General features: G+C 42.9%; 53 protein-coding genes (2 of these 53 cut by a window edge). 39 read left to right on the plus strand and 14 right to left on the minus strand.

Going from position 1 to position 57671, the window contains the following annotated elements; all coding sequences use genetic code 11:
- The 5 genes from spoIIR to PGY05_RS02760 all read left to right on the plus strand — a co-directional run.
- Positions 1–299 carry the end of a stage II sporulation protein R gene (gene spoIIR / locus PGY05_RS02740; RefSeq protein WP_022221114.1) on the plus strand. It extends 319 nt beyond the left edge of the window, so the window shows 299 of its 618 coding nt (coding positions 320–618); its start codon lies off the left edge, out of view; the stop codon is at positions 297–299.
- Positions 300–366: 67 nt separating this feature from the next.
- The gene (locus PGY05_RS02745) at positions 367–1548 is read left to right on the plus strand and encodes a cation diffusion facilitator family transporter (protein ID WP_022221113.1); all 1182 of its coding nucleotides are present in this window, start codon (positions 367–369) and stop codon (positions 1546–1548) included.
- Between the two features lie 5 nt (positions 1549–1553).
- Positions 1554–2261: an acyl-[acyl-carrier-protein] thioesterase gene (locus PGY05_RS02750; protein ID WP_270475316.1), complete on the plus strand. Its 708-nt coding sequence runs from the start codon at positions 1554–1556 to the stop codon at positions 2259–2261.
- Positions 2262–2264: 3 nt separating this feature from the next.
- Positions 2265–3086: a CvfB family protein gene (locus tag PGY05_RS02755; RefSeq protein WP_270475317.1), complete on the plus strand. Its 822-nt coding sequence runs from the start codon at positions 2265–2267 to the stop codon at positions 3084–3086.
- Positions 3087–3236: 150 nt separating this feature from the next.
- A complete protein-coding gene (locus PGY05_RS02760) occupies positions 3237–3470 on the plus strand; it encodes a hypothetical protein (protein ID WP_008368971.1) in 234 nt (77 codons plus the stop codon).
- Between the two features lie 500 nt (positions 3471–3970).
- Here PGY05_RS02760 and PGY05_RS02765 read toward each other — a convergent pair whose 3' ends face one another.
- Positions 3971–4558 (minus strand): TetR/AcrR family transcriptional regulator, encoded by a 588-nt coding sequence (locus PGY05_RS02765; RefSeq protein WP_173686404.1) that lies wholly within the window; start codon positions 4556–4558, stop codon positions 3971–3973.
- Between the two features lie 239 nt (positions 4559–4797).
- Between PGY05_RS02765 and PGY05_RS02770 the strand changes: the two genes are divergently transcribed.
- The 9 genes from PGY05_RS02770 (at position 4798) to PGY05_RS02810 (ending at position 18606) form a co-directional block, all read left to right on the plus strand.
- The gene (locus PGY05_RS02770; protein ID WP_270475318.1) at positions 4798–8073 is read left to right on the plus strand and encodes a M14 family metallopeptidase; all 3276 of its coding nucleotides are present in this window, start codon (positions 4798–4800) and stop codon (positions 8071–8073) included.
- Positions 8074–8106: 33 nt separating this feature from the next.
- Positions 8107–8799 carry a 5-oxoproline transporter, DUF969 family subunit gene (locus tag PGY05_RS02775; RefSeq protein WP_055297428.1) on the plus strand — a complete coding sequence of 231 codons (693 nt, stop codon included), beginning with the start codon at positions 8107–8109 and terminating at the stop codon, positions 8797–8799.
- A 14-nt stretch (positions 8800–8813) separates the two neighbouring features.
- Complete coding sequence (locus PGY05_RS02780) at positions 8814–9767, plus strand: DUF979 domain-containing protein (RefSeq protein ID WP_055157932.1); 954 nt, start codon at positions 8814–8816, stop codon at positions 9765–9767.
- A gap of 88 nt (positions 9768–9855) precedes the next feature.
- On the plus strand, positions 9856–10866 hold the full coding sequence (locus PGY05_RS02785; protein ID WP_243861752.1) for a peptidase: 1011 nt from the start codon (positions 9856–9858) through the stop codon (positions 10864–10866).
- Positions 10867–10889: 23 nt separating this feature from the next.
- Positions 10890–11534: a pyroglutamyl-peptidase I gene (gene pcp, locus PGY05_RS02790; RefSeq protein ID WP_008368953.1), complete on the plus strand. Its 645-nt coding sequence runs from the start codon at positions 10890–10892 to the stop codon at positions 11532–11534.
- A 359-nt stretch (positions 11535–11893) separates the two neighbouring features.
- Complete coding sequence (locus tag PGY05_RS02795; RefSeq protein ID WP_270475319.1) at positions 11894–13297, plus strand: alanine/glycine:cation symporter family protein; 1404 nt, start codon at positions 11894–11896, stop codon at positions 13295–13297.
- A 268-nt stretch (positions 13298–13565) separates the two neighbouring features.
- A complete protein-coding gene (locus PGY05_RS02800; RefSeq protein WP_270475320.1) occupies positions 13566–17045 on the plus strand; it encodes a DNA polymerase III subunit alpha in 3480 nt (1159 codons plus the stop codon).
- 85 nt (positions 17046–17130) lie between these two features.
- On the plus strand, positions 17131–18108 hold the full coding sequence (pfkA, locus tag PGY05_RS02805) for a 6-phosphofructokinase (RefSeq protein WP_008368944.1): 978 nt from the start codon (positions 17131–17133) through the stop codon (positions 18106–18108).
- 24 nt (positions 18109–18132) lie between these two features.
- Positions 18133–18606, plus strand: coding sequence for a DUF1934 domain-containing protein (locus tag PGY05_RS02810; protein WP_055247913.1), 474 nt, complete (start codon positions 18133–18135; stop codon positions 18604–18606).
- A 51-nt stretch (positions 18607–18657) separates the two neighbouring features.
- On the opposite strand, the gene PGY05_RS02815 is transcribed toward PGY05_RS02810, so the two are convergent.
- On the minus strand, positions 18658–19098 hold the full coding sequence (locus PGY05_RS02815) for a hypothetical protein (RefSeq protein WP_022221110.1): 441 nt from the start codon (positions 19096–19098) through the stop codon (positions 18658–18660).
- Between the two features lie 237 nt (positions 19099–19335).
- Between PGY05_RS02815 and tig the strand changes: the two genes are divergently transcribed.
- Both tig and PGY05_RS02825 read left to right on the plus strand, forming a co-directional pair.
- On the plus strand, positions 19336–20460 hold the full coding sequence (tig, locus tag PGY05_RS02820) for a trigger factor (protein WP_195508935.1): 1125 nt from the start codon (positions 19336–19338) through the stop codon (positions 20458–20460).
- Positions 20461–20580: 120 nt separating this feature from the next.
- On the plus strand, positions 20581–21222 hold the full coding sequence (locus PGY05_RS02825) for an HAD family hydrolase (RefSeq protein WP_008368935.1): 642 nt from the start codon (positions 20581–20583) through the stop codon (positions 21220–21222).
- A 232-nt stretch (positions 21223–21454) separates the two neighbouring features.
- On the opposite strand, the gene PGY05_RS02830 is transcribed toward PGY05_RS02825, so the two are convergent.
- Entirely contained in the window at positions 21455–22165 is a 711-nt protein-coding gene (locus PGY05_RS02830; RefSeq protein ID WP_008368933.1) for a gamma-glutamyl-gamma-aminobutyrate hydrolase family protein, read from the minus strand.
- 116 nt (positions 22166–22281) lie between these two features.
- Between PGY05_RS02830 and PGY05_RS02835 the strand changes: the two genes are divergently transcribed.
- The 5 genes from PGY05_RS02835 to PGY05_RS02855 all read left to right on the plus strand — a co-directional run bounded on the left by PGY05_RS02835 (position 22282) and on the right by PGY05_RS02855 (position 26405).
- Positions 22282–22749 carry an HAD family hydrolase gene (locus tag PGY05_RS02835; RefSeq protein ID WP_022221108.1) on the plus strand — a complete coding sequence of 156 codons (468 nt, stop codon included), beginning with the start codon at positions 22282–22284 and terminating at the stop codon, positions 22747–22749.
- 42 nt (positions 22750–22791) lie between these two features.
- A complete protein-coding gene (locus tag PGY05_RS02840) occupies positions 22792–23994 on the plus strand; it encodes a class I SAM-dependent rRNA methyltransferase (RefSeq protein WP_156337644.1) in 1203 nt (400 codons plus the stop codon).
- A gap of 173 nt (positions 23995–24167) precedes the next feature.
- Entirely contained in the window at positions 24168–24374 is a 207-nt protein-coding gene (locus PGY05_RS02845; RefSeq protein ID WP_270475321.1) for a helix-turn-helix domain-containing protein, read from the plus strand.
- A 43-nt stretch (positions 24375–24417) separates the two neighbouring features.
- Positions 24418–25326 carry a hypothetical protein gene (locus PGY05_RS02850; RefSeq protein WP_270475322.1) on the plus strand — a complete coding sequence of 303 codons (909 nt, stop codon included), beginning with the start codon at positions 24418–24420 and terminating at the stop codon, positions 25324–25326.
- A gap of 20 nt (positions 25327–25346) precedes the next feature.
- Positions 25347–26405, plus strand: a complete 1059-nt coding sequence (locus PGY05_RS02855) for a DNA cytosine methyltransferase (RefSeq protein WP_270475323.1) — start codon at positions 25347–25349, stop codon at positions 26403–26405.
- 106 nt (positions 26406–26511) lie between these two features.
- On the opposite strand, the gene PGY05_RS02860 is transcribed toward PGY05_RS02855, so the two are convergent.
- The 5 genes from PGY05_RS02860 to PGY05_RS02880 all read right to left on the minus strand — a co-directional run bounded on the left by PGY05_RS02860 (position 26512) and on the right by PGY05_RS02880 (position 30731).
- A complete protein-coding gene (locus tag PGY05_RS02860; protein WP_270475324.1) occupies positions 26512–26997 on the minus strand; it encodes a gamma carbonic anhydrase family protein in 486 nt (161 codons plus the stop codon).
- A gap of 28 nt (positions 26998–27025) precedes the next feature.
- On the minus strand, positions 27026–28861 hold the full coding sequence (locus tag PGY05_RS02865; protein ID WP_055247923.1) for a Na/Pi cotransporter family protein: 1836 nt from the start codon (positions 28859–28861) through the stop codon (positions 27026–27028).
- Positions 28862–29043: 182 nt separating this feature from the next.
- Complete coding sequence (gene bilS, locus PGY05_RS02870; RefSeq protein ID WP_055247925.1) at positions 29044–29574, minus strand: flavodoxin family protein BilS; 531 nt, start codon at positions 29572–29574, stop codon at positions 29044–29046.
- A gap of 20 nt (positions 29575–29594) precedes the next feature.
- On the minus strand, positions 29595–30314 hold the full coding sequence (locus PGY05_RS02875; protein ID WP_055247928.1) for a DnaJ domain-containing protein: 720 nt from the start codon (positions 30312–30314) through the stop codon (positions 29595–29597).
- Between the two features lie 21 nt (positions 30315–30335).
- Entirely contained in the window at positions 30336–30731 is a 396-nt protein-coding gene (locus PGY05_RS02880; protein ID WP_055247930.1) for a hypothetical protein, read from the minus strand.
- Positions 30732–31110: 379 nt separating this feature from the next.
- Between PGY05_RS02880 and srtB the strand changes: the two genes are divergently transcribed.
- The 5 genes from srtB to rpsR all read left to right on the plus strand — a co-directional run bounded on the left by srtB (position 31111) and on the right by rpsR (position 33278).
- Positions 31111–31941, plus strand: a complete 831-nt coding sequence (gene srtB, locus PGY05_RS02885; RefSeq protein WP_118199543.1) for a class B sortase — start codon at positions 31111–31113, stop codon at positions 31939–31941.
- A 15-nt stretch (positions 31942–31956) separates the two neighbouring features.
- Positions 31957–32151 (plus strand): DUF951 domain-containing protein, encoded by a 195-nt coding sequence (locus tag PGY05_RS02890; protein ID WP_022221102.1) that lies wholly within the window; start codon positions 31957–31959, stop codon positions 32149–32151.
- A 100-nt stretch (positions 32152–32251) separates the two neighbouring features.
- Complete coding sequence (gene rpsF, locus PGY05_RS02895; protein ID WP_008368913.1) at positions 32252–32539, plus strand: 30S ribosomal protein S6; 288 nt, start codon at positions 32252–32254, stop codon at positions 32537–32539.
- Positions 32540–32552: 13 nt separating this feature from the next.
- On the plus strand, positions 32553–32993 hold the full coding sequence (locus tag PGY05_RS02900; RefSeq protein ID WP_055155542.1) for a single-stranded DNA-binding protein: 441 nt from the start codon (positions 32553–32555) through the stop codon (positions 32991–32993).
- Between the two features lie 21 nt (positions 32994–33014).
- Positions 33015–33278 carry a 30S ribosomal protein S18 gene (gene rpsR / locus PGY05_RS02905; protein ID WP_008368909.1) on the plus strand — a complete coding sequence of 88 codons (264 nt, stop codon included), beginning with the start codon at positions 33015–33017 and terminating at the stop codon, positions 33276–33278.
- Positions 33279–33414: 136 nt separating this feature from the next.
- Here rpsR and PGY05_RS02910 read toward each other — a convergent pair whose 3' ends face one another.
- Positions 33415–34938, minus strand: coding sequence for a transposase (locus PGY05_RS02910; protein ID WP_270475325.1), 1524 nt, complete (start codon positions 34936–34938; stop codon positions 33415–33417).
- 250 nt (positions 34939–35188) lie between these two features.
- Between PGY05_RS02910 and PGY05_RS02915 the strand changes: the two genes are divergently transcribed.
- The 5 genes from PGY05_RS02915 to dnaB all read left to right on the plus strand — a co-directional run bounded on the left by PGY05_RS02915 (position 35189) and on the right by dnaB (position 41250).
- Positions 35189–36112 carry a sugar phosphate nucleotidyltransferase gene (locus PGY05_RS02915; protein ID WP_055247934.1) on the plus strand — a complete coding sequence of 308 codons (924 nt, stop codon included), beginning with the start codon at positions 35189–35191 and terminating at the stop codon, positions 36110–36112.
- A gap of 142 nt (positions 36113–36254) precedes the next feature.
- Complete coding sequence (gene galE / locus PGY05_RS02920) at positions 36255–37271, plus strand: UDP-glucose 4-epimerase GalE (RefSeq protein ID WP_022221100.1); 1017 nt, start codon at positions 36255–36257, stop codon at positions 37269–37271.
- Positions 37272–37384: 113 nt separating this feature from the next.
- On the plus strand, positions 37385–39433 hold the full coding sequence (locus PGY05_RS02925; RefSeq protein WP_022221099.1) for a DHH family phosphoesterase: 2049 nt from the start codon (positions 37385–37387) through the stop codon (positions 39431–39433).
- A gap of 1 nt (position 39434) precedes the next feature.
- A complete protein-coding gene (rplI, locus tag PGY05_RS02930) occupies positions 39435–39881 on the plus strand; it encodes a 50S ribosomal protein L9 (protein ID WP_270475326.1) in 447 nt (148 codons plus the stop codon).
- A gap of 13 nt (positions 39882–39894) precedes the next feature.
- A complete protein-coding gene (gene dnaB, locus PGY05_RS02935; RefSeq protein WP_270475327.1) occupies positions 39895–41250 on the plus strand; it encodes a replicative DNA helicase in 1356 nt (451 codons plus the stop codon).
- Positions 41251–41310: 60 nt separating this feature from the next.
- Here the strand turns inward: dnaB and PGY05_RS02940 are convergent, their stop codons facing one another.
- Together PGY05_RS02940 and PGY05_RS02945 are read right to left on the minus strand one after the other, a co-directional pair.
- The gene (locus PGY05_RS02940; RefSeq protein WP_270475328.1) at positions 41311–41922 is read right to left on the minus strand and encodes a helix-turn-helix domain-containing protein; all 612 of its coding nucleotides are present in this window, start codon (positions 41920–41922) and stop codon (positions 41311–41313) included.
- 234 nt (positions 41923–42156) lie between these two features.
- Entirely contained in the window at positions 42157–42327 is a 171-nt protein-coding gene (locus PGY05_RS02945; protein ID WP_008368888.1) for a DUF362 domain-containing protein, read from the minus strand.
- A gap of 346 nt (positions 42328–42673) precedes the next feature.
- Between PGY05_RS02945 and PGY05_RS02950 the strand changes: the two genes are divergently transcribed.
- Positions 42674–43894, plus strand: a complete 1221-nt coding sequence (locus PGY05_RS02950; RefSeq protein ID WP_055247939.1) for a substrate-binding domain-containing protein — start codon at positions 42674–42676, stop codon at positions 43892–43894.
- Positions 43895–44000: 106 nt separating this feature from the next.
- Here PGY05_RS02950 and PGY05_RS02955 read toward each other — a convergent pair whose 3' ends face one another.
- Genes PGY05_RS02955 through PGY05_RS02965 form a run of 3 tightly spaced genes read right to left on the minus strand, consistent with a single transcriptional unit; the run spans position 44001 to position 48507 of the window.
- Positions 44001–45413, minus strand: a complete 1413-nt coding sequence (locus PGY05_RS02955) for a sensor histidine kinase (protein WP_270475329.1) — start codon at positions 45411–45413, stop codon at positions 44001–44003.
- On the minus strand, positions 45413–46114 hold the full coding sequence (locus tag PGY05_RS02960; RefSeq protein ID WP_008368880.1) for a response regulator transcription factor: 702 nt from the start codon (positions 46112–46114) through the stop codon (positions 45413–45415). Before PGY05_RS02960 ends, PGY05_RS02955 begins: the two co-directional genes overlap by 1 nt.
- Before the next feature lie 17 nt (positions 46115–46131).
- Positions 46132–48507: an endonuclease MutS2 gene (locus PGY05_RS02965; RefSeq protein WP_270475330.1), complete on the minus strand. Its 2376-nt coding sequence runs from the start codon at positions 48505–48507 to the stop codon at positions 46132–46134.
- A gap of 158 nt (positions 48508–48665) precedes the next feature.
- Between PGY05_RS02965 and PGY05_RS02970 the strand changes: the two genes are divergently transcribed.
- The 7 genes from PGY05_RS02970 to PGY05_RS03000 form a co-directional block, all read left to right on the plus strand.
- Entirely contained in the window at positions 48666–49949 is a 1284-nt protein-coding gene (locus PGY05_RS02970; RefSeq protein WP_118199539.1) for a S1C family serine protease, read from the plus strand.
- Between the two features lie 56 nt (positions 49950–50005).
- On the plus strand, positions 50006–50947 hold the full coding sequence (locus tag PGY05_RS02975; RefSeq protein ID WP_008368874.1) for a 3'-5' exoribonuclease YhaM family protein: 942 nt from the start codon (positions 50006–50008) through the stop codon (positions 50945–50947).
- Positions 50948–50978: 31 nt separating this feature from the next.
- Positions 50979–52382 (plus strand): 23S rRNA (uracil(1939)-C(5))-methyltransferase RlmD, encoded by a 1404-nt coding sequence (rlmD, locus tag PGY05_RS02980; protein WP_117835179.1) that lies wholly within the window; start codon positions 50979–50981, stop codon positions 52380–52382.
- Between the two features lie 117 nt (positions 52383–52499).
- The gene (locus PGY05_RS02985; RefSeq protein ID WP_008120506.1) at positions 52500–53189 is read left to right on the plus strand and encodes a response regulator transcription factor; all 690 of its coding nucleotides are present in this window, start codon (positions 52500–52502) and stop codon (positions 53187–53189) included.
- On the plus strand, positions 53165–54430 hold the full coding sequence (locus tag PGY05_RS02990; RefSeq protein WP_270475331.1) for a sensor histidine kinase: 1266 nt from the start codon (positions 53165–53167) through the stop codon (positions 54428–54430). Before PGY05_RS02985 ends, PGY05_RS02990 begins: the two co-directional genes overlap by 25 nt.
- Before the next feature lie 172 nt (positions 54431–54602).
- Positions 54603–55277, plus strand: coding sequence for an ABC transporter ATP-binding protein (locus PGY05_RS02995; protein WP_008368866.1), 675 nt, complete (start codon positions 54603–54605; stop codon positions 55275–55277).
- On the plus strand, positions 55274–57671 hold the 5' portion of the coding sequence (locus tag PGY05_RS03000; protein ID WP_270475332.1) for an ABC transporter permease. Its footprint extends 47 nt past the window's final position; the window shows 2398 of its 2445 coding nt (coding positions 1–2398); the start codon lies at positions 55274–55276; the stop codon falls past the right edge of the window. Before PGY05_RS02995 ends, PGY05_RS03000 begins: the two co-directional genes overlap by 4 nt.

Here is a 57671-nt window from a genome sequence, read left to right on the forward strand (position 1 = left end):
GTAACGATCAGATAACAGCTGAGGTCGTGCGGTGTGAATTTCCGGACAAAACTTACGGAGACATCACCTTCCCTGCAGGCTGGTACGATGCACTCCGGATCAAGATTGGAAAGGCACAGGGGCACAACTGGTGGTGTGTTCTTTATCCGAATCTCTGTTTTATGGATTCTGTCCATGCAATTGTTCCCAAAGAAGGGAAGGAAGAGCTGCGGAGTGTGCTGACGGATGAAGAGTATGCGATGATCGTAAAAGGCACACCGGTAAAAATCAAATGGTTTTTCTTGCAATTGACGGAGTAAATGTGTAGAATATACTTCAACGAAGATGGCAGGAAAATTTGTTTCGCCTAAGGCAAAGGAAAGTTTAATGACGGATATACTTGTAAAATTATTTGTAAAAGATTATAAAGATGTAGAAAAGGTGTCTGTCCGTACAGCATATGGAGTGCTGGCAAGCGGAGTAGGCATCTTTTGTAATGTTCTGCTGACGATTGCGAAGATGGTGATAGGAATCCTTCTTCACAGTGTGTCTGTTACTGCAGATGCATTTAACAACTTATCGGATGCAGGTTCTTCGATCATTGGAATGATCGGAGTGAAGATGGCAGAAAAACCGGCAGACAAGGAGCATCCTTTTGGGCATGGCAGGCTGGAATACATAGCGGCACTGATCGTATCCTTTCTGGTGATTGAAGTTGGATTTACCTTTTTCAAAAATGCGATCGTGAAGATCCGGGAGCCGGAAGAGTTAAAATTCAGTCTGGTGTCGATCCTGATCCTGGTGTTGTCCATAGGTGTGAAGCTGTGGCTTGCGATGTTTAACCGGAAACTTGGTGAAAAGATTTCTTCCCAGGTGATGATGGCGACGGCGGCAGATGCACTTGGAGATGTGATCACGACAGCAGCGACGATCCTGTCGGTTGTATTCTGGCGGATTACAGGGATCAATATCGATGGCTTTGTCGGACTTGGTGTTTCACTGGTCGTTATGTGGGCCGGATTTGGGATTGCGAAGGATACGCTTGAGCCGCTGATCGGAATTCCGGCGACATGGGAAGATTATGAGAAGATCAAGCATTTTGTGGAAAAATACGCTGGAATCGAGGGCAGTCATGATCTGGTGATCCATAATTACGGACCGGGAAGAAGTATGGCGATCATTCATGCAGAGGTTCCGAATGATGTCCCGATTGATGTATCCCATGAGATCATTGACCGGATTGAGAGAGAGGCAATGGAACAACTGGGGATCTCGCTGACAATTCATATGGATCCGGTGGAGACTCGTAATGAAGAAGTACTTCAGGCAAAACATGAGACAGAAAAAGCTGTGGAAGCATTGGATCCGAGATGCAGTATCCATGATTTCCGCATGGTGAATGGAGAAAAACAGATCAATCTCATTTTTGATTTTGTCATTCCGAGAGAGTATTCTGAGGAAAAAGGGAATGAACTGACACTGACTTTGATGGACCGATTGCAGCATCATAACCCAAAGTATCAGTGTGTTATCACATTAGACAGAAGTTATGTGGAAGAACAGAGGTAAAAGAGATGTATACATTTGAAAGCAGAGTACGATTCAGTGAAGCAGACCATACGGAGCTTCTGACATTACCGGGGCTTGTTAATTATTTTCAGGACTGTAGTACTTTTCAGTCTGAGGATATCGGATATGGCGTGGAATCACTGAAAAAAAGCGGGCAGGCATGGATTCTTTCCGCATGGCAGATTGTAGTAAACCGTTATCCGAAACTCGGGGAACATATCCGGGTGTCCACCTGGGCAACGGATTTTACCGGACTTTTCGGACTTCGTAATTTTAAGATGGAGGATGAAGCAGGCGAGATGACAGCCTGGGCCAATTCGGTCTGGGTATATATGAATATGAAAAAAGGAAGACCATGCAGACCGGCGAAAGAAGAGGTCGAGGCTTATCGGCCGGAAGCACCACTGGATGTAGAGTTTGCGCCGCGTAAGATCGTGCTTCCAAAAGAACTGGAAGATGGAGAAAGTTTTCCGGTAAGACGTCATCAGATCGACACAAACGAGCATGTCAATAACTGCCAGTATATCCAGATGGCAATTGATGTGGTGCCGGAATGTGAGCGTGCCGGACAGATCCGGGTAGAATATAAAAAATCCGCAGTTATGGGTGATATTATTTATCCAAAGATGGCGGTAGAGGAACAGAGAAAAATAGTGGAACTTTGTGATGCGGAGGAGAATCCGTATGCGGTAGTAGAATTCAAGGAGAAATAAGAGATGGAATTAGGAAAAAAACAGATGCTTACGGTAGTAAAGGTAGTTGATTTCGGAGTATATCTGGGAGATGACAGAGAAAAGGTTCTTCTTCCGAAGAAGCAGGTTCCGGCAGGAATCGAACCGGGCGATCCGATTGAGGTGTTTTTGTATAAGGATTCTTCTGACCGTCTGATCGCAACGGTCAATGAACCGAAGCTTACACTGGGGGAAAGTGCAATCCTGAAGGTAGCGCAGGTTGGCAAATTCGGTGCCTTCCTGGACTGGGGACTGGAAAAGGATCTGTTCCTGCCATTTAAGGAGCAGACTTATAAGGTGAAACCGGGGGATGAATGTCTGGTAGGACTTTATATTGATAAGAGCCAGAGACTCTGTGCGACCATGAAGGTATATGAGTATCTGACCAGTGATTCTCCTTATCAGAAGGATGATCAGGTAGAGGGAATCGTTTACGAAGTGAGTGATAATTTTGGGGCTTTCGTTGCAGTGGACGGAAAATATTCTGCGCTTGTGCCAAAGAGAGAAGCACCGAAAAGTCTAAGACCGGGAATGAAGATCCATGCGAGAGTGACAGAAGTAAAACCGGATGGAAAGCTGAATTTAAGTGTCCGTGAGAAAGCATTTATCCAGATGGATAAGGATGCGCTTCTGGTACTGGCGCGTCTGGAAGAAAAGGGCGGAATCCTTCCGTTTAACGATAAAGCAGATGCGGAGGTGATCCGTGCGGAGTTTGATCTGAGCAAGAATGCATTCAAGCGTGCAGTCGGACATCTGTATAAAGAGCGTAAGATCGAGATCCGTAAGGACAGTATTGTTTTGAAATAGATATTGTGATTATGCACAAAAAACAGACTGTTAAATTGTTCACAATGCCCAAAACGCTGATTTAAAAAAAAACCCTTGATTTTCAAAAAAAAATTGTATATATTGAGGGTGTAAAAGATAGGAAGAGATAAAAGAAAAGGAGTGTACATCATGAAGGTACAGAATATTACAAACATTGATAAGTTTTTTGAAGTAGTAGACAGCTGCAAAGGAAAAGTAGAACTTGTAACAGGAGAAGGCGACAGACTGAATCTGAAATCTAAACTTTCTCAGTATGTTTCTATGGCAAATATTTTCTCTAACGGAGAGATTCCGGAACTGGAAATCATTGCATACGAAAAAGAAGACATCGATAAACTGGTTAACTTCATGATCAATGGCTAATTTATATAAATACCAGGAATAGTGAGAAGCAGGAATCAAAGTGATTTGGTTCCTGCTTTTTTGTGTATACGATGAGCCAAGTGCAGATTTGTGCTTGCACAAGGATCTGCATTTGGCGAATGTACATCATCGAGCTGTTAAGCGAGATGGTGTACAAAGTATACAAATCGAGTAGGAGTCAGCCTACTCGATTGTGGAGAGAGACGGTCTGCGAGGGGGAGGTTGTGTGGCGGATTTAGAAAAAGAATAGGTGTGAAGTCCATTGTGCAGGGCATTCCGATGAGCCTCTGAGAACGAAAATTGTGTCAGCAAAAGCTTCCACAATTTTTGAGTCTCATCTCCATTGCACAATAAGTGCCTTCACACCTATTCTTTTTCTAAATCCCTCTCAAGACTTTGGGCGCAGACCTGGCGGCTGCTAAACATAAAAATTCAGGAAACTATAGAGAGATAGTTTCCTGGTATATGGGAGAGGGTATTTATATTGAGGGTGGGTTAGGTTAGTTTGCGCGTAATGATTCAATAAATGGTGTCAGGAGGGATTCGCCGTATTGAAGCAGGGAGAAGCTTCTCTGGGTGAGACACCAGGAGTAGGTGAGACCGATCTGGGCAGAGGTGATCATCTGGGAGAGCTCGACGTAGGAGTAGTCTGACTTTAGTTCTCCACATTTGATCCCGTCGAAAAGGATCTTGCGCAGGATCTTATAATAATTACGATCCGGGTTTAAAATATGTCTGGTTCCGGTAGTAGCTACCTGAAGACCGTAGAGGGGCGCAAAGAGATCCATATATGGTGAGTGCTCCAGGTTATTCAGCACAAAATGGTTGAAGGCGAGCAGCAGATCGGCGGCTGGAAGCGTCCGGTCGCAGGTCTGAAGCCAGCTATCATAGTCACTGTCGTAGGAATAGGCGAGGCTGAAGAGAAGTTCATCTTTTCCACGAAAATGGTGGTAAAAGGTGCTGCGGGAATTACCGGAGAGTTCGATGATCTGCGCGATCGTAGTTTCGTCATAGCCCTGTTCTGTGAACAGCTTCCATGCTGCATCCATGATGTCCTGTTTTGCATGTCGTTTGCCGTGAGTTGTCATAATTGATCGTTCCTGCCTTCTTAAAAGTATTGAAGCTATTGTAACACAGGGATGTGGAGAGTGCAATGTTTTGTTTTTGCATACATTTTATTGAAAATGTCCATATAAGGATAATATGGTTGACTTTATTTGAACACTTTAGTAGAATGAAGGGTATAAAAAGCAGAACGTAGTTCGGAATACAGTATCTTTTTAGACCGTAGTACGAAAACGAACTACAGTGCTTTTGGAGGTGTAAGATGGAAAAATTAAAACTTGCAGCCGGCATGACAGGAGAACAGAAGCGTTATGCGGTTGAAGCAGCACTACTTCTGGGATTTCAGACAGAGACAGCTACATTTCCGGTGATCACAGCGGACGGTGAGATTCCGGTGCCGGAGAATATGGAAGAGCTGAAAGCCCTGTGGAAAAAGAGTACAGGGGGAACACCGGAAGAGTACGAATCAGCATCAAAGCATACAGGTCCGATCTTTGATCTGGATTTCCGTAAGGAAAAAGGGCTGGAGACGATGCTTCAGAAAGGGGATTTCCTGAAAGACGAGAATCAGGATCTTCTTCCGGATGTGTTGGATGTGAAGATTGTACTTTCGGAGGATGCAGATGATGCGATGCTCGTTGCAGCATGTAACCTGGCATGGCGTTTTGGTATGGAGACGACCGGATATAAAGGAACTATTACGGCAGATGCAGCTTATACAGGCAACCGGCTCGTTCTGGAAAAAGCAGAGCAGACAGAGCTTGTACGGGAAAAAGAAGGAGAAAGTGTAAAAGTATCTCTTCGCGGTGACGGAGAGGAACTAATCGCATTTACCTCCCGCCTTTGTATGGAATTTCCACAGATCAATGGTCAGAGAAGCTGGAAAGACCTGCTGATGGATATGGTGGATGACTTTGTACTGCGCGGCGCAGATGGCCAGCTTGCAGCTTTGAAAGCGATGCAGAAAGAGCAGACAGGAGAATACGAAGTGTACGGATCTCCGCTCTGGAATGATACACAGAAAAAAGAAGCCGGGGATGCAAAGGTATATAATTACAAATCCGGACAGAAGATGTACGAGAAGGTGTATGAGCTTCCGTGGGAAGTGGAAGTTTTTGAAAAACTTCTGGAAGAAAAGGTTTATCCGCAGATCGGGAAAGGAAGCAAGGTAAAGATTACCGGTGCGGTAAGTGAAAATATAAAAGTACGCCAGAAGATAAAAGAAAAAATCGAAGACAGAATCCAGATGTTAGGTGCCAAGCCGGAGGATACCTCCGTTATCTGTGCATACAAACAGGGATATTCCTGGATCGTTGAAGAGATGCTTCCAGTGATGAAGGAAGCGCAGGCAGATCAGGTTGAGATTTATTTCAAACCGTTCCTGCCGGAAGGCCAGACAGACTGGCTGGATGAGAACGGTGCAACCCCGTCCTATCACAATCTGAATGCAGACACTCCGGACAAGTGGTATGATCTTCCGATCCGCTATCTGCAGGAACTGTATCCGGTAGAAGATATTCTGGTAAAAGAGCTTGGAATTGAAAGAGATAAAGTCATTTTCAAAGCTTATGAAGGCGAAGAAGATATCACTTATCTCTGCAAGGGGATCAAGGACGAAAAGGTCTGCTGTGAGGATACTTACAAAGCAGTCTGGTCGGAAAGACCATATATGGATGAATATCCGCAGATGGGAAAGGTTCATCCGGCAACCGGTTATGTAAAAGCAGAGATTGACGGACAGGAAGTATTTTATCAGACCGTCCGTACCGATATGGAAGAGATCTGGGATGTTTATCAGAAGGAAGTTCTTCCGGATTGCAGACGATATATTGAGGAAAAGACAGGCGGAAAGATTTCCGCAGACCTGCAGCCGTTCTTCCATGAACTGCGTCTGGACGTGACCGCAAGTGAACCGGACTATGCGACCGGATCAAGAGAGGATCTGATCTCTTCACTGGATGCTTTGCATGAAGATATGTATTTTGTCGGAAGCGACTATTTTAAAAATTACGGTGTGAAGAAAGCAGATGTCATGCTGGATGCGCCGGGACTGATCCTTCCGGTGATCCATGAAAAAGAAGGCAGACCGGTATTTAAGGTGACACTGACCGAGCCGTTAAAAGAAGAAGCATGCATTGTAAAAGATGGAAAAGCGGTTCTTTTACAGAGAAAACGCGAAGAAGCAGATGCATGGATCCGTGCCATTTCATGGGAAAATGATAATTTTACTTTCCATATCCGCACAAATGGTGTACAATCTAATGTATTACACACTTACTCAACATTGTGGTCAAAGGGTGTACTGGCAGAGTGTGAAAGTGTTGCTGCAGGTACGAAGCTTTTGTTTGAAAGTGAGCAGGGCGAGATACAGTATGCAGCACTTACACCGGAAAGAGAAGAAAAACCAAAGACGAAACGGATTGAAGAGATTGACCTGCATGAGCATGAACTGATCGGATATGATACTTACCGTGAGATCATCGAAGAACTGAAGCAGGTTCCTGGAATCGAAGTGTTCCGGACTGCGGTATCTTATACAGGACGTGAACTCTATGCAGTATGGATCAAACCGGAATACGAAGGATATCTGTCCATGACGAAGCGTATATCAAGAATTCCTGGCGAGATGATCAATGCAAGACATCATGCAAATGAAGTATCTTCGACAAATGCAGCATTTATCCTGATCAAGAAGCTGCTGACAGAAGATGTTTACAAAGATTTACCGGATAAACTGAATCTGGTGATCGTTCCGATGGAAAATGTGGATGGTGCGGCAATCCATTATGAATTGCAGAAAGAGCATCCAAACTGGAAATTCCATGTGGCAAGATTTAATTCGCTTGGAAAAGAGTTCTACTATGAACATTTCCAGCAGGATACGATCCACAGCGAGGCGATGGGATTAACCCGTATTTATGACCGGTATGTCCCGGATATGATCGTGGACAATCACGGAGTACCGAGCCATGAATGGGAGCAGCAGTTTTCGGGTTATACCTCCCCGTCTTACAAAGGCTTCTGGCTTCCGAGATCTCTGCTTTATGGTTATTTCTGGTATGTGACCAATCCAGAGTACAAGGACAATTACCCGGTCAATAAGGTAATGGAAGATGTGATAGCAGACAAGATTGCCGAGTATCCGGAGATGAGAGAATTGAACCGTGAATGGAGTGCTCAGTTTGAAAAATATGCACATGCATGGATGCCGAAATTGTTCCCGGCAAACTATTATAAAGAAATGATCAACTACTGGATCCCGTTCGCGGCAGATCCAAACCATCGTTATCCGTCGATCCGTTTTCCGTGGATCACAACGGTTGCTTATACCAGCGAGGTTGCAGATGAGACCGCACAGGGTGAATACCTGAATTTGTGTGCAAGGGCTCATGTGGCACATGACGAGGCGACTATCCGGATGTTGATGGAAGCAGTGCATGTGATGGAATGTCATCTGGAAGAGCAGGATGGACAGATTTTGACCAGTTACATAAGACAGCGTCCGATGATTGTCAAAGTGACTGGAAAAAATAAATAACTTTTTAATACTTTTCTAAAGGAGGAGTTAGGTATGGAACTCATCAAATTACTTGGCGTGTTAATCGTAATCGTTGGATTCGCGCTGAAACTGGATTCAATCCTCATTATTTTCCTGGCCCTTATCGCGACAGGGATTGTTGGAGGACTTGGAGTGGGCGGACTTCTGGAAACAATCGGTACAAACTTTGTAGCGAACAGAAGTATGGCAATCTTTATCATGATCCTGCTGGTTACAGGTACACTGGAAAGAAACGGTCTGCGTGAAGCAGCGGCAAACCTGATCCGTAAAGTAAAAAGTGCGACAGCAGGTAAGCTTGTTGCTGTATATGGTATGCTGAATGCTCTGTTTGGAGCATTCAATGTCAGCTTCGGTGGAGTTGCCGGATTTATCCGTCCGGTACTGCTTCCGATGATCGAAGGTGCGATCAGCAATAAAGAAGGAAAAGCAAATGAAGATCACGTAGAAGAAGCAAAAGGACTTGCTGTTGCTATGCAGAACTTCACATGGTTCTTCTTCCAGGTACTGTTCGTAGGTGGTGCCGGCGGAATCCTTGTACAGACAACACTTGCAGGTCTTGGATACGAAGTAGAACTGATCGACCTTGCAGCAGCTGAAATCCCGGTAGCATTAGTTGCACTTGTTGTTTCCTGCGCATTTGTTATTTTGAAAGATAACAAACTGATGAAGAAATACTATGGAAAATCAACAGATACTAAGAAATAGAGGGAGGAAGACAGATGAGTAATTTAAAATTTATACAGGTCGGCGATTCGTTTAATGCAATCGGACTGAATGTAGTATGGGTAATTATCGGATTGATCACGATTTACGCAGGAATCAAGAACCTGCTGGATAAAGAGAATCCGTCAAGAGTCGGAACCGCTGTTTTCTGGTGCTCTTTCGGTATCGTTTGTGGATTTGGTTCATGGCTCCCGGCAAAGGTTTCTGGTGTGCTTGTTCTGATCATGTGCCTGCCGCCGATCTTCAAGAAAGTAAAAATCGGAAAAACAGATAATCCGACAAAGGAACACACAGAACAGCAGTTTAAGAAGATCGGAATGAAGATATTTGTCCCGGCATTCTCCGTAGCGGTATGCTCCCTGTTCTTTGCATTATTCAGTAATATGAGTTCTATGGTCGCAATTACCGTTGGTGTGATTGTAGCTATGGTCTTACTGATGGCATTCGATACAAAACAGAATAAACCGGCAGTCTTTTTGAATGATTCTGAAAGATTCCTTGGAATCACAGGACCTCTCAGTATGCTGCCACAGCTGCTTGGATGTCTTGGAGGTGTATTTACCGCTGCAGGAGTTGGCGATGTAATCGCACAGCTTGTTGAAAAGATTGTTCCAAAGGGAAATGTAAATATCGGGATCATCGTTTATGCAATCGGTATGGTACTCTTTACCATGATCATGGGAAATGCATTCGCAGCTATCACCGTTATGACAGTTGGTATCGGTGCACCGTTCGTTCTTGCTTACGGTGCTAATCCGGTGGTGATCGGTATGCTCGCACTTACATGTGGATACTGTGGAACTCTGCTTACACCGATGGCAGCGAACTTCAACATCCTGCCGGTTGCGATCCTGAACATGAAGGACCGCTGGGGCGCTATCAAAAATCAGGTTCTGGTTGCAATTTTTATGCTTGTGTTCCAGATCTGTTATATGATAGTATTAAAGTAAATAAGACATAAGTAGCTAAGGTCATTATTTCACTGGAAAAGCAGAAAATAATGGCCTTAGAATTCGTAAGCTTATTCTAGTTTTGGGTATGGAGAAAGAAGAGGGACATATGACACCGAATATGGAACGGGGTGCCCGGATCATTATTCACGAATGGGTAAAAGTAAGGGCGTGGGACAAAGTACTGATCGTGACATCGAAGGAATATCTTGCAGAAGCAAAAGCAATGGAAAAAGAGGCTTCCGGAAAAGCACGGTCAGTGAATACACTGCTTGTCGAGAACAAGGGACGCCATGTGGGAATCTTTTTTGATGATAATGAAGCAGTTTTTGATCCTTATACGGCAATTATCGCGGCGACAGAGTATTCGCTGGTGACAACGAAAGCCGCAAAGCGTGCGATACAAAGACACAAGAAATTTTTGTCCTTGCCACTGGCAACCAATGACGGAAGATCTTTTCTGGAATACGATTTCCTGACGATGGATACGAAGAAGAGCCGACTGATGGCAAAGGCATTTATCAAATATCTCAAGTATTCAGAAAAAGTCCGTGTGACAACTCCGGCAGGAACGGATATGATGTTCTACAAAGTGGGCAGAGATCCGGGATTTTTTAACGGAGTTCTAAAGGATGGAAAGGGATATTCTTCTTCCAGTATTGAGGTCTATGTCCCGATCGAGGAGACAAAGACAGAAGGTGTGATGGTGCTTGACGGTTCTCTGGGATATATTGGTCGCGCAGAGGAACCGACAAGGATTTTATTTAAAGGCGGACGGATTACGGAGATTGAAGAGACTCCGACCGGTATTCGGTTGAAAAAATACATGGAAGATTATCAGGATCCCCGGATCTATATTGCGGGGGAACTCGGAATCGGGCTTAATTCATGCTCACAATGCCTTGGAAACTGCTATATTGAAGATGAATCTGCTTATGGGACATTCCATGTAGGACTTGGGCGTAATATTGCTCTTGGAGGTATTCAGAACGCCAAAGGGCATTTTGATCTGGTATGTATGGAACCGGATATCTACACGGACAACCGACAGATTATGCAGCAGGGGAAGGTTATTATCCCGGAGCCTGTGTTATACTAAGAGATATAAAGGAGGAAATTAACATGAAGGTTTTATTAACAGGATTTGATCCATTTGGAGGAGAAAGCGTAAACCCGGCATTTGAGGCAATCAAGCTTCTTCCGTCAACAATTGCGGGGGCAGAGATCGTATATGTAGAGATCCCTACAGAGTTCAAGAAAAGTGCACCGGCAGTTGAAGCGGCAATCAAAGAACATAACCCGGATATAGTGATCAATGTAGGTCAGGCAGGCGGACGTTCCTGCGTCACTGTAGAAAAAGTAGGAATCAACCTTGCAGATGCCCGGATTCCGGACAATGCAGGTGACCAGCCACTTGATGAGCCACTTCAGGCAGACGGTCCAACCGGATACTTTGCAACAATTCCGGTAAATGCAATGGTTCAGAATGTACGTGCTCACGGACTTCCATGCCATGTATCTTTCACGGCAGGAACCTACGTATGCAACTGTGTAATGTACAATGTACTGCATATGTGTGCAACCAAATACACTAACATCCGTGCCGGATTTATCCATGTACCATATGCTTGCGATCAGGTTGTAGATAAGGCGAACGGAATGGCAAGTATGCCGCTTGAGACAATCGCAAAGTCTCTGGAGTATTGTGTTGAAGCTGTAGTGAATAATACAGAAGATGTAAAAGAGGTTATGGGAACTACTCACTAGTTTTATGAAAGAAAAAAGTACCGCTGTGTCAGAATGAAGCTGATGCGGCGGTGTTTTTTTGTAAAATTTTATTGGAAATATAATTTCATGTCGCTTAATGAAAATGGACGTTCATTATATATTAAGAAATTCTATTATAAAGAAAAAGAATTGATTTGTCACGGGCAGAAATGTTATGTATAATATGCATAAAGAAAGTCGAAGCGGAAATAAGAAAAATGAACAATTTTATGAACGGAGAGAGCTTTTTCAAAAAACAAGTTGATTAAGAAGGTGAAGAAAAAAATCTAGTGGGGAAAAGATTATCGTAAAAATAGAATATGGATGGAAAACAATAACAGAGGCGAAGGAGAAGTGAAATGAGTAATTTAATGGGGATGCTGACGACTATCCAAAGTTATGTATGGGGACCTCCGACATTGTTGCTGTTGATCGGTACAGGGCTTTACTTTACGATTAAATTGAGAGGACTGCAGATCACAAAATTTCCACGTGCAGTAAGGGCCATTTTTGAAAAAGAAAGTGGGACCGGAAGCGGAGAAGGAGATGTATCGGCATTTGCGACTTTATGTACAACGATGGCAGCAGACATAGGAACGGGAAGTATTGTTGGAGTTGCAACGGCGCTTCGAATTGGTGGACCGGGATCGTTATTCTGGATGTGGATTTCAGCCATACTTGGTATGGTGACGAAATACTCAGAAAGTCTTTTAGCGGTAAAATACCGAGTGACGGACGAGAATAACCAGATGGCCGGCGGACCGATGTTTTATATCCAAAATGGTATGGGAGAGAGATTTATCTGGCTTGCAAAAGTCTTTTCTGTGTTTGGCATGTGTACAGCGTTATTTGGCTGCGGAACGTTCCCGCAGGTAAATGCGATCACAGAATCTGTCAATGTGACATTCCATATACCGATCATTGTAGCAGGAGTCATCATAACAGTGCTTACTGCAGTTGTAACGATCGGAGGAATTAAAAGTATTTCAAAGGTTGCTGAAATTGTAGTGCCGATCATGGCGCTTACTTTTCTCGGAGGCTCGGTAGTGGCGCTGGTGATTAACCGGGCTGCAGTACCGGGTGCTTTTAAGGCCATTTTTACCTGTGCATTTGCAAAAGAATCGGTAATAGGAGGGACTGCAGGAACGGGTGTCATCACGTTTATAACGGTTATGAGAACCGGAATTGCCAGAGGTGTCTATACAAATGAGGCAGGACTTGGAAGTTCACCGATCGTTGCAGCGGCAGCGAAAACGAATTCTGGTGTAAGACAGGGTCTTCTTTCCATGACAAGTGTATTTGTTACTACGATTCTGACCTGTTCCGTGACAGGACTAGTTATCATCAGCAGCGGGCTGATGGACAGTTCGGATATGAACGGAAGCACACTTGTTACAGCTGCTTATAACATGTGTCTGCCACACAATATAGGCATGTATCTGATCGCAGTAGGAATTATGTTCTTTGCATTTACCACCATTCTGGGATGGAATTATTACGGAGAACGCTGCCTGGTTTATCTGACCGGCACAACAAAATGGATCAAACCATATAAGATCATCTACATTGCAGCGATTGCACTGGCACCGTTTTTATCGCTGGAACCAATCTGGCTTCTTGCAGATATCACGAATGCGCTGATGATCATTCCAAACCTGATCGCAATCATTGCACTTAGAAAAGTGATCATTGGGGAAACAAAACTGTATTTTTCAAAACGAAATGAAGAAAAAATGTCTGCTGCGGTAAAAGCAGTGGAGTAAGAAAAGAAACCGTCGCATTGGAAATGAGATCTGATGCGGCGGTATTTTTGCGTTAGAGGATAAATAAGGTTGTGACACCAACGCCCCAAAAAGAAAGTTAACACGATTCCCGCTTTCAGGGGTTCATCGGAATGTTTTGCCGAGGGGAACCGGAGTATATATATTTGGAAATCCGCCGCCCACCAACCTATAAAATTTTCCCCACACCAGTTGGAAATCCCCCTCATTTCTGCTAAAATGGAACACAGAGAAAAGGAGCGAACACAATATGAATTTTGCGCATTTGCACGTCCACACGGAATACAGCCTTCTGGACGGTTCGAATAAAATTAAAGAATATGTTGCCAGAGTCAAAGAACTGGGGATGACAGCGGCTGCGATCACAGACCACGGTGTCATGTACGGCGTCATTGACTTCTACAGAGCCGCAAGAGCGGCAGGAATCAATCCTGTACTGGGATGTGAAGTCTATGTGGCACCGGGATCCAGATTCGACAAAACAGCCGTAGGACGCGATGAGGACCGATATTATCACCTGGTACTTCTTGCCGAGAATAATACAGGCTACGCCAATCTGATGAAGATCGTGTCACGTGCATTTACGGAAGGTTACTATTATAAGCCAAGAGTAGATTATGAGCTTCTGGAGACCTATCACGAAGGAATCATTGCCCTCAGTGCATGTCTTGCCGGAGAGGTACAGAGAAACCTGGCGAGAGGGATGTATGAAGAAGGGAAAAAAGCTGCGCTTCATTATGAACAGATTTTTGGGAAAGGCAACTTTTTCCTGGAACTGCAGGATCATGGGATCCCGGAACAGCGCACCGTTAACCAGCAGTTGATGCGTCTGTCGCAGGAGATCGGAATCGACCTTGTGGCGACAAATGACGTGCATTATACTTACGCAGAAGATGAAAAGCCACATGATATCCTGCTTTGCCTTCAGACAGGGAAAAAGCTCGCAGACGAGGATCGGATGCGCTATGAAGGCGGACAGTACTACGTGAAGTCCAAAGAAGAGATGGCAGCACTTTTCCCATATGCACCGGAGGCGCTGGAAAATACACAGAAGATTGCAGACAGATGCCATGTAGAGATTGAATTTGGTGTGACCAAGCTTCCGAAATTCGATGTGCCGGAAGGATTTACCTCATGGGAATATTTGAATAAGCTCTGTTTTGACGGACTAAAAAGACGATATGGAGAAGACCCGGATCCAGCTCTTGTGGAGCGCCTGAATTATGAATTGGGCGTTATCAAAAGCATGGGTTACGTGGATTACTTCCTTATTGTATGGGATTTCATTCATTTTGCAAAAAGCAACGGAATCATGGTTGGACCTGGGCGTGGATCTGCGGCGGGAAGCATTGTGGCGTATACACTTGCGATCACCAATATCGATCCGATCCGGTATCAGCTGCTGTTCGAGCGTTTTCTGAATCCGGAACGTGTGTCCATGCCAGATATCGATGTGGACTTCTGCTTTGAAAGAAGGCAGGAAGTCATTGATTATGTTGTGCGTAAATACGGAAAAGACCGGGTAGTGCAGATCGTAACCTTTGGTACACTGCAGGCGCGCGGGGTGCTGCGGGATGTGGGAAGAGTTATGGATCTTCCGTATGCTTTTGTGGATTCAATTGCAAAGATGATTCCGAAAGAACTGAATATTACACTGGATAAATCCCTGAAGATGAACCATGAGCTGAAGAAGCTCTATGATGAAGACCCACAGGTAAAAGAGCTGATCGATATGTCAAAGAGACTGGAAGGTCTGCCACGGCATACATCTATGCATGCCGCGGGAGTCGTGATCAGCCAGAAGGATGTGGATGAATATGTTCCGCTGGCACTTGGAGCGGACAACAATGTAGTCACACAGTTTACCATGACCACGCTGGAAGAACTGGGACTTCTGAAAATGGATTTCCTTGGGCTTCGTACCCTGACCGTCATCCAGGATGCGATCAGACTGGTTGAAAAAAGTACCGGTGTGAAGCTGGTAACAGAAAAATTAAATTATAATGATAAAGCAGTGCTTGACTATATCGGAACCGGAAAGACGGACGGTATTTTCCAGATAGAAAGTGCAGGGATGAAGAGCTTCATGAAGGAACTTCGTCCACAGAGTCTGGAAGATATTATCGCCGGAATTTCTCTTTACCGGCCAGGTCCGATGGATTTCATTCCACAGTATATCAAAGGAAAGAACCATCCGGAGCTGATTACTTACGAATGCCCGCAGTTAAAGCCGATCCTGGCACCGACCTATGGCTGCATTGTATATCAGGAACAGGTTATGCAGATCGTGCGTGACCTCGCCGGATATTCACTTGGGCGAAGCGACCTTGTACGCCGTGCCATGAGTAAGAAAAAGGGCGACGTGATGCAGAGAGAGCGTCAGAATTTTGTATATGGTAATGAAGAAGAAGGCATTCCGGGTTGTGTCAAAAATGGAATCGATGAAAAAGTTGCGAATAAGATCTATGATGAAATGATCGATTTTGCAAAGTATGCGTTCAACAAATCACATGCGGCAGCGTATGCGGTTGTCTCATACCAGACAGCGTATCTGAAATATTATTATCCGGTAGAATATATGGCAGCGCTTATGACTTCTGTCATCGACAATCCGGGAAAGGTTGCCGAATACATTTACACTTGCCGACAGATGGGAATTTCTATCCTGCCGCCGGATATCAATCGTGGGGTTGGTGATTTCTCTGTAGATAACGGTAATATCCGTTACGGACTTGCGGCGATCAAGGGGGTTGGAAGACCGGTGATCGAGCAGATCATCCGGGACAGAGAAGAGCATGGCACGTTTCGTGATCTGAAGGATTTTCTGGAACGGCTTTCCGGTAAGGAAGTCAATAAACGTGCGGTAGAAAACTTTATCAAATCCGGCGCATTTGACAGTCTGAAAGGGACTAGAAAGCAGTTTATGATCATTTATGTACAGATCATGGATCAGGTAGCACAGAACAAGAAAAATTCACTTGCCGGACAGATGTCGCTCTTTGATATTGTAGATGACGAACAGAAAAAAGAATTTGAGGTTACGCTTCCGGATGTGGGAGAATACCAGAAGGAAACGATGCTTGCATTTGAAAAAGAAGTACTCGGCGTGTATATCAGCGGACATCCATTGGAAGAATATGAAGAGAAATGGCGCAAGAGTATTTCCGCAACGACATTGGATTTTCAGCTTGATGAAGAGATCGGACGGACAAAAGTGCGTGACGGGTCAAGGGAGATCATCGGTGGTATGATCACATCGAAGACGATCAAATATACAAAGAAGAATCAAACGATGGCATTTATTACCGTAGAGGATCTTCTTGGAACGGTAGAGGTTGTCATTTTCCCGCAGAGCTATGAGAAAAGCCAGCAGTATCTGCAGGAGGACAGCAAAGTATTTGTGCGGGGACGTGTATCGGAAGAAGATGATAATGCAAGTAAGCTGATCTGTGAAGAGGTGATTCCGTTTGAGATGATGAAAAAAGAACTGTGGATCCAGTATACCGACAAACAGAGTTACCTTCAAGATGAGCAGAATCTGTTCCGGATGCTCGCGGAAAGTGAGGGTGAGGACCAGGTTGTAATCTTCTGCAAAGCGGAGAGAGCGGTAAAAAGACTTCCTAAAAACGCAAATATCCAGGTAGAACCTGGAATTTTGAGCAGATTGACGAATTATTTTGGAGAAGATTGTGTAAAAGTAATAGAAAAACCCATTGAAATGAAGGGGTGAATATTATACAATAACGTGTGGATTGAGATAAATTAAGCAAAAGGATAGTAAAGTTACAAAGTAGAAGAGACGGAGGAGACATATCATGGCAGAAAAAGTAATCAGAACTATCGGCGTATTGACCAGTGGTGGAGACGCACCGGGAATGAACGCTGCAATCCGTGCAGTTGTAAGAACCGCATTGGGAAAAGGACTGAAGGTAAGAGGAATCAGAAGAGGTTATTCAGGACTTCTTAACGAGGAAATTATTGATTTAAGTGCCAGAGATGTATCAGACACGATCCAGAGAGGTGGAACGATTCTTCTGACAGCCCGTTGCGAGGAAATGCGTACACCAGAAGGACAGCAGAAAGCAGCAGCAATCTGTAAGAAATATGGAATTGACGGTCTGGTAGTTATCGGAGGAGACGGTTCCTTCAAGGGAGCACAGAAATTATCTGATTTTGGAGTAAATACAATCGGACTTCCGGGAACGATCGATCTTGATATCGCATGTACAGAATACACAATCGGATTCGATACAGCGGTTAATACAGCGATGGAAGCAATTGACAAAGTACGTGATACATCTACATCACATGAAAGATGTAGTATTATCGAAGTTATGGGACGTGATGCGGGATACCTTGCACTGTGGTGCGGTATTGCCAATGGAGCAGAGAAGATTCTTCTTCCTGAGGAACATGACTACGATGAAGCAAAGATTATTGCAGACATCAAAGAAAGCAGAAAACGCGGTAAAAAGCATTACATTATCATCAATGCCGAAGGTATCGGTGATTCTATGAATATGGCAAAGAGAATCGAAAAAGAGACGGGTATGGAGACACGTGCTACTATTCTTGGTCATATGCAGCGTGGAGGAAGCCCGACAGCAAAAGACAGAGTTTATGCATCTATCATGGGATCTCTTGCTGTAGATCTTCTTCTTGAAGGAAAGACAAACCGTGTAGTAGGATACAAACATGGCGAGTATATTGACTTCGATATCAACGAAGCACTGGCAATGCAGAAAGGAATTCCGGAGTACCAGTACGATATCGCAAAACAGCTTGCCATCTAATAACAGACAGATTGGATGACGTGTATGACACAGGATGTATTATTGACGATTTCCGGACTGCATGATATGGCATTTGCAGATCCGGAAGAAAATGAAGAGAATGAGCCGATCGAAGTGATCACTCCGGCGAGCTATTACTGGAAGAACGGAAAGCATTATATTCTTTATGATGAAGTAATGGAAGGGATTCCGGGGGTGGTTAAGAATAAGATCAAGATCACTGGTGAAGATTCGATGGAGATCATGAAGAGCGGAATTACGAATGCACATATGGTATTTGAGAAGAATCAGATGAATGTCACATATTATGATACACCGTATGGGCAGCTTCATGTCGGAATTCATACACGGAAGCTGGATGTGAATGTGGATGATGAGCGAATTGATATTGCTGTTGAGTACGGGCTTGATGTGAATCATGAAGCGACGGCAGACTGCCGGATCGCAATGAGCATAAGACCGAAAGCACAGGCAGAGGAAGCAATTTCAGGAAAATAAAACAAAAAGGGTAAATGATTCAATCAGCTCAGAATCATTTACCCTTTTTTGTTACTTGTTCCGCAGTCTTGCCCAGAATCCTTTTTTCTTAGGTGGAGTCTCAAGAGAACCTCTGACTCCTTTTACTGCAGTGATGTAAATACCGCTTACGGTTGCTTTTACTTCTTTTTTGACTGGAATAAGATCATAGATGCTTGCATCACACATCAGAGTCATGATCTTTGGTCCGACTTTTGCCTTGACTACAGGTACCTTTGAACGACGAAGATACTTAGGTGTATTTTCAAGAACAACTGACGGGAAACCGGCATCTTTAAGCTTCATCTTACCTTTGTCGATAACCAGGATGTTGACCTGCTGTGCAGCAGCTGCAATCATCTCTTCCTGTTCTGCCTGCTTTTTCTGCGCTTTCTTACCGAGGAAATACAGAACAACCAGGGCGATAAGCAGTACGGCAAGAATTACCAGTAATACGATCGTTATCTTACTCACGGGTTTTCCTCCTCAAATCATATTTACACATAGCTTATTGTAGCATTGTTTGTAGACAAGTGCAAGTAATTTGAAGTTTTTGGAGGCTTTTTGAAAGTAATGGAAAATCTGAAATAAATGTGAATTTTGGGAAATCCCTTTTCAATGACGGATTATGTGTTATAATCATATATAGCGCTCTGATGTGGGTGATTTGGACAGTCAGAGAGAATGAAGATATAAGAGGTGTAAAAGAAAATGAAAAAGAAATTAGCAGTACTGGCAGCAGGTATCTGTGCATTGTCATTATTTCTTACCGGATGCTCCGGGGAGATTTCCAATGATTATGTTACGATTACAAAATATAAAGGTGTGGAGATTGATAAAGTAGATGCGGATACGGTATCGGATAATGATGTAGAAGCACAGATCAACAGTGTACTTCAGTCTAAATCAACTACAACAGAAGTTACAGACCGTGCAGCACAAACCGGAGATACGGTAACGATCGACTACGAAGGAAAGAAAGATGGTGTGGCATTTGATGGTGGAACAGCGACAGATGCACAGCTTACATTAGGAAGTGGTCAGTTTATTGACGGATTTGAGGATGGCGTTGTCGGACACAATATTGGCGATACTTTTGATCTGAATCTGACTTTCCCGGAGAACTATGGAAATGAAGATCTTGCAGGTCAGGCAGTTGTATTTACCGTTACACTGAAGGGAATCAGCCAGACCGATGTACCGGAACTTACCGATGAATTTGTACAGAGTGTTTCTGATACTTCCAAGACGGTGGAAGAGTACAAAAAGGAAATTAAAAAATCTCTGAAAAAAAACAGCAAAGAAAACCGGCAGAATACAATCAAGGAAAATGCATGGAAAGCAGTACTTGAGAACACAACTGTGAACAAGTATCCGAAGAAGGATCTGAAGAATATGATCAGTTCGATCAAGACACAGTATAAGAATATGGCATCTTATTATAACGTTGATTTTGCAGATTTCCTTAAACAGTATATGAATATGGATGAGGAAACTTTTAATTCAAAGGCAACCCAGGCTGCAAAGGATCAGGTAAAGGCCAACCTTGCGGCAGATCTGATCATTGAGAAAGCAAAGATCGATGTGTCAGATAAGACACTTGAGAAGAAGTATAAGGAGTATGCAAAGGCTTACGGATACGAAGATGTAGATGCACTCAAAAAAGCACTGGAAGATGCTGGAAACCTGGAGAATCTGGAGAAGACAGCAAGACTGGATATCGTAGAAGACTGGGTAGCAGACAACTGCAAGCAGGTGAAAAGTACTTCATCTGACAGCAGCAAAAGCGGTTCAAACAGTACAGGAAGTACCGGCAGCACAGAAAATACAAAATAGATATAAGCAAACATTCAAAAGGCGGAGAATAAAATCTCCGTCTTTTTTCTTCCTGAAGGGAATGGTATGATATAGAAAGTAATTGTTTTTACAAAATGAAATATACTACAGGAGGACAAGATGAAAGCAGTACTTTTTGATATGGATGGCATCCTGATCGATACAGAGAAATATCTGACAGTATACAAACAAAAGGCAATGCGGGAGGCGGGATACCGGTTGGATCTGGAAACGGCATACAAATTCCGCAGTTGTGCATCCGTATTTGCAAGAGAACAGATGAAGGGAATTTTTGGAGAGGATTTCCCATACGATGAGCTCAGACGGCGCAGACAGGAACTGATGAGTGATCACATTGCGCGTTTCGGAATTGAGAAGAAACCGTATGTGGAAGAGACGATCAAGGAGCTGAAAAGACGTGGTTATCAGACGGCAGTCGTGACGGCTACAGCGGAAGACAGGGCTGTGCGTTATCTGGAAATGGTCGGATTTAAAGAGCTGTTTGATGAGATCATCAGTGCATCTATGGTGAAATTGGGAAAACCGAGACCGGATGTGTATCTCTATGCCTGTGAGAAGATCGGGCGGAAGCCTGAAGAGTGCATGGCGGTCGAAGATTCACCAAACGGGGTAAATGCGGCTTACCAGGCGGGCTGCCATGTGACGATGGTTCCGGATCTGACACCTGCAGACGAAGAGGTCAAAAAGATGGCAGATCATGTCGTTCCAGACCTGCGAGGACTTCTGGAATATCTGAAATAACCCCTGGAAATGAGGAGAGCCGATATCCGGTTTCCCGAATATCGGCGTTTATGAAAAAGAAAAATTTTATTATGTGAAAAGGTTTATTTCCTTTTGACAATTATTAGTATACTCGTATCTTGTGAAAAAAGTGTGTTTATAATTTGAAAGAATTATGAACGTTTGTGAACATATTATACATATATTCTGAAGGGACCGCAGACAGCAGAGTCTGCAGCCCGACAAAAGGGATTTAGTCTGTTCCGGGAAGCATCGACCGGACGAAAAGCGAAAACAATTCCCGCATACATGGAGAAGTAAAAAACATGGATTCCGGATGCCACTGAACGCCAAGTGCAAAAGGCTGTCCTTCGATTTCAATTGCCTCAACTGTGCCATCAGAAGTGTGTGCACATGCATGGACATTTTTTCCGAGCAGATGAACGGACTGATGGTGGAAACTATTGGTATACAGAGTGTCTCCGGTCAGTTCATGAAGATGGCTGTCTTTGGCGATGAAAATCTGGTGCCACATATCGCTGCGGTTCTGTGAGGTCTGCATATGCAGAAAAGGATCTCCGGGCTGACAGGAAAGATCCTGGTAGATACTTCCGCCACAGGCGGCGTTGAGCACCTGCATACCCCGGCAGATGCCGATTACCGGAAGATGACGTTTTAAGATTTCCTCTGCAAAATGAATCTGGAAAAGATCTACAGAAAGATTGGTCTGTCCTACACCTGGAAGTGGATCTTCATTGAAGAGAAACGGTGTAAAATCACCTCCTCCGGGGAGCAGAAATCCATCGCATATGTCAAGATAAGAATTGATCGGGAAGTCCTGAGGAAGAATCGGTATCAGTAGGGGGATTCCTCCGGAAATGCGGACTGCCCGCACATAGGTATCGGTTACAAACTGGTTTTTGCCGTCGAAGCCACAGCATAAGATTCCAACAACTGGTTTCATATTTACAATCCTCCTCTTTATCAGATAAATCAGTTGTTACAAAATATGTGGAGTCTGTATGAAATATGTATTATAATAGAAAAAGCAACATGCCAGATGGCAGGAAAGGAGTTCCTATGAAACTGGTTATTCCGGAATATAAAACATTAGAACTTGATACGATATTTTTAGATATGAACGGGACGATCGCTGTGGACGGCGTGATCCCGCCGAGTGTGAAGGAACGTCTTATCGCACTTTCAGAGCAGTTCCGAATTTATGTACTGACTGCAGATACGCATGGAAATGCGAAAGCGCAGTGCGAAGGGCTTCCGGTGATCCTGGAGACATTTCCGACAGGTAATGCAAAGGAGTATAAAAGGGAATTGGTAAAAGCAACCGGTGCAAAACGCTGTGTGGCAATCGGTAATGGCAGAAACGATGAGTGGATGCTGAAAGAGGCGGCGCTTTCCATCGCTGTTATGGACCGGGAAGGGGTCTATGGGAAATTATTGAAAAATGCGGATCTCTGTGTCAGATCTATGCAGGATGGACTGGATCTTCTGCTCTATCCAGGTCGGATCATTGCAGGACTCCGTGGATAATATTTGCAGAAGAATACGTAAGAGTATGTGGAAGGAGAAAAGATGCGTCAGGCTATAGTGACATTGAAAAAGGGTGAGGGACGTCTGCTGAAATCAGGCGGCGCCTGGATATTCGATAATGAAATTGATTCGATTATGGGAGAATTTGAGAATGGTGATATTGTGATCGTCCATGATTTTGACGGGTACGGAATGGGAAGAGGATTTATCAATATGAATTCTAAGATCCGGATCCGTATGATGACAAGAAAGCAGGATCAGGAGATCGATCATGCATTTCTGGAAATGCGGGTGAGAGATGCGTGGGAATACCGGAAAAAGACAGTAGATACATCAAGCTGCCGTGTGATTTTCGGGGAAGCGGATTTTCTTCCCGGACTGGTGATTGATAAGTTCTCGGATGTGTTGGTTGTAGAGTCTCTTGCACTCGGAATTGACCGGATGAAAGAAGAAATCGTGGACATTTTGAAAGCGGTACTTTCAGAAGATGGAATTACGATCCGTGGCGTGTATGAACGAAGCGATGCAAAGGTTCGTCAGAATGAAGGCATGGAGAGAGTCAAAGGCTTTATCGGTGAAGAATTTGATACCAAAGTTGAGATTGTGGAAAATGGTGTCAGATATATGGTTGATGTCAAAGACGGACAGAAGACAGGATTTTTCCTGGATCAGAAATACAATCGTCTGGCCATCCAGAGACTTTGCAAGGATGCAGAGGTGCTGGACTGCTTCACGCACACAGGCTCTTTTGCGCTGAATGCAGGGATTGCAGGGGCAAAGCATGTGACAGGTGTAGATGCTTCAGAACTTGGCATAGAACAGGCAAGAGAGAACACAAGACTCAATGGATTAGAGGATAGAGTTGAATTTGTCTGTGCAGATGTATTTGACCTGCTTCCAAAGCTGGAAGAAGAAGGAAAGCAGTATGATGTGGTAATCCTGGATCCACCTGCATTTACCAAATCCCGTAAGACGATCAAGAATGCGACAAAGGGATATCGTGAGATTAATATGCGCGGAATGAAGCTGGTAAAACCAGGCGGATATCTGGCAACCTGTTCCTGCTCGCATTTTATGGATTATGAGCTTTTTACGAAGACGATCCACCAGGCAGCGCAGAATGTGCATAAGAGAGTCAGACAGGTAGAATACCGGACACAGGCACCGGATCATCCGATTCTGTGGTCGGCAGAAGAATCGTATTATCTTAAATTCTATGTGTTTCAGATCGTGGATGAAAAATAAGAAGCAGAGATTTAGATAATAGTAAAAATAAAGTGCAGAGATGTATATTTACAAATAAATATACGTCTCTGTATTTTTAGTTTTCTAACAGTTTCAGAAATGCAGAAGTGTTACTTATAATCCGTTGGCTAATAAGTAACATACTTTTATAATTGTAATAGAGGAGGAAGAGTATGATTACTGAAAAAGTTGGATCAAGAATAAAAGAATTAAGAAGAGCTCTTGAGTTGAGTCAGGAAAAATTGGCGTTAAAAGCAGAAGTTGACAGAACTTATTTGGCGGGAGTCGAACAGGGGAAAAGAAATCCTTCAATTAAGAGTCTGGAAAAAATTTTAAAAGCACTTGAAGTTAGTTTTGGCGAATTTTTTAAAGATATGTAATGTTGACTATAAGTAACAAATAGTGTATTATGGAGGGTGTAAAATGACAAGACGAGAATATGGATTGTTGGAAGATCATATTATAAATACATTTAGAAATGACAGAGTGTTTTTATACCATGGAAAGATGTGCGAGGCAATAGAGGCTGATAAACCAAGACCGCAAAGCATGGGTGGCGAATGTAAGACGGATGTTTTTGTCAGGGCAAAAATACAGGATACAGGAGAAGAGTTTGAGATAAAGATATCCGTAAAGAAAACAAATAAAGAGTTTATGGGAAATAAATTGAAACAAAAAGATGTTGAATCATATATAGGACCAGACTGGGAGAATATTCTTATTGAAGCAACTACGTCTATGAGGGATTCTTTTGAAAATAGAACGTTAATGTATGCATCAGGGCACTATCCAATAAAACCAAATTCAATTACGGTTGGCTGGAAATTAGAAATAGCAGACAGAGCAAGAGCTTTGTCGGTACCTATACCATTAAGTGAGAGAAGGATTAAAGATTATATTTATAAAGGGATAAATCAGACGTCAGACAAAAAAGACGCTGTCGTAAATGGGCGGGTTGTTCCAGACTCAGGAGTTGCAGACTATCTGCTTGTTACATGCAAGGAGAATATTAAAACAGCTAACGATGTGATTGAGCAGATGGAATTGATTGATAATGTCGATATAGGCGATACATATTTTATTTTTACTGCTAATAATTACAGGACAGATGTTAAAAAGGCAGATGGTCCGAGAGCTTTGGCAGTTAGAATTGAATGGGTGGTTGATAATGGAAAAATGACTCCAAAATTTCACTATGATCATCCATTGCAATATACGGGAGAACAGGATATGGCTCCAATCGTTCGACATGCATTAGATTATCTTGGAAAAGAAAATATTACTGATATGAATCCAGGAATAGATGTTGATAAGTATTTATTTGAAGAGTAAATTAAGGGAGACAAAAGTACATGAATATTATTAGTTTATTTTCAGGATGTGGAGGACTTGATCTTGGATTTGAACGGGCAGGATTTAATATTCCGGTAGCGAATGAGTTTGATAAAAAGATATGGGAAACGTTTAAAGTAAATCATCCTAAGACACATCTTATAGAAAGAGATGTGCGTTTAATTACAAAGGAAGATATTTCACCATATCTATCAGGAGAAGTGGATGGTATTATCGGTGGACCACCATGCCAATCATGGTCTGAAGCCGGAGCATTAAAAGGAATAGAGGATGCGAGAGGGCAGCTGTTTTTTGATTATATTCGTATTCTTAAAGAATTTCAGCCGAAATTTTTTTTGGCTGAAAATGTAAGTGGAATGTTGGCAAATAGACATTCGGAAGCGGTTCAGAATATATTGAGGCTATTTGAAGAGGCTGGATATGATGTTTCATTGACATTAGTTAATGCAAAAGATTATGGAGTTGCGGAAGAAAGAAAAAGAGTATTTTATATTGGATTTAGGAAAGATCTTGAAATAGATTTTGGATTTCCAGAGGGATCAACAAAGGATGATGAAAAGAAAATTACTTTAAGAGATATTATTTGGGATTTGCAGGATACTGCGGTTCCAGCTGCTGAAAAAAACCATCATAACCCAGAGGCAATAAATAATAATGAGTATTTTACAGGTGCATATTCTCCGATTTTTATGAGTCGAAACCGGGTAAAAGGATGGGATGAACAGGCATTTACAGTACAAGCTTCTGGAAGACAGTGCCAGTTACATCCACAGGCACCTAAAATGGTCAAGCATGGACCAAATGATTGCCGGTTTGTTGAAGGAAAAGAAAAACTTTATAGAAGAATGACGATTCGGGAAGTGGCAAGAGTTCAAGGATTTCCAGATGATTTTAAGTTCATTTATGAAGATACAAACAATGCGTATAAGATGATTGGAAATGCGGTTCCAGTTAATCTGGCTTATGAGATTGCAAACGCAATTAAGCTGTATCTAAGTGGAAAAGGCGATAAAGTTATCGCAATTGAGAAGTTAGATAAATCAAAACGAAAAAAGTAATTTATTGAGTATTTGGAAATAAGAAAATAAAAAAGGTATCGAAAATCAAACATAAATGATTTTCGATACCTTTTTTTAATAGTGTACATATTTCAGATTTGATATTCTATTCAAACTGCTCAGCCGATAATGCAACATAATCCGCAGCATTTTTATAAATTGACTGGATCTCTTCCTCGGTAAGAGGTCTTTTTACTTTTGCCGGGCTTCCGATAACCAGCATTCCATCCGGAATAACTGTGTTCTGAGTAACCAGACTTCCGGCACCGATCAGGCAATGCTTTCCAATCTTTGCACCGTTTAAAATCGTACTTCCCATCCCGATTAGAGACGCGTCACCAATTGTACAGCCGTGGATCACACAGTTGTGACCAACAGTGACATCATCACCGATAACGGTCGGAAAACCGTAATCTACATGGACGGTACTGTTATCCTGGATATTGCTGCGCCTGCCAATCGTGATCGACGCCTCGTCGCCACGGACGACTGCGTAATAGAATACGCTTGAGTCAGCACCGATGGTGACATCACCTAGGATGACGGACTGACTGGCAATGTGCGCCTGTGATGAAATATTTAAAGAAGACATTACAGCAGATTCCTTTCTCATTATAAGATTATTTTTTGGCTTCAACAACTTTGACCGGGTTTTTGGCGGCTGCTTTTGTATCCTGTTCCGCTTCCGGCTGATAACCGTTGATATTATATTTCTGCTCGTAATAATCAAAGGTGGATACATAATTGTTATCTTTCAATTTCCGTACACTCTTAGTGTATTCGTGCATATCGAAATTGGAAGAATCCAGTTCCAGGATTGCAACGGCAATGTTAGAACAGTGGGCTGCAATACGATCATAGTTGGTGAGCAGATCGTTAAATGCAAATCCGGTGTTCAGATCACACTGCCCGTTACGGAGCCTTTTAATATGACGCATTTTCAAATCGTTGCATAAAATACCGATCAGTTCGCGAAGCGGTTCTACTTTGGCAGCATTTACAAGGTCTTCATCTACAAATGAATTGATCGTGAGATCAAGGAGCTCTTTTAATGCGGATTCAAGAACATGAAGCTCGTATTTGGCTGCATCTGAAAAAATACGTGATTTTTCATGAAGTTCCTGTGCAACACGGGAAATATTGACTGCATGGTCACCCAGACGTTCAAAATCACTGATCGTATGAAGGAACTTGGCGGTCTGTTTGGACTGCTCCGGTGTCAGGTCATGCATATTGAGCTGCATCAGATAGGTTCCCAGTTTGTCTTCGTATTTGTCGATCAGATTTTCCTTTTCCTGAATTTTGTTGAACTTATTATCTGAAAAATCTTTCAGCAGTGCAAGGGCGCGACGGATATTTTTGTATGCTTTCTTTGCCATTCCGTTGACTGCAAGCTGGCTCTGTGTGATTGCCAGTGGCGGATAATTGAGGAAACGTTCCTCAAGAAGATCGAAATCTGCCTGCTCTTCGTTGTCTTCATCGGTATCTTTAATAAGGAAGAAGACAAGCTTTTCAATCTTGCCGATAAATGGAGCAAGAACAAGGATCGTCAGAAGCCGGAATACCGTATTCAAAAGTGCCACACGGAAAGGTGACATAATTTCACCCATAAATGGGAAATGCACGATGGCATTTACAGAATAGAATACGATAGACCAGAAAATCATACCAAATAGATCGTTCAGCAGATAGATCAGAGCAGTACGCTTTCCGTTCTTGTTTGTTCCGATTGAGGAAAGAAGAACCGGACATGCGGCGCCAACGCCGATACCCATTGTGATCGGAAGTGCAGCTGCAAAGGTGATCGATCCGGTAATGGACAGTGCCTGGAGGATACCTACAGAAGCAGAAGCACTCTGCAAAACTGCTGTAAATACGATCCCGACAAGGATTCCCATAAATGGATTCGTGAACATGGTCAGAAGTCTGACGAAATGCGGATTCTCTTTCAGAGGAGAGACAGCACCGCTCATGGTCTGCATTCCGATCATCAGGATCGCAAAGCCAAGCATGATGTCACCGATATCAGAATACGGTTTTTTCTTGATAAATGTACGGAAAATAATTCCGATGATTGCTACGATTGCAGAAATTGTAGCGGTTGATAAAAGCTGCGCGATTCCGCTGGAACCATCAATGTAGGAGAGACATAGGATCCATCCGGTGATACTGGTTCCGATGTTGGCACCCATGATGATACCAATTGCCTGTGCGACCTTCATCATACCAGAGTTTACAAATCCGACTACCATAACTGTCGTTGCAGAGGATGACTGAATGATAGCGGTTACGACAGTACCGAGCAGAAGTCCTTTCAGAGGAGTATTGGTCAGCCTGTATAAAATAAGTTCAAGCTTATTGCCGGCAACTTTCTTCAGACTGTCGCCCATCAGTGACATACCGTATAAAAACAGGGCTACCCCACTGAGCAATGACAAAACCATTGTAATTCCCATAATATTGTTTTCCTTTTCTTTAAGCATTAGTTTACATTTTATCGCAAAAAAAATATCGTACAGCTACTTTAAATATGAAAAGTCTGCATGCAGATCACACAAAGTGACGCTATACGACACCCTTATTATATAACAAGAAAGTTTCCATAGGTAGACTGAAACGATATTTTTTTACACTTTTTTTACACGGACTTAACTTTTTCTATACATTCGGTAGCAAAAAGAGCCGCATTTTCAAGGTCTGTGCGTGTCGGATGAATCATTGCTTCGTCAAAATTCTGTAATTGCCTTCGGATTTGCTGGCAATCGCAATCTTTTGGTGTGTTCAGCAAGGATTCATATTTTTGACGGACAGCAAGCGGCATTTTCCCCTGGCAGATAAAAGAACCGAGATAGTGATTGTCATCTTCAAGCCAGATCCGGACGCTGGATGCAATCTCTTTGTAGTATTCCGGGCTGTTTCCGGCACCGCAGGTTCCAAAGAGAGCAACGGATTTGCCCGACAGACCGGAAAGGAAGTTGCCAATCTCGAGGCGACAGGTTCCGCGGTGAACACAGAAACCAACAAAATAAATTTTGGCTTCTGGGAAATCGGTACGTTCATGAAGATTTATCAGATCTTTGGACATCCCCGGAAGGGATGCGAAAATTTCTGTTGCTATTTTTTTTGTATTTCCTGTCTCACTGTCATAGACAACAAGATAATCTAACATATAGTATTTCCTCCTGTCATTTAGTGGTATGTATAAGGAGAACCGCAGAAGAATCCACCGCCGCCACAGCAGAGATTGCACATGATGTTGGCAATGCAGAGCTTCACGCAGAAATCATTGTTGATCGTTGGTGTACCGCCATACATTGTCTGTTGTGTACGATACCAGCTTCCACCATTTTCAAGACGGCTGACAAGAGACTGATATTGATAGTTGGACGGCTCCAGACGAAGAGCTTCTTTGGCGTGCTCCAGGGCGAGGACATTATTGCCCATGCCGGAATTGGCGATAGAGCTGTAATAGTACCATCTGGCAGAACGGTCTTTGATTCCTGAAAGGACATTTAAAGCTTCTTTATAATGGCCACTGTTCAGATAATTGGCGGCGGCACGCAGATGAATATCTTCTTCTGTCTCGGTTGTCTGCTGATTCTGATTGGTATACTGACCGTAGAAACCGCCGAATGGACCAAAACCGCCAAAACCTCCGTATCCGCTTCCGGCATCGCCATAACCTCCGGAGGCTGTTCCGGTATATCCGGAAGCACCCATTTCTTTTTCTTTTATAATCTGCTGGTAAGCCTGTTGGATTTCTTTGAATTTGGCTTCTGCCTGATCTTTATTTGGATTGTTGATATTGGCATCCGGATGATAAATACGGCTTAATTTGCGGTAGGCTTTCTTGATATCCTCATCGGAAGCATCCCGTGAAACGCCGAGTATTGAGTAAGGATCCTGCATAATTGATTATTCTCCTGATCGTTAGCTTTTTTTGATAAAAGTAGTCTGGCATTTTGGACAGCGGATCTCAATTTTACCTTTTCCCTTTGGGACACGGATCTTCTGTTTGCAGTTTGGACACTTGTAAATGTGGTGTGTCTTGCGCTGCGTTGCCATATACTTCTGTTTTGCAAAAAATCCACGGATCTTTGAAGTGTGCTGGAGAAATTTCTGGTTTTCCAGTGCACGCTTGTAGGTCTGACGTGAAAACATGCGATAGTAAGAGTATATCACGAATGCCCACCCAATTACATAAAAAATACGAAAATGGAAGATGCTTGTGATCAGCATCAGAATTACGCCGCTCCATAAGAGAAATTTGCCGAAGGTATCTACTCCGTACCTTCCATACATAAAACGCATCAGTTTTTCTTTCATAATGTTCACCCAATCTTTTTTATTTATAGAATATGATGATACCAGGGGCAAGAGGTCAAAAACATGAGTAAGTAGCCATTTTTCAAAGAAAAATGAGCGGATTACGAATGTTTTTGAGGATTGCGAGAGTGCAAAGCACGTAGCAATCTGGTATCAAAGGGGTCAAAATACCTTTTGCCCACAACATCATATGATACTATACGATGGTTTACATTGTACGCCTGCACACACAAAAATCAATAAACTCTCTATTAAAAAACTCTAAAAAGTATGTTATACTGCTGATATCGTGAAAATATGGAAGAAAATAGGACTTCTGGGATTGCATGGCAATGGAGCAATCCGGGAACATCATATATAAAAAGCAGAGGAGGAAATTATGGGACGGAAAGAACATGGACGGGATGAAAAGCATTCCAGGCGTGACCGGCGCAAGAAAAAAGGTGGAATCATCAGTACGGTCATTTTGATCGTTGCAATCTGTGTGTTTGCATTTTCTGCCTTTCAGCTGTATAAAATCTTTAACGGATATCACAAAGGGGAAAGTGAGTATGATGATCTGGTAAAGCTTGCGGTTACGGAAGATAAGGGGGAACAGGAGAACGGGACGGACGATCAGGATGGAAGCAGATTTTCCGTGGATTTCGATGCGCTCAGACAGATCAATCCGGATGTGGTTGCATGGATTCGTTTTGATGAACCGGCGGTGATCAATTATCCGGTTGTGCAGGGAAGTGATAATTCAGAATATCTGAGTAAGACATTCAAAGGATATGACAATACCGTAGGAACGATTTTTGTAAATGCTTATAATCATGCGGATTTTAATGACAGAAACACGATCATTTACGGACATTATATGTATAATGGAACGATGTTTAATGAGCTGGAGCAGTATCACGAAAAAAGTTTCTGGGAAAAATACCCTTCCTTCTATATTTATACACCGGATGGCAATGTGGCTACTTATCAGATTTATTCTGTTGGAGTGGTAAAAGATACTTCCGAAGGTTATACATATCAGTTCGCAGATGATGCGGCGTTTGCATCCTTCCTTGAAGCAACGAAGGCGTCTTCTTTGTATGATACAGGTGTGGAAGTGGGAAATGATTCGCAGATCGTGACGTTGTCCACCTGTACACGGGAGGGAAACGATGACAGAACGATCGTACACGGTGTCAGGGTAAATGTACAGCCGGCAGGAGAATAAAAGAGGAGTAAAGCGATGGCAGCAGAAGCAAAATTTGAAGTCGGAGATGTGATCCGGATGAAAAAACCGCATCCGTGCGGAAGCTCAGAGTGGGAGATCCTGAGAGTAGGGGCGGATTTTCGTCTGAAATGTCAGGGATGCGGACACCAGGTAATGGTACCGCGCAGACTGGTTGAAAAAAATACAAAAGAAATAAGAAAAAAGGCTTGAAACAAAGCCTGAATTATGATATCATACCAACTTGTGATATATTATTTATCCTTGTTCCCGGCGGATCCGGGAGCCAAAAGACCATAAGGAGGTGCAGGACATGAGCAAATATGAATTAGCAGTTGTTGTCAGCGCAAAACTCGAAGACGACGCCAGAGCAGAAGTAATCGAAAAGGTGAAAGCACTTGTTACACGTTTCGGTGGTAACATTACTGACGTTGACGAATGGGGAAAGAAGAGATTAGCTTACGAAATCCAGAAGATGAAAGAAGCTTACTACTACTTCATTCACTTTGAATCTGAAACAACAACACCAGGCGAAATCGAAGAAAGAATTCGTATCATGGATGGTGTAATCAGATATTTATGCGTGAAACAGGAAGCTTAGAAAGAGGCAACGTATGAATAAAGTAGTTTTAATGGGACGTCTGACAAGAGATCCTGAAGTGAGATATTCACAAGGTGAGAACGCTCTCGCTATTGCAAGATATACATTAGCTGTAGACCGCAGATTCAAGCGTGACGGAGAACAGACCGCAGATTTTATTAACTGTGTTGTGTTCGGAAAGAGTGCTGAATTTACAGAACGTTATTTCCGTCAGGGAATGCGCGTAGTGGTTTGCGGAAGAATCCAGACCGGAAGCTATACCAACAGGGATGGTGTAAAGGTCTATACAACAGAAGTTGTTGTTGAGGAACAGGAATTCGCAGAAAGTAAGAATGCTAGCAGTGCTAATACACAGTCTTATCAGGCAGCCCCGGCACCGGCGCCAAGCGCTGATGCAGGTGACGGTTTCATGAACATTCCAGACGGAATTGATGAGGAGTTACCGTTTAATTAAGGTTGAAAGGAGATGTGTACAATGGCATTCGAAAAAGGAAACAGACCGGATTCTCCAATGAAGAGAAGAGGCGGACGCAGAAGAAAAAAAGTTTGTGTATTCTGTGGTAAAGAAAACAACGAAATCGATTACAAAGATACAGCAAAATTAAAGAAATATGTTTCTGAGAGAGGAAAAATCCTTCCGAGAAGAATCACAGGAAACTGTGCAAAACATCAGAGAGCTCTTACAGTAGCAATCAAGAGAGCAAGACATATCGCTTTAATGCCATACGTTCAGGATTAATCGAATATGATCAGAAGGGCGTGTGAAAAAACGAGAGTTTTTTCATGCGTCCTTTTGCTTATGGTTATAATAATAGTTATATTACATAAAAAAGGGTATAATTCCCCTTACCCCATAAGAATGCTATTATGAACTCCTATGTGGTAGCTACAACTTTTTTCTGTTTGTTGTGATATTTATAAAGATTGTGTCCGATAGAAACGAGAAATACTTCAAGCAATACAGATTTTATTCCTCTTCGGACAATTCTTTTGTACCACCGGTCGTTTTTCATGATACCAAAGGTACCTTCTGCCTGAATGGATCTGTTCATCCTTAGAAGCGCTCCCTGGATACTTTCGAGATTTTCTATCACTTCCTGATGCATCGCTGTAAGTTCGCGGTTGATCCGAACAGTACGGTTTTTGTCTGTCTTTTTACATTGTTCTGCGTATGGACAGCCGGAGCAGTCTTCACACTGATACACTTCTTCCTGACGCCCATACTTGTTCCCTTTTACGTTTTTTCGATACTGAAGATAAAAGTTTTTCCCGTTTGGGCAACGCATGATTCCGTCTTCCCCGATTGGAAAATTTACTGCACGAAATGGATCTTCATGGTATTTCTTGTCAGTAGTCTCTTTCTTGAACATGGGAAACTTCATATATTTTTCCATTTCTTGCTGCTCACAGAAGATGTAATTGTTGTAAGAACCATATCCGGCATCTGCTACTGGGTACTTCGGATAGAAGCCATATGTAGTATAAAACTTGTTCATTAATGGAATAAAACAATCCATATCTGAGCGATACTGATTTACATCAACAACAGCAATGTATTCATCTGCAACACCGACCTGTACATTATAAGCTGGAAGCAGCTGGTCATTTCCCATGTAGTCTGTCTTGATTCGCATAAAAGTGGCTGAATGATCTGTTTTCGAGTAGCTGTTGCGATCTTCTCCACAGATTTTGATTTTTTCCACGTATTCTTCCAACTTAGCAGCATACTCTTTGAGTTTCTCATAATGACGTTGTTGTGTAGTTTTGCGATGTCCCCTGCCATGAACAAACATTGCTTCATTAATCTGCCAGACTTCTGCATACTGTTCAGCAACTTCCTTCAGATACTCTGGTGCGTACTCACTATTGATACAAAGTTTCATACCTATACATGAAAGTTCCTCATTGATTTCCTCAAAGAGTGTAGTGATCTTACCAAAGAGACGGTATCTGGATTTTTCGGTTGCTTTTTTCCATACCCAGGAGTATTTATTCGCATTTGCTTCAAACTTGGATCCATCAATGTATAGATGTTGAAGATCCACATGTTCTGTCTCGAAGATTTTTTTGTTTATGTCTTGAAATATTTCTTCAATGGAATCAGCAAGTACTTCGTTGATGAAGTAGCCGAAAGTACGGTAAGAAGGTGCTTGATGATCCATAAGATACATGAAGCGGAGATTGATTTTACACTGATCCTCCAGTTCACGCAATGATATATAGCCATTCGCCATAAATCCAAACAAAACTGTTTTCAGCATGCTGACCGGGTCATACCTGAGTCTTCCTGTATAATGTTGAGGAATATTTTTCAGATATTTCTCCAGTTCGATTTCTCCCATAAATCTATCAAAAGTCAGCACTGGATCACAGACGTCCAAATAATCTTGAATTAGCATTGGCAAAACTGCCTGTTTTGGGTTAGAATAGATTATGTTATTAATTTTTTTCACAAGTTAATTATAACAGAAAGAAAGACCTTGAGTTCATTATAAACTCTTGGTCTTTCTTTTTGGGTGGACTATTCTTTTTTCACAGCCCCTTTTTTTACTGTTTTTCTGTCTGGCAGACGATTGAAAAAGGAGTCATTTGGGGTTAAAATAAGAAAGAGAAAGTTTTGAAATCTAAAAAAGAATTGGAGAATCAATTATGAAAAAACCAGTTTTAGTAATTATGGCAGCAGGAATGGGAAGCCGTTATGGCGGACTTAAACAGATCGATCCAGTTGATAAAGAGGGACACATCATTATGGATTTTTCCCTGTTTGATGCAAAAAGAGCCGGATTTGAGAAGGTTATTTTTATTATAAAGAAAGAAAATGAAGACAGTTTCAGAGAAGCAGTAGGAAACCGTATGGCAAAATATATGGAGGTTTCTTATGTATTTCAGGATATCAACAACATTCCGGAAGGTTTTGAAGTTCCGGAAGGCAGAGTGAAACCGTGGGGAACCGGACATGCAGTCCTCAGCTGCATTGATGAGATCGACGGGCCATTTGCTGTTATCAATGCAGATGATTATTATGGAAAACATGCGTTTGAAGCAATTTATAATTATCTGTCTGAGCATGAGGATGATGATAAGTATCGTTATGCGATGGTCGGATATCTTCTGAAGAATACAGTAACAGACAATGGTCATGTGGCAAGAGGAATCTGTACGACCAATGAAGAAGGGGAACTGGTAAATATTACCGAAAGAACCCGCATTGAGAAGCGTGACGGTAAGATTGCATTTACTGAAAATGATGGAGAAACCTGGGAAAATTTACCAGAGGATACACTGGTTTCCATGAATATGTGGGGATTTACGAGAAGCATACTGGACGAGCTGAAAGCAGAATTTCCACAGTTCCTGAAGAAAGGACTTACTGAAAATCCGATGAAGTGTGAATATTTCCTGCCGGCAGTCGTAAGCAATCTTCTGGAGGCAGACCGCGCAACAGCAGCGGTTCTTCCGTCGGCAGACAAATGGTACGGCGTAACTTATAAAGAAGACAAACCGGTTGTCGTAGAAGCGATCCGTAATCTGAAAAAAGAAGGTCTTTATCCGGAAAATCTCTGGGAAGAGTAGGAATGTGTTAAAATTTAGTAAATAGTTCATTTGATTTACTAAAAAATATAAATAATTTAGTAAAAACACTTCCATATAGGCAGGATGTGTGCTATAGTGTGTAAAGAAAAGTAAATGATTCTAATTTCAGGAGGAAAAAATCATGGCAATTTTAGTAACAGGCGGAGCCGGATTTATCGGCAGTCACACATGTGTAGAGATGCTGAATGCAGGATATGAAGTTATTGTAGTAGATAATCTTTGCAATGCTTCTGAAGAAGCAATCAGACGTGTAGAGAAGATCACCGGTAAGAACGTTACATTTTATAAAGCAGATATCAGAGATAAAGAAGCACTGGATCAGATTTTTGACAAAGAAAGTGTAGAATGTGTCATTCATTTCGCAGGACTTAAAGCAGTCGGAGAATCTGTTGCAAAGCCACTTGAATATTATCAGAACAATATTGCAGGTACACTTACACTTTGTGATGTTATGCGTAACCATAATGTGAAGAACATCATCTTCAGTTCTTCAGCAACGGTATATGGTGATCCGGCATTTATCCCGATTACAGAAGAATGCCCGAAGGGAACCTGCACGAATCCTTATGGATGGACAAAATGGATGCTTGAGCAGATCCTGACAGACCTGCATAAGGCAGATCCGGAGTGGAATGTTGTCCTTCTTCGTTACTTCAATCCGATCGGCGCACATGAGAGCGGACTGATGGGAGAAGATCCGAAGGGTATCCCGAACAACCTGCTTCCATATATTGCACAGGTTGCAATCGGTAAGCTGGAATGCCTGGGGGTATTTGGTGATGATTATGATACACCGGACGGAACAGGTGTGAGAGACTACATCCATGTGGTTGACCTTGCAATTGGACACGTAAAGGCGCTGAAGAAGATCCAGGAAAAATCAGGCGTAAGCATTTATAATCTTGGAACCGGAGTGGGATATTCAGTACTGGATGTATTGCATGCATTTGAAAAAGCATGTGGAAAAGAGATCCCTTACCAGATCAAGCCAAGAAGAGCCGGAGATATCGCAACATGCTACTGTAATGCAGAAAAAGCAAAGAACGAGCTCGGATGGGTTGCAGAACGCGGAATCGACAAGATGTGTGAGGATTCATGGAGATGGCAGACAATGAATCCGAATGGATACGAAGCTTAATAAAAGAAAGAAAAATGTGTCAGGGTGTACGTTCCCTGGCACATTTTTTAGTTCCCTAATATCCGGAAAGGTGATATAATACAAATATCTATAGGTTTTAAGAGGGCTGAAAGATGAAAAAGGATATAAAGTTAAAGGGACAACTGAAATTGTATATGCAATGGCCGGGAATTATGATTCTTTTCCTTATCCTGATGAATATCTGGATCTTCAGGATGGATCGAAAGGCCGGGCTGCTTATGAGTGCGTTTGTGCTGGTTTATGCAGTCGTCATTGGCATTATGTATTTTTACAACAAGTCTCTGATTCTGGCAGACATGGTAGAGTTTGCAGCGCAGTACGGGATTGTCCAGAATACACTTCTGAAGGAACTTTCGATTCCGTATGCGATTTTACTGGATGATGGAAAAATCATCTGGACGAACACACAGTTCCGGGAAGTCCTTGGGACGACTATCCGGAAGGATACCTATCTGAGTAAATATATTCCGGAGTTGAACCGGGGCGTATTTCCAAAGGAAGAGAATGAATCGGTAAGCCTGGAATTCAATTATCTTGACAGAGATTATCAGGCTGAGATCCAGTGCGTATCGGTCGAAGGTTTCAGTGAGACAGAGCAGCTTCTGGAGATACCGGAGGAAAAGGAATATTTTATTGCGATACATCTTCAGGATGTGACAGAGCTGAACCGGTATATCCGGGCGAATGAAGAGCAGCGGCTGGTGGCCGGACTGGTTTATATTGATAACTATGAAGAGGTCATGGAAAGTGTCGAGGAAGTAAGACAGTCTCTTCTGGTGGCATTGATCGACCGTAAGATCAACCAGTATATTGCGGATTTTTCCGGTATTGTGAAGAAGCTTGAGAAAGACAAATATTTTGTTGTAATTAAAAAAGAAAGCTTCAATCGAATGGAAAAAGACCGTTTTTCTTTACTTGATGAGGTAAAAGGAGTCAGTATCGGTAATCAGATTCCGGTTACACTAAGTATTGGGCTTGGACTCAGTACAGATACCTATGCTGCAGGATATAATTATGCCCGTATAGCGATCGATCTTGCACTTGCAAGAGGCGGAGATCAGGTAGTTGTGAAGAATAACAAGGGAATCAGCTATTATGGCGGAAAGCGTGAGCAGACTGCTAAGAATACCCGAGTAAAAGCAAGAGTAAAAGCAGAAGCACTCCGGGAGTTTATCACCGGAAAAGAGCGTGTGATCGTAATGGGACATAAGATGGCAGATGTGGATTCATTTGGTGCGGCAATCGGTATTTACCGGGCAGCAAGTGCGATGAAAAAGAAAGTCAATATTGTCCTGAACGATATTTCTGTGACACTTAGACCGCTTTATGAAGCATTTACTGATGATCCGAAGTATCCGGATGATCTGTTTGTGACTTCCCATGAGGCGGAGGAACTGGCAGATGACAATACAATGGTAGTTGTTGTTGACACCAATAAGCCAAAGATGACAGAATGTGAACGCCTGCTTCGTCTGACGAAGACGATTGCAGTTCTGGATCACCACAGACAGAGTGATGAAGTGATTGAGAATGCGGTTCTGTCGTATATTGAGCCATATGCTTCCTCGGCGTGTGAGATGGTAGCAGAGGTTCTTCAGTATATCGGCGATGATCTGCGTTTGAATTCCATGGAAGCGAACAGTATGTATGCAGGTATTCTGGTTGATACCAACAATTTCATGTCCAGAACAGGAGTCCGGACCTTTGAGGCAGCTGCGTACCTGAGAAGATGTGGCGCAGATGTTACTTATGTAAGAAAACTCCTCCGTGATGATATGGCATCTTACCGGGCAAAAGCTGCAGTAATCAGCAGTGCTGAGGTATATCGGGATGTATTTGCGATCGCGCGAGGCGAACATCTGGGAATTGAAAGTCCCACTATTATCGGAGCACAGGCGTCAAATGAGCTTCTCAATATTGAGGAGATCAAGGCTTCTTTTGTACTGACTGAATATAATGGTAAGATTTACATCAGTGCACGTTCCATTGATGAGATCAATGTACAGATCATTATGGAGCGGCTCGGCGGAGGCGGTCATATCAACACTGCCGGTGCCCAGTTTCCATATTCCGATATGGAAAGAGCGATTGAAACTCTGAAAAAGACAATCGATATTATGATAGAAGAAGGAGATATTTAAGATGAAAGTTATTTTATTGGAAGATGTAAAATCCCTTGGGAAAAAAGGCGAGGTTGTAAATGTAAGTGACGGATATGCAAGAAACTTCATTTTCAAAAAAAACCTTGGACTGGAAGCAAATGGAAAGAATTTAAATGACTTAAAGCTTCAGAAACAGAATGAAGAAAAGGTTGCACAGGAGCATCTGGAAGCAGCGCAGGAACTTGCAAAGAGATTAGAGGCAGCAAAAGTAGAACTCAAGATCAAGACCGGGGAAGGTGGAAGAACATTCGGTTCTGTGTCTTCAAAGGAAATTGCAATTGCAGTAAAAGAACAGCTTGGATATGATCTTGATAAGAAAAAGATCCAGATTAAAGAAGCGATCCGTACACCTGGAATGCATCTTGTACCGGTCAAACTTCACCAGAAAGTGACTGCTGAATTAAAAGTGCACGTTGGGGAAGCTTAGGAGGATCTGAGACATGGATGAAGCACTCATTAAGAGAGTACCGCCACACAGCATAGAGGCAGAGCAGTCTGTTGTTGGAGCGATACTGATGGACCGGGATGCGATTACAGTAGCTGCCGAGATCATTTGTGGAGACGACTTTTATCAAAAGGCATATGGTGTAATTTTCGATTCAGTGGTAGAACTTTTTAATGAGGGAAAACCCGTTGACCTGATTACACTGCAGAACCGTTTGCGTGAAAAAGCTGTTCCGGAAGAGATCAGTAGTCTTGAATTTGTCCGGGATCTGGTAACAGCAGTTCCAACCTCGGCAAATGTAAAGTATTATGCTGAGATTGTCTCTGAAAAAGCAACGTTGAGGCGTCTGATCAAGATGAATGAAGCGATTGCGGATGAATGTTATCAGGGACAGGAGCCGCTGGAGGCGATCCTTGAAAGGACAGAGAAGCAGGTTTTTGAGCTGGTGCAGAACCGCGGAGGAAACGGTGAATACGTGCCGATCAAGCAGGTAGTGTTAAATGCCCTTGAGAAAATTGAGAAAGCATCTAAGAGTAAGGGAACTGTTACAGGAATTCCGACTGGATTTATTGACCTGGATTACAAGACATCCGGTCTGCAGCCCTCCGATCTGATCCTGGTCGCAGCCCGTCCTTCTATGGGGAAGACGGCGTTTGTACTGAACATTGCACAGCATGTGGCGTTTAAACAGAACCGTACAGTTGCCATATTCAGTCTGGAAATGTCAAAGGAACAGCTGGTAAACCGTCTGTTCTCGCTGGAATCCTATGTAGATGCACAGCTTTTAAGAAACGGTAATCTGAAGGATTCTGACTGGGAAAAGCTGATCGAAGGTGCCGGAACAATTGGAAGATCGAACCTGATCATTGATGATACACCGGGTATTTCGATTTCGGAAATGCGTTCCAAATGCAGAAAATATAAAATGGAACATAATCTTGAGCTGATCATCATCGACTACCTGCAGTTGATGAGCGGAAGTGTTGGTGGACGTAATGAGTCCCGTCAACAGGAAATTTCCGATATTTCCCGTTCCTTAAAAGCGCTTGCCCGAGAATTAAGTGTGCCGGTCATTGCGCTGTCACAGCTGAGCCGTGCGGTTGAGCAGAGACCAGATCACAGACCGATGCTTTCTGATCTGCGTGAGTCCGGAGCAATCGAGCAGGATGCCGACGTGGTTATGTTCATTTATCGAGATGATTATTATAATAAGGATACGGAGCATGTCAATGAGGCAGAGATCATTATTGCCAAACAGAGAAACGGTCCGATTGGAACCGTAACGCTTACATGGCTTCCGCAGTACACGAAATTTGCCAATTCAGAACGAAAAGTTGTGGATGGGGAATGAGAAATTATGAAATGAAAAAGACAGGGAACAGAATCAAAACTGTTCGCTGTCTTTTGACTTTTATGTGGTTTCGCCAAATAATTTCCGCAGGTAATGTCCGGCGGCAGATTTTGAAGCTTCTTTCCGGAGCGCCTGCTGCTGACGAAGTAAATGATCAAGCTTCCGGTAACGGTCTTCTTCCAGGCGTTCTTTTGCCTGTAAAAGAAAATCCATTTCCTTTGTTACTTTTTCAGATACGGATTTGCCGAGAGACCCCTCCAGGATCTGGTTGTTTTCCAAAAGAATTTTTCGGAGAGACTCTTCGAGCAGAGGCTGATAAACAGAAAGAGAAAGGTTGTCTGCTGTATAAACAGAAAGAGCCGGATCCTGGGGGTCAGCAACTTCGTTTATCGAAGTGGCAGCCTTTGGTGCATCCGATTTTCTGGCCTTCAGAAGTGCTTTTGTGCGAAGCATGTCCGGAAGGAGCTGTTTGATCTCCTTCAGGAGTAGTCCCTGTTCTTTGAGTTCTTTGATACAGCTAAAAAGCTGTATATCTTCTTCCGTATAGTGCCGATGTCCCATCTCAGTGCGTCCGATCGGAAGATCAAGCTCTTCCTCCCAGTAGCGAAGAACATGTGATTCTACGCCAACGTGTTTGGCAGCTTCTGAGATCATGTAATGAACGTCGCCCATACGATAACCCCCTTATTAAAATAAGTATGTGATATAGATTGAGTACAAGTCTATTGTAGCATAAGAAGAAGAGATGGAAAGAAAAATCGTTCGACAAATGTTGCAGAGGGAAGAATGTCAGATAGGATGATGCTTACTGGATCTGTATTTGGTTCAGACGTATACATAAAAAGAGACGATCTTCAGATGAAAATCGTCTCTTTCTTACTGTCTTATTCAATCTACGTGTTCTGATTACTCAGCGCTGATTGCTCCTGTAGGACATGCTGATTCGCAAGCGCCACAGTCAACACATGCAGAAGCATCGATCTGCATATGATCTGCACCCATAGAGATTGCTCCTACTGGACATTCGCTTTCGCAAGCTCCGCAGCTTACACATTCGTCTGAAATTACGTGTGCCATGATATGTATCCTCCTTATTATTATGAAAAAGTTAAAATCGATATGCCTTTCGCATAACTTTATTCTAATACAGAACTTGAAAATATACAAGAGGAATTTATGCTTAAAAATAGATACAATCGAGTTAGAAATGTCAAACTAATAGCGCGAAATGGGCATTTCTTTGGTTAGAAATATAAAACCAAAAGGTTAGTAATATAAAACTTACAAATGAAACCAAAAAGAATTTATGAAATCTTAAGAAATTTTTCTACCTTTCCAGGGCGATTTGGTGTATAGTGGGTACTGTATCATTTTATAACCAATAATGAAACTGATTTTAAGATAGAGAAAGTGGAGTGGATTTATGAAAAAACGGTGGAGTATACTTTCGGCTGTACTTTGTGTGGCACTTTTGACTGGTGGATGTGGAACTGGAAGCAAGAATGATGCAGGTACAGGAAAAGAGCAGACATTCAGTCATGAGACAAGGGAAGAGAATGAGCATCAGAGTAACCTGGATGTTTTACAGCCATCTGCATATGGCAATGTGCAGGGACTGAATCTGGAGAAAGGAAGCTCGATTTCTATTATAGGAAGAGGAAGTTCTTCCGCATACTGGAAAGCTGTTCAGGAAGGTGCAAAGCAGGCGGTAGCGGATATTAATACAAACCTGGGATATAAAGGGAATGATAAAGTAAAGCTTGTTTATTCTGCGCCGGAGACAGAGAATGATGTAGATGATCAGGTAAATATTCTGGATGAGGAGCTTGCACGGTATCCGGTTGCGGTTGGGATCGCAGCAGTTGATTCAGGGGCATGTGAGGTTCAGTTTGATCTTGCTGCAGAGAATGGGATCCCGATCGTAGCATTTGATTCCGGGACCGATTATCAGAATATTGTATCCATGATTGATACAGATAATACAACTGCCGCTGCAACAGCAGCAAGTAAGCTGTGCAACAGTATCGGTGAGAGTGGTCAGATCCTTGTAATCGCACATGACTCCAAGTCTACTTCTTCTGAAGAAAGAGAGCAGGGATTTGTACAGGAAGTGGAAAAGAATGATCCGAATGTAACGGTTGCAGAGATCTGGCATCTGGATGATCTGGATGCGATCTCAAAAGAGATCAATGCAGATTCATCTGAAAAGAATTCCCAGGAGACTGCAGATAATGTGCAAAAAGCAGAGGAAGAGAACGCAGATAGCCGGGATACCCAGACGGCACAGCAGGATGCAATCAAGTATCTTCTTGAAAAGTATCCGGATGTAAAAGGAATTTTTGCAACCAATGAAACAGTAGCAGACCTTGTGGTGAATGTTCTGGACTCTATGGACAAAACAACAGGGGAAGACCGAATCAAGGTAGTGAGCTTTGACGGCGGGGAGGATCAGATGAAGCTTCTGGAAGATGGGAAGATTGATGGGTTGATCGTTCAGAACCCATACGGAATCGGCTATGCAACGGTTGTTGCCTGCGCAAGAGCAGTGCTTGGTCAGGGAAATGAAGCAACGGTAAGTACCGGATATACCTGGGTTACAAAAGATAATATGAATAAAGATTCGATTAAGAAGATGCTTTATTAGTAAGAAGAAATGTCTGAAATCTGTGGGAAATGGGTTTCAGACATTTTTATATAAAAACGGTTGTGAGTGACATATTATTTATGCCGGCTACAACCGTTTCTTTTTGCTATTTTTTCGTCAGTGGAAGGGAGAAGATAAATTCTGTTCCAACTCCCTCGGTACTGATCACATTGATATTTTCATTGTGTGCCTGAATAATTTCTTTTACGATCGAAAGCCCAAGTCCGGTTCCTTTTTTGTCTTTTCCGCGGGAGAGATCGCTTTTGTAAAAACGTTCCCATATTTTGTTGATACTTGATTTCGGAATGCCAATTCCATAATCTTTGATGGAAGTATATACTTTGTCACCGCGCGGTGTGGTTTCAATCGTGATCGTAGACTCCGGATTGCTGAATTTGATCGCGTTGTCCAGCAGATTGTATAGAACCTGTTGGATTTTGTGCCGGTCAGCATGTACATACAGGGTACGAGTTGCCAGAAGAAGTTCGATAGAAATTTTTTTGGCGGTGCAGGTACCTTCGAAAGAAGCTGCTGTGTTACGGATCACTTCGTGAATATCAAAATCTGTTTTATCAAGAAGAAGATCCTTCGTATCAAATTCATTCAATGTCAGCAGATCGCGTGTAAGGTCAGTAAGACGTTCTGTTTCAAATAAGATGATATTTAAGTATTTGCCCTGCATTTCAGGTGGGATCGTGCCATCCGCCATGGCTTCAACATAGCCTTTGATGGAAGTCAGAGGAGAACGGAAATCATGGGATACATTTGCCACAAATTTCTTCTGGTAATCCTCCATATCTTTCAGTTGGGAAGACATGTAGTTGAGAGATGCGGAAAGATATCCTATCTCATCCTGCGTATTAACCGGGATGACAACATCCAGATTGCCGGAAGCATACTGCTTTGCTGCATTCGTAATCTTGACGAGCGGGCGGTAGATCAGAAAATGTACACCCAGCAAAATAATGAATGAGAGCACATAAATGATCAGAATCACGATATACGTGTTACGCATCAGAACAGAATGTGCGTCTGTGATTTGCGAGTAAGGCTTATGTACAAGCAGATATCCGTGGGTTGAAAAATTCTCTGTGACCGGAGCAATCACGGTGATCATTTCTGAGTTGAAGTACCCGTGATAATCACCGGTCAGATAAGTGGAGCCGCCGGATTCGGCAGGATCAAAATTTTCAATCCGGGAAGGGGCATACGATACATCGCCGGATTTGGCAGATGCAAGTAAAGATCCCTCATTATCAACAAACCAGATATCTGAATTCAGATAATCGCTCATACCATTGAGCTGTGTATAAACATCTGCCAGAGTAATGGTTTCGGAAAAATAGTCTGGTAGATAATTGGATGCAAGCAGATTCGCCGACTGATACATATTGCCGGAAATGCTGCTTTCCAGATAGTGGGTTGTCAGTGTGGATGACAGGGATGCCACTGTAAAAATACTTAAAAATCCGAGAATAATATATAAGAGGATAAATTTAAGGTAAAGAGTACTTTTCATTACTTCACCTCAAATTTGTAACCGATTCCCCAGACGGTACTAAGTCCCCAGGAAGGATGATCCTTGATCTTCTCGCGCAGACGCTTAATATGAACATCAACAGTACGGGTGTCGCCGACATACTCATAGCCCCAGATCTGGTCAAGGAGCTGCTCGCGTGTGAATACCTGGTTTGGTGAAGAGGCGAGGAAATACAAAAGTTCCAGTTCTTTTGGCGGCATATCTACATTCTTACCATCAACGGTTACTGCGTAATTGGTAAGATTGATCTCGATTCCCGGATAGTCAACAACCTTTCCGCGGCTGGCGGCAGGAGTTTCTGGTTTGGCAGGCTGATAGCGTCTGAGTACCGCTTTTACTCTTGCGACAAGCTCCTTGGAATCGAATGGTTTTAAGACGTAATCATCGGCACCAAGCTCCAGACCGAGCACCTTGTCAAATACTTCTCCTTTTGCGGAAAGCATAATGATTGGGGTATTGTGCTTACTGCGGATCTCGCGACAGACCTGATAGCCATCGATGCCCGGAAGCATCAGGTCGAGCAGCATCAGGTTTGGCTGATAGGATTCAAATGCGGTAAGAGCTTCTTCCCCATCGTGTACGATCATCGTATCGAAGCATTCCTTTGTAAGGTAGAGAGAAATCAGTTCTGCAATATTCTCGTCGTCATCTACAATTAAGATTTTCTGTTTAGTCACCATGATAGTTCCCCCAATGATTATTTGAATTCTACGATAGTTACACCGGCATCGCCCTCCCCGAAAGCTCCCAGCCGGAAGGATTTGATATGTTTCTGGCGGCGCAGATACTGATGGATCCCGTTCCTGAGTGCGCCGGTTCCTTTCCCGTGTACAATTCGTACCGGACTTAAGTGTGCGATATAGGCATCATCCAGATATTTGTCAAGTTCGGCAACTGCTTCATCGACTGTCTTGCCAAGAAGATTGATCTCCGGACTGACATGCATGGATTTGCCCATCTTCATCTTGCCACTGCTGGTTCTGCGCATCTGCTTTGCAGTAACTGTAAGCGGTTCTTCGATCAGTTCGAGATCGGAAATATTGACCTGTGACCGGAGAATACCCATCTGGACAAACAGGTTGCCTTTGGCATCCGGTAGTGAATTTACCGTTCCGGTCAGATTCATGCTCAGTACTTTTACAGAATCGCCCAGATGGAAATCGCTAGCCTTGTATGCTTTGGAAGGTTTTTTCTTTTCCAGACGGTTTTTATTTTCAGTTTTGGAAAGCTGCTTGCGGATTCGTTCTCTTTCTTTTTCCATCTCAGAAGCGGAAATACTGGCTTTGCCGAATTTGCGGAAGTTCTTCATTGTCTCATCAGCAAAATCTTTGGCTTCCTGAACAATGTCGGTTGCTCTGGCATTTGCCTCACGAATGATCCGGTCGCGCTGTGTATCCAGCTTTTCCTGTTGGTTCTTGAGTTCGGACTTGAGACGCTCCATCTCGCGGCGGTAAGAAGCAACCTCTTCCCGCTCTTTTTCGATGGTCTTGCGGCTCTGTTCCAGATCAGTAAGGAGATCTTCAAAAGATTCATCCTCCTCGGTCAGATGCGTTTTGGCATCCTGGATGATATAATCCGGAAGGCCGAGTTTTTCGGAAATCGCGAAAGCATTACTTTTTCCAGGAATACCGATCAGAAGATGGTAAGTAGGGCTCAATGTCTCCACGTCAAATTCACAGCAGGCATTTTCTACTCCCGGAGTAGAAAGAGCAAATACCTTCAGTTCGCTGTAGTGTGTCGTTGCCATAGTGCGGATTCCACGGTTATGCAGATGTGACAGAATGGCGATAGCGAGTGCAGCACCCTCAGTCGGATCGGTTCCCGCACCAAGTTCATCGAAAAGGACTAATGAATTCTCATCCACATGATTTAGGAAAGAAACCACATTTGTCATGTGAGAAGAGAAGGTACTTAAAGACTGTTCAATACTCTGTTCGTCACCAATATCAGCATAAACCTGGTTAAATACAGCAAGTTCTGAACGGTCAAGTGCGGGAATGTGCAGACCTGCCTGGCCCATCAGGGTAAAAAGTCCCACAGTCTTGAGGGAAACGGTCTTACCACCTGTGTTCGGACCGGTTATGACGAGAAGATCAAAGGTATCTCCAAGTGTCAGACTGATCGGAACAACTTTTTTACGGTCCAGAAGAGGGTGTCTTCCCTCACGGATCCGGATCCGGCCTTCGGTGTTAAAGGCTGGGCGGCTGGCGTTCATATCCAGTGCCAGTGCACCTTTTGCAAAAATAAAATCCAGTTCTACAAGTGCTTTGTAGTTCAGACGGATTTCTTCAATATATTCAGCTGCATCCACACTGAGGCGGGCAAGGATCACCTGGATTTCTTCCTGCTCCTGGGCATATAATTCTTTCAGATCATTGTTCAGTTTGACAACGGCCATCGGCTCAATGAAAAGTGTGGAGCCGGTTGCTGACTGGTCATGGATCAGACCATTTACCTGGCTGCGGTACTCGGCTTTTACCGGGAGACAGTAACGGTCGCCACGCATGGTAATAATGGCATCCTGGAGATAGGTGCGCATGGAACCGTTCAAAAGTCCGGTCATGGTAGAATGGATTTTGTCATTCATGCCGTTAATATTGCGGCGGATCTGCTTTAATTTGCTGCTGGCATCATCGCTGATCTCGTCTTCACCAAGAATGCAGCGGTCAATTTCAGTAGAAAGTGGTGTAAGCGGCGCAAGCTGTTCAAAATATACATCCAGACAATCTGCCTGATCGTCTGCATTTTCATGACGACCGTAGGATTTGATCCGGGCGGTTGTCTGAAGAAGCTTGCCGATCCGGAGGAGTTCCGGTGCGCTTAAGGCACTTCCAATCTCCAGGCGCTTAAGAGAGTCGGAGACAGCATAGCAGCCGCTGAAAGAAGGAATTCCCTTCTTTACAATGCGGGTAAATGCTGCGGCAGTCTGTTCCTGTGCAGTGATGATTTTGTTAAGGTCGGTCATCGGCTTGATCCGTCGGCAGAATGAAGCTCCGCCAGGGGAAGAAGCGTGATCGGTCAGCATCTCTATAATTTTTGGAAATTCCAATTTTGTTAAAGATTTTTGATTCATAATACATTTATACCTCATATTTTGTCTGGTTCTATTCTAACTTATTTACCGTCTAAATGAAAGTGGAAAGGTGAAATTTCGTTGAACATTTGCGGGGAATCATGTATACTAAAACCAGGTGTGGCTGAAAGCACTCCGGAGGCCTAAGGAGAAGCACAATGTCTGATAATCGAGAGAATAAGCATAACGAAGAACCGCACGATAGTGAGGAAGAAAAATATTCGTTTTTGCAGGAAACAGTAAAAGATGAACAGCGAAGTAAAAAAGGAATCATGGGAAATCTGTGCAGGCTTGCAGGAAGAGGACTGATTTTTGGACTTGCAGCAGGTCTTGCGTTTTATGCCCTTCGCCCATGGGCGATGACACATCTGGGCGGAGAGAAGGTAACGATTCCGCTGGATCAGGAGGAAACTCCGGTTGAGAATGAGACGGATACCAAGGATCAGGAAGCACAGGAGGAAGAGATTCAGTATCCGGATCTGACTGTCGAAGATTATCAGGAGATGAACCATGCATTATACCAGGTGGCATTGTCAGCAGGAAAAAGTGTGGTTGAGATCTATGCCGTGCACCGGGATGAAGGCTGGGAGAATGCAGGGGAGCAGGCTGTATCGGGAGTTATTTTCTGGGATAATGGAGCAGATCTTTTGATTGCGGCACCGGCAAGAATTGTGAAAGATGCAGAAGCACTGAAAGCCACATTTTCAGACAATACTACATATAACGCAACTTTGAAAAAGCAGGACCGGAATCTTGGACTTGCGATCATTGCGATCAAGAGATCAGATCTGTCGGATAGTACGAGAAACCAGATCCAGACGGCGATGCTTGGTAATTCTAATGCAGTGAACCGTGGGGACGGCGTGATCGTTCTTGGTGAGCAGTTTGGATATGCAGGTGGTGTCGGATATGGGATCATCAGTTCCACCAGAAATTACCGGACAGTGGCGGACGGGCAGTACCGGCTGCTTGATACAGATATTGCAGGAAGTGAAAAAGGGAGCGGAATTCTGTTTAACACGGCGGGTGAAGTGATTGGAATCTGTGACCAGTCAGAACTGCAGAGAGACGGAAATCTTGTAAGTGCTTATGCGATTTCGGATATCAAGGAAGAGATCGAACTTCTGGCAAATGGACAGGGAGTTCCGTATATTGGCGTTCACGGAGTTGTAGTGACGGAGAAGCTTGCCGGCGAACAGGGAATCCCGAAAGGCATTTACGTCAGGGAAGTAGAGGCTGATTCGCCTGCGATGCAGGCGGGGATCCAGAATGGTGATGTGATCACAGAGATTAACAAGACAGATATCACCGGTATAGCAGGATTTCATAAACAGATTGCAGAAGCCGGAACCGGTACACAGATCAGGATCAAAGGGCAGAGGCGTGGCGCAGATGGTTATGTTGATGTAACATTTGATGTGACAGTTGGAAGTAAAGAATAGATTTGCAGATAAAAAGCAACCATAAATTTAAAATATAAAGCAGGAAGAGGAATGACATGAGATATATTGAGACATTACACGAAGGCGAGACAATCAGAAATACGTATCTTTGCAAAGGGAAAAGAAGTGCGGAGACAAGGAACGGGAAACCATATGACAACCTGATCCTTCAGGACAAGACAGGAACTTTAGATGGAAAGATCTGGGATCCGAATTCAAATGGAATTGCAGATTACAGCGAAAAAGATTTTATTGAAGTTTACGGGGAGATCATCAGCTATAACGGCAATCTTCAGATGAACATCAAGCAGCTCCGTGTAGCAGACGAGGGAGAATACGATCCGGCGGATTATATGCCGACCAGCGAGAAAAGTGTGGATGGAATGTATGAAGAACTGATGCGTTATGGAAAGCAGGTGAAGAACCCGTATCTGCAGCAGGTGATCCGGTATTATTTTGTAAATGATGAACAGTTTATCAAGAGCTTCAAGGCACATTCTGCAGCAAAGAGTGTACATCACGGATTTGCCGGAGGACTTCTGGAGCACACATTAAGCGTAGTGAAATTCTGTGAATATATGGCAGGGGCATATCCGATCCTGAATAAGGATCTTCTGTATACAGCGGCAATGTGTCATGATATCGGAAAGACACAGGAACTTTCCCTGTTCCCGGATAATGATTATACCGATGATGGGCAGCTGCTCGGTCATATTGTGATCGGTGTGGAAATGCTGGATGATGCAATTCGTGAGATCCCGGATTTTCCAAAGAAGCTTGCCAGCGAATTAAAGCACTGTATCGTAGCGCATCACGGAGAACTCGAATACGGTTCGCCGAAGAAACCGGCGCTTGCTGAGGCAATGGCACTTAATTGTGCGGATAATGCTGATGCAAAGATGCAGACACTGACAGAGATTTTTAAGGCAAAAGATACAAAGGACTGGTTAGGTTATAACCGTCTGTTTGAATCTAACTTAAGAAAGACCAGTATCTAAGAGAAGTTCTGAAAGAAAGATGAATATAAAAATGAAGAAAAATGACGTAGTGACGGTAGAAGTTACAGATATCGGAATCGGTGGTGAAGGAATCGGAAAGGTTGATGGATATACTTTGTTTATCAAGGATGCAGTCATCGGAGATACCGTTGAAGTAAAAGTAATGAAAGCAAAAAAGAACTACGGATATGCGAGATTAATGCGGATTGTAAAAGAATCCGCATTTCGTGTATCTGCACGCTGTCCGGAGGCAAGACGCTGTGGCGGATGCCAGATTCAGGAGATGGATTACCGGAAACAGCTGGAGTTTAAAAATACAAAAGTAAGAAATAACCTGATCCGTCTTGGCAGTGTGGAAGAAGAATTGCTGGATCAGATCATGGAGCCGATCGCAGGAATGGAGGAACCGTTCCGTTACCGGAATAAAGCACAGTTCCCGATCGGAGTGGATAAAGAAGGAAATCTGATTGCCGGATTCTATGCCGGAAGAACCCATCAGATCATCCCGGTTCCGAACAGGGACTGCGTACTTGGAGTACCGGAGAATAAAGTGATTCTGGATCAGATTCTGGACTACATGCGGGAAGAGAAGATTTCTGCATATGATGAGGAACGGCACAAAGGGCTGGTGCGCCATGTCCTGGTCCGGTATGGATTTACAACAAAAGAGATCATGGTTTGTCTGATCATTAACGGGGATAAGCTTCCCTGCAGTGAAAAATTGTTGGAAAAGCTGACAAAGATTCCGGGAATGACAAGTATTACTTATAATATCAATAAAGAAAAGACGAATGTGATCATGGGATCAAAGGTTTGTCCGCTCTGGGGACAGACGTATATCACCGATTATATCGGTAATGTCAAATACCAGATATCACCGCTGTCTTTCTATCAGGTGAATCCGGTACAGACAGAGGTACTTTACGGAACCGCACTGGAATACGCCGGGCTTACTGGAAAAGAGACGGTTTGGGATGTGTATTGTGGTATCGGAACGATTTCCCTTTTCCTTGCGCAGAAAGCACAGAAAGTTTACGGCGTGGAAATCGTGCCACAGGCAATTGAAGATGCAAAGCATAATGCTGAGATCAATGAGATTACAAACGCGGAGTTTTTTGTAGGAAAGGCAGAAGAAGTGCTGCCGGAGTATTATGCGGATTATGCAAAAGAGCATCCGGGAGAGCATGCGAGAGCGGATGTGATCGTAGTCGATCCACCGAGAAAAGGATGTGAGAGAAGCGTACTGGATACGATGGTTCAGATGGAGCCGGAGAGGATCGTATATGTGAGCTGCGATTCAGCGACTTTGGCTCGGGATGTGAAGTATCTGCGGGAGAATGGGTATGAGATCAGGAAGGTGAAGGCGACTGATATGTTTCCGATGAGTGTGCACGTTGAGACGGTTGTTCTTTTGTCCCAACTGAAACAAAAATAATTTACCTAAAAATGAAGATAGCAGGCAACCGCAGTGTCCAGAAGATAAAGAGAATGCAATTGTGGAGGCATTGAAGCATTTTAAGATGAATAGTTAATAAAGAGAGGTGCATATGCTATGCCAGGTATACTCGTGGTTGAAGATGATGAAAATTTAAATCGTGGAATTACATTCTCACTGAAAAAATCCGGATATGAGGTTTTTTCAGCAGAATCAGTGAAAAAAGCGAAAAGAATTGCAAGTGATAATAATGTGGATGTTACCATTTGTGATGTGAATCTTCCGGATGGGAATGGACTGGAATTTGTAAGGTGGATGAGATGCAATTATAATACATACATTATTTGTCTTACAGCACTAGATCAGGAGATGGATCAGGTCATGGGATATGAAGCAGGGGCAGATGATTATATTACAAAGCCGTTTAGTCTTTCGGTACTTCTTTTGAAAATAGAAGCACATTTCCGCCGCAGACAGGAGAAAACGGAAGCCGGAAAGATGATTTCGGGAGATATCGTATTTATCGCAGGAGAAATGAAAGTCCTGATAAAGAGTCGTGAAATCAGTCTGACAAAAACGGAGTTGAAAATGCTGACTTTTTTTCTTCAGAATCCGAAACAGATTCTTTCAAAAACACAAATATTGGAAAATGTGTTTGATCTGGAAGGGGATTTTGTGGATGAAAATACAATCGCTGTCAATATCAGAAGACTCCGTGAGAAAATCGAAGACAATCCGGCTGCACCGGTCTATATAAAGAATATCAGAGGTCTTGGGTATATATGGAATCAGGAAGTAAGGCAGTGACAAAGAGATATCGCAAGAAGATTACAGTAGTGATCTCCTTGGTATTACCTGTCATATTATTGTTTGCAATATTAAATTGCTTTACCACGTATGTGTTTTATGAAGATTATAAATATAAAATGAATCTTATGACAGAGATTGCTGCAAAGGAAGAATTTTCCGGGCTGGATGTTGTTTCGGAATTGCTTAAGGATAAGGATATTGAAACTAACGAACAGGGAAGGCGATTATTGGAGCAATATGGATACTGGGGGAATAAAGGGAATGCATTTTATTCGCAATTCCGGCATCAGGTTATGGTGACCGGTGCTGTAAGCACTGTGATATGCGTGCTTCTTTTGACTTTTTTATTTTATTGGAAGAAAAAAGAAGATGCGTGTCATCAGAAAATTTTAGACCAGTTGGAAGAAATTCTGATCAGATTCCGTGAAAATAAATTTGATGATTTACTGAAAACGGAAAATCATGCAGAACTGGAAAAATTGAATGACCAGCTTGAAGCAATCGGACATCATATTCAGTTGCTAAAGGAAGAAGCACGGGCAGAAAAGGAGAACACGAAAGAAATGGTTTCTGATATTTCTCACCAGTTAAAGACACCGGTTGCAGCTTTGGATACATGTTTTAGTGTGCTGATGCAGAATGACTTAAGTGCCACAGAACAGGAGGAGTTTCGTATCCGTTGTCGGAGTGCTCTGGATGGACTGGAGACATTATTGCAGTCGCTTCTTGAAATATCCAAGATGGAAACTGGACTGATTCAGATTAATAAGAAAAAACTTCCGCTTATGGATACTGTCATATCTGCTGTGAACCGCACTTATCCTAAAGCGGATGAGAAAGAAATTGAATTCGTTTTTGACTATGAAAAAGAGCTGGAAACATGCACGATTATGCAGGATAAAAGGTGGCTTGGTGAAGCTGTGATCAACGTTCTGGATAATGCGGTCAAGTACAGTCCGTGTGGTTCAAAAATATTTATCCGGTTACAAAAAAGAAACGATCTTGTAAGAATGGAAATTGAGGATCAGGGAATTGGTATTCCGCAGAATGAGTATCACAAAATTTTTCAACGATTTTACAGAGGAAGTTCCAAGGAGGTCATGGAAAAGAGTGGTACAGGAATCGGACTTTTTCTATCGAGAGAAATTATCGAAAAACACGCAGGTACGATTACGGCAACCTCCGGCAAAAAGAAAAAAGGAAGCATGTTTGTGATTCAATTACCATATGTTGGTTAAATTTTAATTGGGCAGAAATCTTACAATTCTGTAAGACTTCTGCCCACTTTTTGAAAGTGAAATGAAAGATTATATTGCTACAATCAGCATGTAGGTTGAAAAATGATATATAAACAGGCAAAGAAAGTGTGCTGAAAAGGTACGCTTTACAGAATTGAAAAGGAGGCAACACATGAGTGTGATATTAGAAACCAGGCAGCTTTGTAAGTTTTATGGTGCAGGTGAGAATCAGGTCAAAGCGGTCAATCAGGTGGACATTCAGATTGAGCAGGGAGAATTTGTCGCAATTGTTGGAAAGTCAGGTTCCGGTAAAAGTACATTACTTCATATGCTTGGAGGGCTAGACACCCCGACAAAAGGCAGTGTTACTTTAGCAGGGAAAGATTTATACAGGATGAAGGAAGATGCCCTTGCTGTTTTCCGCAGAAGAAAAATCGGATTTGTTTTTCAGGCATTTAATCTGGTTTCATCTGTTAATGTCTGGGAAAATATTGTACTGCCACTGGGGCTGGATGGAAGAAAAGTGGATGAAGCGTATGTAAATGATATTATTGCAACTCTGGGGATTGAAAACCGGATTTATAATCTGCCAAATCAGTTATCCGGAGGACAGCAGCAGAGAGTGGCAATTGCAAGAGCACTGGTGAATCGTCCGGAAATTATATTTGCAGATGAGCCGACAGGAAATCTTGATTCCAAGACCAGTGATGAGGTGATCGCCCTGCTTAAGATGACAGCAAAAAAATATGGACAGACAATTGTAATGATTACCCATGATGACGAAATTGCACAGGTCGCTGACCGTATTCTGGTGATTGAGGACGGACAGGTGGTGGATTTCAGATGAAGACAATAAGCAGGATTGCATATAGCAATGACAAAAAGAACAAGACAAGAAGTATACTGATTATGATGTCCATATGTCTGACCACGATGCTGCTTGTGATTATCAGTACTATGGGAAATGGAATGATACGTTTGCAGAAAAGTCAAGCGGCAGGCTCATATGGAAGCAATTATGGTTTGTTTGTCGCAGCAGACGGATCGCAGTTAAAGGAAGTAAGCCGCCGTGCAGAAATAGATGCAATAGGAATTATGTGTACAGAAGGCATCATAAAAGGCAATGAAAATGGCGGGTTTGTCTGCATGGATGAGACTGCAAGAAAAATGCTTCCCTATAATAAGGAATATGAATTAAAGGAAGGAAAGTATCCGGAAAAAATGCAGGAAATTGCCGCCGGAAGAGCGTTTTTTCGTGCAATGGGATATGATGATGTAAAGGTCGGAGATACGGTTACACTGGATTACCGTGCAGGGATGCGGTCAGAATATAAGCCGGAAGAGTTTGTTGTCAGCGGAATCCTATATGACCGGGATGAGTATACCATCGAGGCATCTTATGTTGCTTTTGGGTCACAGGAGTTTTATGATGAGCACGTCGCAGAGAATGACAGACAGTATAATATTTATTTTACTTTAAATGATTCTGCAAATGTATCTATGAAGAATATTGAACCGGTTATAAAGCAGATTGCAGCATCTTGTGGAATCGAAGAAAAAAATGTTATAATCAATGATTTCTATCTGCAATGGGTCTTGCAGCCGAGTTATGAAACGATTGCGGTATGTGGAATTCTGATTCTTGCAATTGTACTTTTCTCTGTTGTGGTCATTTATAATATTTTTCAGGTCGGTATTGTCAACAAGATACAGGAGTATGGAAAAATCAAGGCTCTGGGAGCGACAAAAAAGCAGATGAAACAACTGATCTTCAGAGAGGGCATTTTTTTGACATTTTTTTCAATACCGGTTGGATTGCTTCTTGGTTTTCTGATTGCAAAATGCGGTTTTAACTGGCTGGTAGAACAGGGAAACCTTGTATCAACCCAAACTGGTTCTATGGGAGTCCAAAATCAGCAGGTGCCACTGTTTTCCCTGCCTGTTATACTTCTATGTATTTTCGTATCATTTCTTACCGTTGCTTTGGCACTGCGCAAATCAATGAAAATTGTTTCAAGGATTTCACCTATCGAAGCAACACGGTATTTAGAAAATGCAGAAACACACAAAAAAGGAAAACGAAATGGCAGAAAAAATGTCACCGTGTTTTCTATGGCAATGGCAAATATAACGGGTAATCCAAAAAGAACCATTGGTACCATCCTCACACTGGGGCTTTCCTGCGCATTGTTTGTGATTATCTCTAATTATGTAGGAAATATTGATACGGAGCATGAAGCACGTCTTTCCGTTAATCATGGACAATTTGAACTGCAGCTTGACTATTCTGCTGAGTACGATGAAAGATATCCGGAGAATAATCTAGATACGATTCTGACGGATAATCCATTGAATGATTCGCTGATTGAAGAAATCAAAAGCATTCCGGGAGTAACAGATGTCATGACGAGAGAGATTGTCTCTGTAAATCTGAACGGAACAAGATTTCCGGCTGATATTGTGAGTAAAAAGGATTTTGATTTTATGCGCCAAGAAGGGGATATTGGCTCTATGGACTATGATCAGGCGGTAAAGAATGGTGATATTTTCTTTGGCTGGTCAACGTGGATGGAACAAGATGGATATGCTCCGGGTGAATCTATTGCATTTGACTTTGAGAATGGAAGTGGAACCTATACCTATCAGGGAAAGATTGCAGGATCCTTTGTAAGCGCGGACACTTATCTTGTCATTCCGGAAGGTGTATATCGTTCCATGAATCCGAGGGGAACAGCCTATGGCTATCTGTGGGTGGACTGTGATAAAAAAGATGTGGCATCTGTAGAACAAAGTCTGAATACTTTGATTTCTAATACTTCGCATATAAAAATGGATACTTATCATGCGCGGTTACAATCTGCCGAATTTGCAAGCAGCATGATGAAGCTTGGCTGTTATCTGTTTATGGCAATTGTCGGTCTCATTGGGTTTATGAATCTGGCAAACACCATGATCATCAATATCACCACGAAGAAGCAGGAATACGGTGTGCTGCAAGCGGTAGGCATGACCAATAAGCAGTTGAATCTGAGCTTACAAATACAGGGCTTGATTTTTACGGTTGGCACCATCTGCGTCGCACTTGCTGCCGGTCTGCCCCTTGGCTATGCACTGTTTTCCTATGCGAAGCATAATGGGATTTTTGGAATGAACGTTTATCACGTTCCTCTTATCCCGATTCTTGTTATGATTCTTCTGGTTGGTATTTTACAAATTGTGCTTTCCTGTGTTTTAAGCAGTA

Origin of the sequence: Coprococcus sp. AF51-11b1 (assembly GCF_027682785.1) — a bacterium.
Lineage (GTDB): Bacteria > Bacillota > Clostridia > Lachnospirales > Lachnospiraceae > Allocoprococcus > Allocoprococcus comes.

Bases quoted from the DNA above. Each gene is read 5' to 3' on its own strand.
- PGY05_RS02745 (WP_022221113.1), top strand. From the start codon at position 367: ATGACGGATATACTTGTAAAATTATTTGTAAAAGATTATAAAGATGTA.
- PGY05_RS02750 (WP_270475316.1), top strand. From the start codon at position 1,554: ATGTATACATTTGAAAGCAGAGTACGATTCAGTGAAGCAGACCATACG.
- PGY05_RS02755 (WP_270475317.1), top strand. From the start codon at position 2,265: ATGGAATTAGGAAAAAAACAGATGCTTACGGTAGTAAAGGTAGTTGAT.
- PGY05_RS02760 (WP_008368971.1), top strand. From the start codon at position 3,237: ATGAAGGTACAGAATATTACAAACATTGATAAGTTTTTTGAAGTAGTA.
- PGY05_RS02765 (WP_173686404.1), bottom strand. From the start codon at position 4,558: ATGACAACTCACGGCAAACGACATGCAAAACAGGACATCATGGATGCA.
- PGY05_RS02770 (WP_270475318.1), top strand. From the start codon at position 4,798: ATGGAAAAATTAAAACTTGCAGCCGGCATGACAGGAGAACAGAAGCGT.
- PGY05_RS02775 (WP_055297428.1), top strand. From the start codon at position 8,107: ATGGAACTCATCAAATTACTTGGCGTGTTAATCGTAATCGTTGGATTC.
- PGY05_RS02780 (WP_055157932.1), top strand. From the start codon at position 8,814: ATGAGTAATTTAAAATTTATACAGGTCGGCGATTCGTTTAATGCAATC.
- PGY05_RS02785 (WP_243861752.1), top strand. From the start codon at position 9,856: ATGGAGAAAGAAGAGGGACATATGACACCGAATATGGAACGGGGTGCC.
- pcp (WP_008368953.1), top strand. From the start codon at position 10,890: ATGAAGGTTTTATTAACAGGATTTGATCCATTTGGAGGAGAAAGCGTA.
- PGY05_RS02795 (WP_270475319.1), top strand. From the start codon at position 11,894: ATGAGTAATTTAATGGGGATGCTGACGACTATCCAAAGTTATGTATGG.
- PGY05_RS02800 (WP_270475320.1), top strand. From the start codon at position 13,566: ATGAATTTTGCGCATTTGCACGTCCACACGGAATACAGCCTTCTGGAC.
- pfkA (WP_008368944.1), top strand. From the start codon at position 17,131: ATGGCAGAAAAAGTAATCAGAACTATCGGCGTATTGACCAGTGGTGGA.
- PGY05_RS02810 (WP_055247913.1), top strand. From the start codon at position 18,133: ATGACACAGGATGTATTATTGACGATTTCCGGACTGCATGATATGGCA.
- tig (WP_195508935.1), top strand. From the start codon at position 19,336: ATGAAAAAGAAATTAGCAGTACTGGCAGCAGGTATCTGTGCATTGTCA.
- PGY05_RS02825 (WP_008368935.1), top strand. From the start codon at position 20,581: ATGAAAGCAGTACTTTTTGATATGGATGGCATCCTGATCGATACAGAG.
- PGY05_RS02830 (WP_008368933.1), bottom strand. From the start codon at position 22,165: ATGAAACCAGTTGTTGGAATCTTATGCTGTGGCTTCGACGGCAAAAAC.
- PGY05_RS02835 (WP_022221108.1), top strand. From the start codon at position 22,282: ATGAAACTGGTTATTCCGGAATATAAAACATTAGAACTTGATACGATA.
- PGY05_RS02840 (WP_156337644.1), top strand. From the start codon at position 22,792: ATGCGTCAGGCTATAGTGACATTGAAAAAGGGTGAGGGACGTCTGCTG.
- PGY05_RS02845 (WP_270475321.1), top strand. From the start codon at position 24,168: ATGATTACTGAAAAAGTTGGATCAAGAATAAAAGAATTAAGAAGAGCT.
- PGY05_RS02850 (WP_270475322.1), top strand. From the start codon at position 24,418: ATGACAAGACGAGAATATGGATTGTTGGAAGATCATATTATAAATACA.
- PGY05_RS02855 (WP_270475323.1), top strand. From the start codon at position 25,347: ATGAATATTATTAGTTTATTTTCAGGATGTGGAGGACTTGATCTTGGA.
- PGY05_RS02860 (WP_270475324.1), bottom strand. From the start codon at position 26,997: ATGTCTTCTTTAAATATTTCATCACAGGCGCACATTGCCAGTCAGTCC.
- PGY05_RS02865 (WP_055247923.1), bottom strand. From the start codon at position 28,861: ATGGGAATTACAATGGTTTTGTCATTGCTCAGTGGGGTAGCCCTGTTT.
- bilS (WP_055247925.1), bottom strand. From the start codon at position 29,574: ATGTTAGATTATCTTGTTGTCTATGACAGTGAGACAGGAAATACAAAA.
- PGY05_RS02875 (WP_055247928.1), bottom strand. From the start codon at position 30,314: ATGCAGGATCCTTACTCAATACTCGGCGTTTCACGGGATGCTTCCGAT.
- PGY05_RS02880 (WP_055247930.1), bottom strand. From the start codon at position 30,731: ATGAAAGAAAAACTGATGCGTTTTATGTATGGAAGGTACGGAGTAGAT.
- srtB (WP_118199543.1), top strand. From the start codon at position 31,111: ATGGGACGGAAAGAACATGGACGGGATGAAAAGCATTCCAGGCGTGAC.
- PGY05_RS02890 (WP_022221102.1), top strand. From the start codon at position 31,957: ATGGCAGCAGAAGCAAAATTTGAAGTCGGAGATGTGATCCGGATGAAA.
- rpsF (WP_008368913.1), top strand. From the start codon at position 32,252: ATGAGCAAATATGAATTAGCAGTTGTTGTCAGCGCAAAACTCGAAGAC.
- PGY05_RS02900 (WP_055155542.1), top strand. From the start codon at position 32,553: ATGAATAAAGTAGTTTTAATGGGACGTCTGACAAGAGATCCTGAAGTG.
- rpsR (WP_008368909.1), top strand. From the start codon at position 33,015: ATGGCATTCGAAAAAGGAAACAGACCGGATTCTCCAATGAAGAGAAGA.
- PGY05_RS02910 (WP_270475325.1), bottom strand. From the start codon at position 34,938: ATGCTAATTCAAGATTATTTGGACGTCTGTGATCCAGTGCTGACTTTT.
- PGY05_RS02915 (WP_055247934.1), top strand. From the start codon at position 35,189: ATGAAAAAACCAGTTTTAGTAATTATGGCAGCAGGAATGGGAAGCCGT.
- galE (WP_022221100.1), top strand. From the start codon at position 36,255: ATGGCAATTTTAGTAACAGGCGGAGCCGGATTTATCGGCAGTCACACA.
- PGY05_RS02925 (WP_022221099.1), top strand. From the start codon at position 37,385: ATGAAAAAGGATATAAAGTTAAAGGGACAACTGAAATTGTATATGCAA.
- rplI (WP_270475326.1), top strand. From the start codon at position 39,435: ATGAAAGTTATTTTATTGGAAGATGTAAAATCCCTTGGGAAAAAAGGC.
- dnaB (WP_270475327.1), top strand. From the start codon at position 39,895: ATGGATGAAGCACTCATTAAGAGAGTACCGCCACACAGCATAGAGGCA.
- PGY05_RS02940 (WP_270475328.1), bottom strand. From the start codon at position 41,922: ATGGGCGACGTTCATTACATGATCTCAGAAGCTGCCAAACACGTTGGC.
- PGY05_RS02945 (WP_008368888.1), bottom strand. From the start codon at position 42,327: ATGGCACACGTAATTTCAGACGAATGTGTAAGCTGCGGAGCTTGCGAA.
- PGY05_RS02950 (WP_055247939.1), top strand. From the start codon at position 42,674: ATGAAAAAACGGTGGAGTATACTTTCGGCTGTACTTTGTGTGGCACTT.
- PGY05_RS02955 (WP_270475329.1), bottom strand. From the start codon at position 45,413: ATGAAAAGTACTCTTTACCTTAAATTTATCCTCTTATATATTATTCTC.
- PGY05_RS02960 (WP_008368880.1), bottom strand. From the start codon at position 46,114: ATGGTGACTAAACAGAAAATCTTAATTGTAGATGACGACGAGAATATT.
- PGY05_RS02965 (WP_270475330.1), bottom strand. From the start codon at position 48,507: ATGAATCAAAAATCTTTAACAAAATTGGAATTTCCAAAAATTATAGAG.
- PGY05_RS02970 (WP_118199539.1), top strand. From the start codon at position 48,666: ATGTCTGATAATCGAGAGAATAAGCATAACGAAGAACCGCACGATAGT.
- PGY05_RS02975 (WP_008368874.1), top strand. From the start codon at position 50,006: ATGAGATATATTGAGACATTACACGAAGGCGAGACAATCAGAAATACG.
- rlmD (WP_117835179.1), top strand. From the start codon at position 50,979: ATGAAGAAAAATGACGTAGTGACGGTAGAAGTTACAGATATCGGAATC.
- PGY05_RS02985 (WP_008120506.1), top strand. From the start codon at position 52,500: ATGCCAGGTATACTCGTGGTTGAAGATGATGAAAATTTAAATCGTGGA.
- PGY05_RS02990 (WP_270475331.1), top strand. From the start codon at position 53,165: ATGGAATCAGGAAGTAAGGCAGTGACAAAGAGATATCGCAAGAAGATT.
- PGY05_RS02995 (WP_008368866.1), top strand. From the start codon at position 54,603: ATGAGTGTGATATTAGAAACCAGGCAGCTTTGTAAGTTTTATGGTGCA.